The sequence below is a fragment of the Helicobacter macacae MIT 99-5501 genome (assembly GCF_000507845.1).
GTDB classification, from domain to species: domain Bacteria; phylum Campylobacterota; class Campylobacteria; order Campylobacterales; family Helicobacteraceae; genus Helicobacter_B; species Helicobacter_B macacae.
In genome coordinates, this window is the sequence record NZ_KI669456.1 from 57,672 (window position 1) to 115,342 (window position 57,671).

The window sequence follows — 57,671 nt, forward strand, 5'->3', positions numbered from 1 at the left end:
TAGGACTTCTTCTAAGTTTTGTGCGTCTTTGTCTCTGATACTCTTAGAAGCACGCACGGTAAGAGAAGCTGATAGCACATCTGTGTAGTTTTCATCTTGCTGAAAACCACTTATATCAAGCACATCAAAAGCTCTAAGTTTTCTCTCTTGCTTCTCTAAGTCATCTTGGCTATATAGCACATATTCGCCACCCTTGCCTTTTTTGGATTTTTTTATTTGACTAGCACAGTAGTTGGCATTAGCTTTGCTATCTTTGTCGTTTGAGACATATATTTTGTAGCGATATGCCAAGATAGGCTTGATAGCTGATTTGGTAGCACCTTTGCTTGCAGATTTGCCATTTGGTGGATTTTCATTGATACTTTCTGCTTCATCTTCGTATTCTATATCATCACTCTCTACTTCGTATTTGACTTTGTCCTCATACTCTACCTCTGCTTGTGGGATTCCTCTTTTTTGTGCTTGCTTTTGGACTATGTTGTAGAGATTTGCACGCACGAAGTTTTCTAAGTAGTCTTTGTAGATAGCAAACTCCCTCTCATAGGGGTAGCTTAAGGCTTGCTTTATCTCATCATCATCTAGGATAAAAGGCTCTTCATTTTCACTAAAATCCCCATAGAAAAAGCTCGCTTCAATCTCTATATGTGGCACAGAGTCTAAGTCATCGATTTGTAAGCCATTTGGCAGAGTTGCATTTATGGCATTTATAGCGTCCTGCGTGTCGTGGTAAATATTGTCATTTACCCAAAACCACCTATCATTTTGCTCACTACTTCGCTTAGGCTTATTTGCAGAGCACTGTATGAACTCATCTTTTTCGTTTTTAAAAAGATATGTGTTTGTATCAACTTTGTAAAGTGTGTAGTTGAGGTAATAATCATCTCCAAAAGATTCTATCACTTCATCTTCATCGCCAAGAAATGGTGTCTTTTGAGAATCAGAAAACGCTAATGAAATGGTAAATTCTGTGGATTGTGGCAAGGCAGACTCCTTGTGATTTGATATGGTGTTTAGACAATTTATTTTTGGTGTAGCTTTGTGGTAGTGTAGAAGTATTTTACAAAAGTAGATAAAACCTTGACTTTTATTTTGCTAGAAAGTTTTGCTTAAGTGAGTGAAAATCTTGCGTAGAAAATATCGCAGGGCTTGAAGTCCCAAAATCACGCAGCTATCAGCAGTGCAAGACTTTGGGACATATCATCTACTATGCAAAATCTAGAGCTAGACTTTGCTAAGGGCGCAAAAACGCCCAAAACAAAGCTAGAATCTAGCTAGCAGCTATAAGTAGTGATAAATTCAAATGGGTGTGGGCGTCCCTCCCAAGGCCAGATTTCGGTTTCAAACTTATATTGCTTGTAAGTTTGGATAAAGTCCTCGCTAAAGACTTCGCCTTTCTTTAGATACTCTTTGTCTTGGAGCATTTCTTCTATGGCGTGGCGAAGTGTGTGTGGAAGCTGCTTTATGCCTTTTGCACGGATTTCATCAAGCGTTAGCTCAAAGAGATTCATCTCCATTGGTTTGCCCGGGTCGATTTTGTTTGTGATTCCATCTAGTCCTGCCATAAGCAGTGCGGCAAACGCTAGGTAAGGATTGCTCGAGCTATCGGGGAATCGAAACTCCATTCGCTTTGCTTTCTCGCCACTATTGTATGGTATGCGGATACTTGCGCTACGATTTTGCGCAGAATAAGTAAGGATACTAGGGGCTTCAAATCCCGGGATAAGCCTTTTATACGAGTTTGTGCTAGCGTTGGTAAAGGCTGCTAGAGGGCGAGCGTGCTTTAGCACACCACCTAAGAAGTGCAGTGCCATATCGCTAAGCCCCTCATAAGCATTCCCTGCAAAAAGATTTTTGCCACCTTTCCAGATGCTAATGTGTGTGTGCATACCGCTTCCGTTGTCGTTATACAGCGGCTTTGGCATAAATGTCGCGGTTTTGCCATTTAGGTGGGCTACCATTTTTACGACATATTTAAACTTTTGGATATTATCCGCCGCTTCTACAAGAGTGCCAAACTTCACGCCGATTTCGCCTTGTCCTTGAGCGACTTCGTGGTGGAGGACAAAAGTCTCTAGCCCCACTTGGTTTAGCACTTTTACCATTTCAGCACGCAAATCCATCATCGTATCCACAGGTGGCACGGGGAAGTAGCCACCTTTTGTGCCCGGGCGGTGTCCTATATTTACGCCATCAAACTCTTTGTCGCGATTCCACTCGCCCTCTTCGGTGTCGATTTCATAGTATTGGCAGTTTACCGCGCTTTTCATTTTGATAGAATCAAAGACAAAAAATTCATTCTCTGGTCCGAAATACGCGACATCGCCTACACCACTAGAGCGCAGATATTCGCTCGCTCTTTTTGCGATAGAGCGGGGGCATTTCTCATAGGGCTCGTTTTTATAAATATCCCAAATATCACAAAATACTACTGCTGTGGTATCTGCGGTAAATGGGTCGATGAAGTATCGCACAGGGTCAGGGATAAGAATCATATCGGATTTGTTGATAGGCTGCCACGCAGGAAGTGAGCTACCATCAAATGGAATCCCTGCAAAGCTGTCCTCATTCACAGCATTTGCAGAAAATCCAAGATGATGCCACACGCCTTTTATATCAGTGAAGCGAAAATCGATGAATTCTACCTCGTTTTCTTTGCAAAACGCAAAAAACTCCGCAACCGCCTTTTTGTCAATGGCTTTTTTGCTCATTAGTTCTCCTTTTGGATTTGTTGGCAAGGGCGTAAGAAGTGGAAGTCTAAAAAAGGGGGTTGCTTTGCTAAGAGGAGAGAATCTGCATCGTGGCTCAAGTGTAAAGCTTACAAAACTAAAGCTTAAGAAACATCGATAAGAAGTAGCATTATGCAATCCCTTATTAGGCTTTACTTCTAGTAGCACAATGCAAGCGAATTTTAGCATTTTTTGATTATTTTTGAGAGAGATTTTGGGGGATTTTTGTGCGGATTTGTGTAGATTTGGAGTAGATTTTGCCAAGTGGATTTGGTAAGGTAAAGGGATTTTATACTTTTGTGATTTTGTGTGGGTTGGCAATGTACTTTTGTAATTGCTTAGTATCTTTTAGATTTTTACAAGCCTTTGTAAGTTTTTTCATCTCGTTTTGTGATTTTTACTATTTCTATGATTTGAAATTCGTCATTTTCTACAATGCCTATAATACGATAATCGCCAAGTCTCCACCGATATAGATTATTACCAAAACCTTTTAAATGCTTTGAGTTTGGTAGGGCGCAAGGATTTTTGGTGGTTACTAAAGTGTTTTTAAAAAATAATCAATTTTATCAAAATCGTGCGGTGCTGATTTTTCGAGTTTAGTTAAAAATTTATCTGCTTTTTTGGACAACCTAATCTCATAACTCATCAGCATAATCCTTATAGACTAGGTTTTCTACTTCTTTAGCTAAGGATTCTTGCTCTTTCTTTGTGCGTAGCATTTCCCTTTGTCTTGCGATTTTGTAGGATTTGGATTCTATGTATGGCACAGATTTTTGATTATCTGTGCTTTCTTTTATTTTGGATTTTAGAAAAAAGGCTAGTTCTTGCACATCTTTTAATTTAGCTTGAGATTCTTGGCGAATCTTTTGCTCTTTTTTTTCTACACTCATTAGCGCGTTCGTTAGCTGTTTTTTGCTCATATTTTCATATTTTGCATAATCTATCATTGTCGCTCCTTTTGTATCTTAGCTTGGCAAAATTGTATCATATTTTACACAAACTCGCTTATTTTGCGCACGCCTAGAATGCACTCAAAATCTTTGTGGCAAGAGTTTTTGTGGGTAGAATCTTTGCAAATATCCTTGATAGAATCGCTATGAGAGTTTTTGGCAAAATCGCTAATAGAATCTTTGTGAGAACATTTGATAGAAGCATTAGATGCGTTTTTGGCGTAGTCTTTTTTGGCAAATATGTCTTCTATGGAGATGTCTGGCTTTTTTAGGCTTAAGTCTATTTTTGTGATAGTGGGATAGGAGGTTTTTAGCGAGGAGATAATCTCATCTAGGGCGTTTTCTAGCAAGCCGTATTTGCGCTGCTTTAGCATAGTAGCGATATGTTCTACTATCTCTACATAGTCCAAATACTCACTTAAGCACTTTTGTCCTGCCAAGTCCGCGAAATCCCTCAATCCGCTATGAGAGCTTTCGTCCAAATCTTTTTTCGCGCTCTCACTTTTGTCTTTCCTATCATTTTGCCTCTCATCACTTCTGCTCTCATAGTGTATGCTTGCATTTATTAGCACCCTTTGTGGTGTCTCTCTCTCGCTAGGTAGCACCCCTATGATAGCCTCTATACAGAGATTTTCTATGAGAATCTCATAGCCCATACCAAACCCCAATCACACAAAATCTATCAAAACCTATCAAAAACACAAATCTAGCATAAAGTCTAAACAAGCTATAAAACCTTGCTTTCTTGTCCCTTAAATAGTCGCATAATGTTTGGGATATGTGTGTAGAGAATGATTAGCCCGATAAGCACGATTGGCGTGTGGCTGTTTATCTGGGCGGTGATGTCTATGCTAGGAGGCAATGGCAAAAGATAAGGAATCACAAAGGTAAGCACTACACCACTTAGCACGCCTGTGAGTGAGGAGAGCGAAGAGACTTTGAAAACCTTGCCAACCACTGCCCACACCACAAGTCCCAATGCCCCCTCAATAGGCATAAGCAAAATCACCGAGCCAATCGCGGTAGAAACCCCCTTGCCCCCGTGAAATCCCAAATACGGACTATAACAATGCCCAAGCACAGCCAAAATCGCCATAAACCACTGCGCACCATAAGGCAATCCCACAGCTTTAGCAAGTGCTATGATGACCGTGCCTTTTATCGCATCAAGTATGAGAGTGGCGATAGAGATTAGCTTCGCTCTTTTGGGGTCGTGCTCTTTTAGCGCGCGATAGACATTTGTAGCACCGATACTGCCCGAGCCTATTTTTCGCAAATCGATTCCATAAAGCACTTTGGTAAGCATAACGCCAAATGGTATCCCACCCACAAAAAACGCAAGCAGATAAAACCACAGATTGATATAGTTGGTAAAAAACTCCATTTTTGCTCCTTACTTTGCCCTTTTGTCAAATCCTTAAACAACTAGATTTTGAAAACGACAGATTTAGAATCTAGCATTTTTCAAACCTACTTCTTGCGGATTTTATTTATTTGATTTTGTGTTTTTGCGCACGAGCGCACACGAATTTGTGCGCAAATTCTAGTGTTGAATTTTAAAAAGCAAAAATACTAGCACAAAAAGGATAATTTAGAATAATCTCATTTTTTGATAAATTTTGATATGTTTGGGATAATGCTTTTTGGCAATGTTTTTATTTGGATTTTTGTTTTTTGCCCTACAAATCACACGCCAAATCATAAGCGCGACTAGCCACTTCAAATCTACACAAATCCACTACTATAAAAGCAAATCTCGCTTAAAAGTGCCTACTATAATGATATATTTCACTTTTTCTAATTAAATTTCGCATAGATTTTATGCAAATTGACAATTTCTAAATGATTTTGTTACCAAACATTGTATTAAATTTCTCATTTATATGCCAAGTTTGAAAATCTAAAGTCGTTTAGATTTTGCTATGGTTTTGTTGCGCGTTGCAAATGCGTTATAAACTCGTAGCAAACAACTGCATATAAAACATCTAAGGAGTAAGGAGAGTAGATGCGCTATAAAATTCTCATTGCTGCGATAATCTTTGTGGGCGGATTTATAGTGGGAAATGGCGCGTATAGCCTCTATAATGCGGATACTCTAAGCTATCTCTCAAGCGATTCTAGCGCGTGCAACAACTGCCATGTGATGAATGAAGTCTATGCTGATTATCACAAGGCATCTCACCACGAGCTAAATTGTATAGAGTGCCACTTGCCTCATTCTTTTGTGCGCAAATGGGCTGCCAAAGCCCAAACAGGCTTAGGGCACGCTTATCATTTCACTTTTGATAAGTCATTGCCACAGCACTTTAGCGCAAATAGCGATACAAAGAAATGGGCGCAAGAGAATTGTATCCGTTGCCACGGCGACTACGCACACAATGCCATAAACCCAACGCTAAATCCAAATAGCACAAAAGACGCGCTAAATTGTGTTTCTTGCCACAGCAGTGTGGGGCATTTGCGCTAGCTAGTCTAGGCGAAATAAATCACCAACCAAACACCAAAAGGAGTAGAAAATGAACAACAACAAAAAATTGTGGGGAATCCTAGCAATAGGTTTGATAGTAGGCTTTGTAGTGGCTTATATCAGCGCAGACATAGGAGAGAAAAAAGGCGAGCAAATCGCGCTAGCTAGCGCAAATATGGCAGGAATCAGCGATGATGACCCTAGATTTACCACTTGGGGCAAGGCTTTCCCAGAGCATTTGGACTCTTATCTAAAGGGCGCGAACTATGAGCCTGTGCCAACGAAATTCGGCGGAAATCTATCATACAACAAACTTGATAGATTCCCTCAACTTGTGAGAATGTGGGCAGGGTATCCATTTTCGGTGGATTTTAATGAAGAGCGACATCATTTCTATATCCAATCTGACCAAATGAAAACCGCTAGAAACAACAAAGACTTGCTAAATTCTGCGGGGCTAAAGGCGTTTGGCGGGCAACCAACTGCGTGTATGAACTGCCACAGCGGATGGACAAAATGGCTTATTGATAATGTGGCGGGCGGGGATTTTGTGAAGTTTAATAGCGCGAAGTATTGGACAATGATAAAAAATGTCCCAACAATGGATAATCAAGCACCCGATAGCAAAGAGCACACAGGGCTTCACGGAGGCACACGAATGGGGCTTACTTGTGCGGACTGCCACTCTCCAAACGATATGAGTTTGCGACTTACTCGCCCAGCCCTCATAGAAGCACTTGTGGATAGAGGCTACGAAAAAGACTCAAAACAAGGCATAAAAGCATCTCGCCAAGAAATGAGAACCCTTGTATGTGCGCAATGCCATGTAGAATACTACTTCAAATCCACAGGCTCAAAAGTCGCCACTATGGGTGAATCTATCGCTAGCAATCCAAATGCAAAATGGCTTGATGGCTCACAAAAGACTTATGAGCAGATTGATTATTGGCGTGATGGCAACAAGCCAACAGAAGTAACCGTAGATGGACTTACACTTGCATTCCCTTGGAGCGAGTGGAAAAAAGGCGAGCCATTTAGAATCGAAATGCTTGATGACTACTATGACAAAGTGCGCGAGAAATTCCCGCAGGATTGGGTGCATAAAGAAACAAAAGCTCCTATGATAAAAATCCAACACCCAGAGACAGAATTTGCAAGTGGTGGTATCCACGCTCAAAATGGCGTATCTTGTGCGGACTGCCATATGCCTTATACACGAGGTGGAGCAAAAAAAATCACAAGCCACGAATTTACCTCTCCGCTTAGAGATGTCAATGCTGCGTGCAAATCCTGCCACGCACAGCCTGAAGAGTATCTAAAAGCCCAAGTATATAGCATACAAACTTCTATCGCTTCTATGCAGAGAAGTGCAGAATACGCCATAGTAAGCCTTATCGAGGATATAAAAAATGTCCGCGCCGCTATGGGCAATCTAGCAAAATACCAAACTGATGGCAAAGCTGATGACAAAAAAATCTCTGCCGCGCTAAAAGAAGTGCTTGAATTGCATAGAAAATCTCAAATGAGAGCAGACTTTGTCAATGCGGAAAACTCCACAGGATTCCACAATCCTACTGAAGCAGCTCGCATAATGGGGCAATCTATCGCTATGGCAAAAGAGGGACAAGGACTACTTGTAGTGCTAGCTCAAAAAGATGGCATAACTATCACTCCTTCCAATCTAGGATTTAAAGAAATCCAAAAATACGCACCGGGACTATTGCGCTACCCAGCTGATATGGACGGACACAAAAAAGGCGACATCTACTATGATGAGCACGATGAAAAAGATGTAAACCGCGCACCTGCTAAGGATTTGCTAGAGCTTGATGAAAATCTAGCTCCCTACAACTACAAAAAAATCATCAAGCCTCTCACAAGCGCGAAATAAGGCTAGCTAAGTTAGATTGAGGAGGGTTTAAGAAAAAAAAGGGGGGGGGGAGAGCGAAGTGTATTTTTTTTTTGGTAATTTTCGCTCCTATGTGGAAGTGGGAAGAAGAAGTGGAGAAAAAAGATATGACAAATATAAGGAGGGGATTTGTCCTATCTAGGTGTTTTTGTCATAGATTTGCCTTTAGCTTCAGCAAAGACTCTGTTTTTTAAGCATTTTGCTAAATGCCTTATTTGGATTCTCTTTATTTGTGGACTTTCTTGCAAAATCTTTAATCATCTTTGCCTATTTTTCACTCATTTTCCGCGTTCATTTCCACTCATTTTTTTACGCTTATATCCCTACTCATTTTGAACTCATCACCCCCTCACTTTTTGGCTTGCTTTTGTGCTGTTTTTGTTTATTTATTTGGCTTATCTTGTGGATTATCAGGGTCATAGATTTTATTTGTTTTGCTAGGGCGGATTTGGTTATCTAGCTTGCGCATATCAAATGGCTTGCCACCATTACTAAGGGTTAGAATCTGCTTTTTGAAGTCATAGCTATTGTTTGCTTCATTGTAAGTGCCACCTGTGATTTTAGCGATATTTTTTAGAAATTCTAGATTCGGACTTAGTGCAAAAGCGTGGATTTTGACTAGATTATCTGCGTTTTGTGGCGAGTTTTTGACAATGCTTGCGTTAATGCTTTTGGTTAGATTTAGCATTGTTTGTGTGTTGCGCGTATCATCTGGGCTTCCTGCTACGATGAGATAGACTTCCTTTTTTAGTCCATTATCTTTGGTAAAGTTTTTTATGGAGCGGATTATTGCAGCATTTGTAAGCACGACAGTAGACTTGATAGCTTGCACGCTATTTACCGTGTTTGCAAACTCTTGGACATCATAAAAAGTGCCCAAATTCTCCGTGCCTCTATTTGAGAAAATCACAAGCGAAATCTTCGCAAACTGCTTCTCCCTATCTCCTAAAATATGCTTTGCTACAAAGGGAGCGATTTCCTTAAACGCTTCTATGTAGCCTTTCATTGAGGCATTGACATTAAGCGCGATTGCGACTTCTTTTGTGGGATTTTTGCTAAGGTAGATATTAAAATCGCCATTGCGAAAGTTGCTAATCTTAAAGCTCTGCTTCTCACAAATTGCCTTGATTTCTAGTGTGCCATTATCCAAAGTGCCGTTTGTAAGCGTGTAAGATATGCGTCTATCCGCGCTTAGGTAAAGATTTGCATTAGAAGTGTTATCAAAGATTCCGCCATATAGCACACTGCCATTAAAAGCGATAGTGCGAGTTTTAGCGTCTGTATATTTTGTGCTATCTATGGTGCTTTGGTTGCTTGCATTTATCGCACTTTTGGGTAAGGCACTTCGTGGGGTAATCTGTGCTCCACCACTGCAATCTACGCCATAAATAAGCGCGTGAAGCTCTTTATCTATGTAGGACTCATTGATTGCTTCATCATTGATATTTTCTACACTCTCCACGCCACTTACGCTACCTGCACCACCTCCACTCTCTGCACCATTTGCACTCTTTACACCGCCTGTGTCCTGCGCGTAAAGTAGTGTGAAGCTAGCGCATATCAGCGAGACTATGCCCACTCTCACTAGCGCACTTAGTTTCCCTAGCTTAGCTTGCCCATATCGCTTCATTTTCGCCTCCTTAAAGAATGCCATTTTGCTTGCATTGTAGCACAAATTGACACAACAAATCGCTAAATTAAGGAGATGATTAAATGGTTTTAAAATGATTGTGCGGTTTTAGCTAAAAATCTCATCTATATCGCCGCGCACATACTCTTTTAGATTTGCATTTGTTGTGCCGTTTTTGTTGTAATACACTAGCTTTACGCGCACATTTTGCCCTTGATATGTCAAATCTATGTTTTCAAAAATATCTCTAAATCCTTGCGCTTTATTTTCTGCATTTTGTGGGGCGAGGCTTATTCCCTTTGGGTCTATAAACACTATGTCAAACTCACTTCCCCGCTTAATCCAAAAGATAAAGTCAGGGTAAAATCTCCTCATTTCTTGCGCGCTCTCATCAAAGTAGGGGATATAGATTTCATCGATATTTTCTACCAAACGACAAAAGCACCACTCACAATCTTTTAGCGCACTATCCTCACGCAAGATATAGCCCTGCAAATCACGCAAAAACTCCACTTCACTGCTATGTCTTATAGCATACACGATACTTGCCTTTTCGCTACTTGCGCCTTTTTCATCGATTATGAGTGGATTGTAGTAGTGCTTTGATAGGCTAGAATCTAGCTTGTAGCCATACACTTCGCATTGTGTGGATTTGCTTGCATTTGATTTTATGGCTTTTGTGTATTGCTCTATGCTGATTTTGCCCTGCTTTACTTCCTCCATTAGCTGTGCTTCGCTTTTGGTGCTTGTGCTACTGCTTACTAGCTCTTTGATTTTTTTGTTTATTTCATTGATTACCATTTCATCAAGTGTGCTTGTGAATCTCTCAAAATGGCAGATTTCGCCATCTAGATTCACGAATTTGCTAAACTCTTTTTTCTTCGCGTGAAAAAACCTATCAATCACCACAAAAGCATTACTAGAGCACAAAACCTCTTTATTACCCCTCACTTCAAAGCCCTCATTTGCGCGGATTTTTGCGATAGTGTGTAGTCCCATATCCACACTACTTGCCCCACCACAAAGTAGCAAAATATCCTCATCATAGCTTTTTACATACTCTTGCAGATTTTCCAAATCCACCTTAGAAATTCCGTAGATTTCATTGTGCTTTTGCCCCTCTTTGTATGTCGGCACGAGCAGTGGCGAAAAATCACGCCTAACCTTAAACCCCTTTATGCTCCCACTTGTCCTAAATACCTCTATCCCCTGTAGTATCGCCTCTATCGCACTATAATCACTCGCCATTATAAAAAGTGTCTCCACTCCCACGCATAGCGGAGCCAGATTTTCTTTTATAGCTATGTCTATATATGCTTTTTCTAGCCTTTGGCGCACATTTGCAAAAGGCTCGATTCGCACACCTCGCCCGATAGTTTGCAGGACATATTTTTTGGCATTTTTTGAGCCTATGTTTATAAAGCAGATGAGATTCACGCGGTTGCTATCCCACCCCTCGTTAAAGACTTTGCTACCCATCATTATGTTGATAGGCGAAGTGTTATCATTTATGCTACCAAAATAGCTTAATCCCAAATCCTCTCCACTCTCCACACCAAGTGATTGCAAATAGTGCTTTTCCCACTCTTTTGTGCTACCGATATTAAGTAGCATAAAGGGTTTATTTGCATTTTTGCTTTTAAAAGCGAGTTCTTTATCATTGCCTTTGATTTTGCACGCTTCCACGCTAGAAATCCCACTCGCATAAAACACACTCTCCCTCACAGCCTTGCTATCCACACTACGCACAATGTCTAAAAACGCCTCACTTAGCTCATTTTGAGCGAAATACATATTTGCATCTTTTAGCTTTGTGGCTAGATTTTGCGCGATTGTGCTTATGTCTATATCATTTGCCAAAATCTGCAAAATCGCCTCAAAATAGAGCTTCACTCCCGCTTCTTTGGTATTTACTTTATCACTTACAGCGATTATCAAAGGATTGTGATATAGCAAAGGCATTGTTTGCAACGATTCATACTCGCTAAATTTGCCAAAAAGTTTATCTTTGCTTTGTTTTATCGCGCAAAATAGCACAAAACTTTCTATGATTTTCTCTCTTTGTGTTTTCTCATCGCCTTTGTCTCTAAATGAGCGCAAATCACTATCAAGCACGGCGATATTTTTGCCATAGCCGTCATTATTGAATCGCTCTAAATTATAGTTAAATGCGCAAGTGCTCAAATCTAGCTCATCTTCAAATGTCGCACTAAAATTAAATATAAATCCACGCGCAAAGTCATTATTGCGCAAAATCTCGCCATTTGAGCGCATTCCACTTGCCAAAGCATTGAAGTAGCTTTTTCGCACGGAGTCCTTACTATCGCCTTTGTGTGCTTCATCTAGCAGGATATACCACCCGCTTTGGGAAAGGAAATTTCTATAATTTAGTCGCTTTGCCTTTGCGTCTTTGCCGACATTTTCAGCCGTGTCTAGCAAATCACTCCTAGCGATATACACCACCACCTCACCAAACAAACTCCCGCTAGATTGCGCTCTCTCAAAGTCTTTTAGCTCAATAGGCGTTATTTGCTTAGCGTTAAAGGCATTATAGCTTTCTATCTGCGCTCTAAACTGCTCCAAAATCTTATCATTTGGCGCAAGTAGCATTATGGGCTTTTTGGGAATCACGCCTTTTTGGCTTAAGCCACCTAGCAAGGCGATAAGTTTTATCATTACAATAGTTTTGCCACTACCTGTTGCCATCCAAAAACTTGCGCGGTTTATCTCGCTTCGCTTTATTTGTGGCATAAGGTTTTGCTTTTGGTATGTGTGATAGGCATTCAAAAGGCTAAGCGCATTGTCTTGGAATCGCTCTATATCGCGCAAATTTTTGTGATTGTCCTCTGTATCGCCTATATAGAGTTTTAGAGCGATTAGGGCATTTTTTAGCGCGGCTTGTTGGTAGTCTTGGAGTGTGATAGAGTAAGAAAATGTGCCAAATTCTAACTCACGCAAAAACTCATCAAAATCCTTATAATGCTCTTTGATGATTTCATTTAGCACAAGTTTTTTAGCCACAGACTTGCTTAGGGATTTTTGTTGTTTGTTTAGTTTTTTCATTGTTCAAAACTTTATAATTGATTTAATTGAGGCAGTATAGTTTTATACATTTCTCTAAAATCATTTGTGCCAATACCAATATTATTTTTAGGAAATCCTATATCGGAAATCAGTTTAGGAACATCAATCTGTTGTATTTGTATATTATTTGATATTAGATAATCATTTATTTTTTGCATTTTCCATTGTGCAATATTAAATTTATAGCCAAATAGCATTAAAACTTGAACAAAATGTCTTACACAACCATTTAATCTAGGACATTGATAATTGATATTATCTATATCACATCTAAAAATCATAGAAGCTAAACAAAGTTTTAGTTCATCGGTAAGTAGTAAATTATTAACAAAATTTATAACATCGTCAACATTTGAGATATTTGTTTTAACGCATTGTGTATCAAAGGATATAAAGTGTTTAGCATAACAAAAATGTTTAACAAAATAATAAGCGCATTGAGGGCATACTATACTATTATACAAACTTGAAAAAAGTGTATAATCGTCAAATTGCTGTATTCCATTCCAATGTATCAAATAATCGCCAAATGCAGGTTTTGAACCTTGTGAAAAAGTTATAAAATAACTTTTTCCAATAGGATATTGTTTATCTATTTGATATTTTTGGTTCATTTTTACTCCTTATCCCAAAAAATTAAAGTTTTTAGCTTTGGGTATTTTGCTATGTTGATGCTTTGCACATTTAAAATCTCGCCGTTACTATATTCGCAGGATTCTACCTCAATAGATTCCCCCTCCCTTGCGGAGGGTGTTAGGGGGTGGGTTTTATCCAAAAATAATCGCTTGATTTTCCACCCCATAAGGTTAGCGATAGTTTGAAATATATCAAATTCCGCTCTATATCCACCCATATTTAGCGTTATAGGTTTATCACATTCTTTGTTTAGCTCTTTTATAAGTTTGCGTGATTTGCGATAGTCGATGATACTACACCCACCCCATTTATCCCCACTCGTGCTAAGGGAGGGGGGATTTAGCACATATTCGCAATTTGCCAAAGCCTCTTCGTAAGATTCTAATTCATAATACCTAAACACTCCGCCACCTTTATAATCTACTTCTTTGCTGATACCACTAGCAAATCCTGCTATGACTTTTTTCAGTCTTGGTAGCACCACTTTATAAAAATGTTCGCCCATTTCTACACCTACAAATTTTCGCCCTAATTTTAAAGCCACAGCACAAGTTGTCCCACTTCCTGCGAAAAAATCTAAAATAGTAGAATTTTTATTGCTTCCCGTTAAAATAGCCCTTTGTAAAACTTTTTCGTGATTCTCTGTTTGAAATCCCCAATCACTAGAATATCCCACCCAATCTGTCCAATTTGAAGTCAATTTTTTTATATCACTTTCTTGTGTTTTTGGATTGCCGTCTATCAATCTAATTTCACTTCGTTTTTCCAATTCAAAAATTGTTTCTTGACTTAAAGCCCAATGCCTACCATTGGGTGGCAATAATTCTTTACCCAATATAATTCTAGCCTTACTTGTATATTTACCATTTTTAACAACTAAGTTACCTTGCGAAAATAAATGAATATAATCATTTGGGATTGGCGACCATCTTTCACCGGGCAAATGCATATCCCTCCACTTTCTCTCTTCTCTTTGAATGCCCTGAACATTAAAAATATAATCATTTGTTTTTCCAAAAAAGAAAAGCGAATCGCTACCACTATGATATTTTTTTATTGTTTCTGTAAGTTTTGCTGATTTGCTTACTACAATTTCATTGATAAAATTATCCTCGCCAAAAATGTTATTTAACAAGCTTCTTACTATAAAATTTCCATTATAATCACACCTTACGAAAATACTTCCTTTGTTGCTTAAAATTTGATTTGCCAATTCCAAACGAGAATCTAGCAACGAAGCCCAAGTAGAATCTTTAAAATTTACTTTATAATCAAAACTAGCATTTTCGCCAAGATTAAAAGGAGGGTCGATATAAATCAAATCAATTTTACCTTGATATTTTGGCATTATAGAATTAAGCACTTGAAAATTGTCGCTTTTTATTAGCTCACCATTTAGCAAGGACTCCAAATCGCTAAATGCAGAAAGTAAGGCAAATCTACTCTCTTTGCTTAAATACTTTGTGTCAATGGGCAGAAATTTATATTGACTTACCCACCCCCTATCCCCCTCCGCAAAGGAGGGGGAATTGGCTACGGTCTCTTGCAATGATGAGATGGCAAAATCCTCATCTACTAAATTTAGCTCTTTCCATTCTTTGACTTGTGATTCAAAGTGTGAGTCGCTAAAAATGTTTGCCAAAAGTGCGTTTGCATTTGTAGCGTTTGATAAAATCGTATCGATACTAAACACATACTGCGTATTTTTGGCAAATTTGGGTTTAAGCCATATCGCTTTTAGCTCCTCCTCAAACGCCGCGATAAAGTCAATAATCTCATAGGCTAGATTTTTGACATTTTGCAATCGCTTGATAGAGACTGCCTCCCACTGCTGAAACGCACTATCTTTGTAAAGATAGCTAAACATCCACAAATCAAACTGCTCTTGCAAAAACTCTTTGGCATTTTTGTGGATAAAGAAGTCGATTTCGTTTTGTTTTTTGTAGCTCGAAAAGAGTTTTTTAAGCGACTCAATGTGCGAATCGGTAGGCTTTTTGGGTAATAAATCATTATCGCTTAGTGCTTTGATAAAATCATCACTAAATTCATTGGAATTTGATTTAAATACATTAAACGAATCTGGAAATAAATCTTTTTGATTGGTTACTTTTATGGTGATTTGGGGGATTGACAAATTATCCTCTTGCTCACCCTCACTTGCGGAATGCAACTCTATTGTTCCCCCTCCCTCTGCGGAGGGGGCTAGGGGGTGGGTAGGATTTTGCGCAGAATTTAACGCACCATTTGTAATGCAATCAAGCTTAAAAAGCACCTTATTTTTGCTATTATCGGCGTTTTGTTTGTATTCACTCGCGTCAAAAAATATGCTAAATCTACTCTTACTATCTTTTTCTGCATTATCTTGCAAAATAAGGCTTTGATAGAGCGTGTCGCTTTTGACATAGTAGAGATTTTGGGTTTTGTAAAAAAGGCTTGTGTCTTTGGAGTTGCTATAAATTTTGGCATAAATGTTTTTATAAATAGGCGTGTCGGTAAAAAACGGCGTGCCTGTCTCATTTAGGTAGCTGTCAAAAAATGTGTAGAGTTTGTTATAAATGTCATTTGATTCTATGGTGTCATTGCCGATGAGGGATTTTATGCGCGATTCTAAGTGTGCTTTGATATGCGTGAAATACTGCTCTTTGATATGAAGTAGGTTTGTAAAGCCACTTTTGGTGGAGCTATCGTTGCTACTTGCTTGGCTATTTGCAAACGCGCTATTTGTATTTGATTCTTTTGCCCATTTGATTTCTTTGTTTGCACTCGCTTCTTTGACTTTCGCTCCAAGATAGCAATCCTCTAGCTTACTATAAAATGCCTTTTTGTAGTCCATATTTAAAACCTTTTTTGCTTTACCGCACTATGTTTGCAACGCCTTTACCCTAATCAAAATCTAGAAAAATCAATAAAAATTATAGCCAAATTTCGCCCTATCTTTATCCCCTTAAAAGCACTTTTGACTAGGATTTTAAGCCCGATATTTTAGCCAATTTATGTTAAGATTTTGGCTTTGCTTTGGACTCTTAAACATAAGGCTTTTGCTAGATGAAAACACTGATTTTACAAGACTTCCTAAACCGCTACAAAGACATAAAAGCCCGCGTGCATTCTATGGAGAGCTTCGGTGGGAGCGATGGTCCGGGCGTGCGCTTTGTGTTATTTCTACAAGGCTGTCGCCTGCGCTGTCTCTACTGCCACAATCCTGACACTTGGGACACTCACAGCGGGCAAGAGATGAATCTAAAAGACATTCTTAAAAAGATTTTGCCCTATAAAAAATTCTACCAAAATGGCGGGGTAACGATTTCTGGAGGCGAGCCACTGCTGCAAAGCGAGTTTTTATATGATTTTTTGGTCGCACTTAAAGTGCTTGGATTTCACAGCGCGATAGACACTAGCGGGATTGTCCCGCTTAAGAAGTCCAAAAAGTGCATAGATGAGGCAGGTATGCTCCTACTAGACATAAAGGAGGTAGATGAGCGCGACTGCGTAGCCCTCACGGGTGCTAGCGGGGAAAACGCGCTAAAAACGCTCCACTACTGCGAGGATACAGGCAAACCCGTGTGGGTGCGCTATGTGTGTGTGCCAAACTATACTCTAAGCACAGCCAAAATCCACGCACTAGGCAAAATCTTGCAAGGGCTAAAGTGCGTGCAACTAGTCCAACTCCTGCCATTTCATCAGCTAGGAGCGCACAAATACGCACAACTAGGCTTGCCCTACAAGCTAGCAACACTCCCCACACCCACAAATGAGGCAATGCAAGAAGCAAAGGGGATTTTGACAGGTTATGGGGTGGTGGTGTGAGATTTTGCTGGGTTTATACAAGGGGTTGCATTGTTTGAGAGATTGCGCTTGGTAGAGCCTTTTAATCAATTTTTAGCCAAACTATAAAATAATCCTATAAGTAGCCTTTGGGATAGATTTTAGGATAAGATTTTGCCGACAAAATTGAGAAAAATCACTTAAAAAAGCAAAACTACAAAAAAAATCATAAAAGCTAGAAAATCTAAGAAAAGTAAAAATACGCTAAAGGCTTCACACCTTTAGCGTAGCAGATTTTAGGCTTGTGGAGCTTGTGAGTATGGGTGAAGTATCGCAGGGTCTGGGAGCAAGCACACGCTTGATGGGTCTTTGCCCTCATAGTCGATTTTGCTTAGCAAATCTCGAGCAAGATTTATCCTCGCTGCTTTTTTGTCATTAGAGTCCACGATAATCCACGGCGCATAAGGCGTATGCGTGCGTGAAAACATTTTTTCAAACACTGCTGTGTATTCATTCCATAAATCAAGCGATTTGGAATCTATCGGGCTTAGTTTCCACATTCGTAGTGGGTCTGTCTTTCGCCTTTTTATGCGGAATTTTTGCTCATCTCGTGAAACATCTAAGAAATACTTAAATATCATTGTCCCGCTTGCGATAAGCATTTGCTCTAGGCTAGAGACTTGGTAGATAAATTGACGATACTCTTCAGGCGTGCAAAATCCCATAACCCTTTCCACACCAGCACGATTATACCAACTCCTATCAAAAAACACGATTTCCCCACCGCTTGGTAGAGAGCCTATGTAGCGCGTGAAATACCATTGTGTTTTTTCTACTTCTGTTGGCTTAGCAAGTGCTACGATACGAAATCCACGCTGATTTAGATGCTCTGTTAGAGCTTTTATCGTCCCGCCTTTTCCTGCTGCATCGCGTCCCTCTAGGATAATGACGATTTTTTTATTGTTTTTCTTTACCCAATTTTGGAGCTTAAGTAGCTCGACTTGGAGTTTTTGGATTTCGTTTTCATAAAACTCCCTTTTTAGACGCCCCGTTTTTTTCTTAAACACATCTTTAGCGTTTGTTTTTACGGATTCTGGGCGAACCGTAATTGCCTTTTTTGTTTCTTTTTTTTCTGACATTGACTTCTCCTTACAGCGAATGAAATAAAAAGCAATAAATGATAAGAAAATTAACTTAAAATAGACTTTAAATTTCTTAAATTTTGGCTAAAATATCGCATTTTTATCCAAAAATAGCAAAATCTATCCGCTTTTTAGACCACACTTCTATAAATCTATCTCTTAGCATCTAGTTATTTGCAAAATCAAAATAGTGCCACAAGGCTACTAAAATCTACAAAAAAAACTCTAAAATCCATTTAAGGAAAATCTATGCAAACCTCCCCAAATGCCAAAACAAATACTCAAACACCACTAAGCAAAATCTACTTTCTAAATATGCAAATAACAGATGCTATGACTTTGTGTGGGGAAATGCTAAAAAAATGCGCCCTTGTGTGCGAAAAAGATAGCGATATATGCGCCACTATCTACGCAGCTCAAAGTCAAAACAACCTAGAAGAGAATCAAGCGAGATTTAGTGAGTTTGTCGTGTGGTGCAAGGGGTTTTTTGGTGCAAATGTCCTTTTTGGAGATTGCCTAGACTCTATCGCTTTGGAGCGACTAAAAGCCCAAAACCTTATGTGCGCTACCGCAGAGAGTTGCACAGGCGGGCTTTTAGCCTATCATTTTACGCGAAATGCTGGGGCTTCTGCGGTGTTTTTGGGCGGAGTGGTAAGCTATGATAATTCCATAAAGCAGGGGATTTTGGGCGTGAGAGAATCAAGCCTGCAAGACTTTGGTGCAGTAAGCGAAAAAGTAGTAAGCGAAATGCTACACGGAGTGATAGATAGATTTGGCGCACAAGTAGCACTAGCTAGCTCTGGCATAGCTGGTCCTAGCGGCGGAAGCGCACAAAAGCCTGTGGGGTGTGTGTTTTTGGGTGTGCAAAAGCGTGGCGAAAAGCCCCTCATAGAGCAGTATTTTTTCACAGGCACTAGGGAGCAAATCCAAGAGCAATCTTGCCAAAAAGCCCTAGAAATGCTACTAAAAATCATATAACCCCTTGACAAAATAAGGCAAAAAACAATATAATCGCGTTTTGCTTTTTTATTTGGGCTTTTTGGTTCGTATTTTGCTTAAGGCTTTATCTCTAGCTTAGATTTCGTTAATTTTGCTAAGAGATTAGGAATCCCTACGAGAGAAGTGCAAAACTTCGTAAATCTGTTCTTTTATTTGATTTTGCAATCTGTTTTTTTTGATTCTGTGGTGCTGACCCGCTAGCTCAGTTGGTAGAGCAATTCCCTTTTAAGGAATGGGTCGTTGGTTCGAATCCAACGCGGGTCACCATTTGATTAAGTAGTGGCCCCTTCATCTAGTGGTTAGGATACCACCCTTTCACGGTGGCTACAGGGGTTCAAATCCCCTAGGGGTCACCACTTTTTCATCACTTCTTTTTCTTATCAAAATCGCTGGTCGCTTAGCTCAGTTGGTAGAGCGCCACCCTTACAAGGTGGATGTCATAAGTTCGAGCCTTATAGCGACCACCACGATTTAGCGACTTTTTACTTTCTTTTTGCGTAGATTTGCGTTATGTTTTGCGTGATTGCGCGATTTAAGGTTGCAGCGGTAGTTCAGCTGGTTAGAATGCCGCCCTGTCACGGCGGAGGTCGCGGGTTCGAGCCCCGTCCGCTGCGCCACTTAGTTTTTTCCTCACTTTTTACTTCTTATGCTACATTTACGACACAAAGCCTAGCAATTTTTACTTGACTTTTTCTAAAATCACATTCCAAAATCGCATATATATGCTTTATTGATTGCACCTGCCACTAGCACATTGATTTAGCGTAGCTGCGCTAGGGAGTGCGTTATTCCCACGCCTATCATCTCCCTCGCCTACACAATCACTAAAAGAAAGCGCACTAGCAAATGGCAGATTCGGCGCTTCTCTTACTTGAAGTAGCCCTAGCCCTGCTAGGATTGAAGTGCGCCCTCTCGCCCTAGCAGTAAGCCTCGCGCGTAGTTCAGCGGTATTAGTCGCTACCTGCATATATCGCCGAAGCGCGTCAAGCGAGAGAGCGCGTATATTTGTGGGAATCATTACAATGCCTTCATTCGTGCGCAAAATAACCACGGTATGCCCCATTATCGTCTCGCGCTCTGGTAAAAATAGCAATAAAAACGCAAGATACATATCCCCTCTCCTGCTATCTCGAAATAGCCTATCTATCAAGTCTGTTATGCCTTGCGTATTTGCGCTTACACCAAATAAACTCCAATCATACTGCGGAAGCATAGAAATAGAGCTAGCTATTGCGGTATTCATAGAGTTTAGAAATACGCTTGAAGCTGCGGTTGTGGGAATCGCATAATAATCCTCAATATCTGCCAAAGTATCGTGCAGTATAGAATGCCGTTGCTGAAAACTTGTAAATGGATTGGTATTTGGTGCAGTATCAAAAAAATATCCACCGCTTGTGAGAGGAGAGTTGTGATAGTGCATAAATTCTGCGATTATTTGATAGGATTGTAGCATACACACACCGCAAATGCCTTGCGACTGAAACGCAGAGTCGCGGCTTGTGGTATTTATGATTTGCAAAAGCCTCTGCTCCCACGCGCCTAGATTAAAATCTGGCGGTAGCTGCATTAGAGGTTGAGTTAAAGCAGGTGTTGTTAAAAGCGTGGGTTTGGCTTTGGTGTAGATTCTGCGATTTTTTTGCGGATTTTTGGCTAGATATTGTGTGAGTGCAGAATCGTGCGGGGCAAATTTAAATCCATCGCGCTCCAAATAATCATATTTCTCATCATACTCTTTCTTTGCCTTTTTCGTGCTAGTATCAAGCAGAGATTGCACTTGTGGGTGGGTATCAGGGATTTGTGGAATATTATAATCTTTGCTGCACGCGCTAAATGCAATTAGCACAAACACAAGCAACAAAGATTTATGCAATGATTTTTTCATTTTTTCCCCTTAATTTAGATTCCTAATCAGGTCTAGGGTCGCCAGGAGCCGGACAAAACGGCAGATTATCCCCCTCATTTGCGCTAATTAGTGCTAACCAATCTTGGAATTCCCTAGAGATGATAAACTCTGAGCTAGCTGCGTTTGCACTATCTTTTGGGATATATGATGGCTTAGCAAGGTAGGGCACACCCCAATGAATCCCATAATGCGTTACGCGTAAGTAATTTCCATTTCTATCTTTCAAGGCTACCTTTTTCTCGCCGATTAGCACGGGTTTGAAAAATGCCTTATTTTCTTTAGGTGGCTTTGTATCATCACATTTCCCCCACACTACCCAATCCCAATCTCCGCCACTAAGATTAGAATACATACAATTTAGCTGTGGCACAAACGCATCATAGCTAGCAATATGCCCACTCTCTACATTGTAATACAAAGGGTATTTTTCCGTTGAGGAGGAGTCATTTCGCACATAGTATTTCACGCTTTTTTCTTCCCAAGATAGCAAAAATCCAAAATTAAGCGTCCCCGCTGGAGCGATTGTCTTTTCCCACTCAAGCATACTAGAATCAAGGCTGTGTTCATTGTATTTCTCATCAAAAGCCCACGCCGCGTAGAGAAAATCCCCATCATCTTTTATGCTATATCGCTCATCGACACTCCAAAACTGCCCATTTTTGATTTTCCACTGCTGTCTTTCATCATTGATTACACAAGGGCTAAGGTATAGCATATCAGCTTCTCTAAGTGAGCTAAACACCGAGCCGGGCGCGGTTATACACACCCAAGTGTTATTTATGTAGTAGGCTAGGCGAGATAGGACATCATAACGGGCTTTGAGTGCTTCATCACGCGAACAGCTTATAAGTGCCATATACGAGTAGTTTTGCGCACTAGCAGAGAATTGCGGTGCATAGCACCATTTGGCATTGCCCTGCACCCGCACGGCTATGGGAGTGTCTTTGGGATTATCTGGCGGGAGCTGTCTAGGCGAAGATAGATTTGGCGTAGCTCCTAGTGCTTTTAGTGTTTGTCCTTGAGTGCGCTTATTTTGGCTAGACTGATTGCTAGGTTTGTTATGAAGCGAGCAAGAAGCAAAAAATAGCGACACAAAGAGTAGCGCAAAAATCGCTAATGAAGATTTTTGTAGCATTGCAAATCCTTAAAATTGGTATGCAGACATATTACAACAGATTTTACAACATATCATCTGAAATCTTATAAACGCGCGTTTGGATTAGATTTGCACAAGTTTTTGGCAATAGATTTTGCCTATCTAGTTTTGCCTACTCTTACCCCCTCACAAACCCAATATTGCATTTCCTTAGCACTCCTTTGCATAGCGCATAATATCTAGGATTTGCTCCTTTGTTTTTTCTCCTTTTGCACGCTCCTTTAGATATTCCTTAGAGGCAAGCCCTAGCTTTGCCTCATCGCGAAATACCGCCCTTACCAAGTCCATTCCCGCGTAAAATTCTTTCATCAGCACCACGCATACATAGTGCCCAAACTCCGTGCACCGCAGTATCCTTTTAAAATCTAGATTCTCTCCCGCGCTATTATCCCCCTTATCACGCCTTTTATCAAAATCCCTTTCCACCCTTATCGCGCCACACGCCTTTAGCCCCGCTATCTCCAAGCGCAAATCCCTCTCCAAATCGCATTCATTGCTCACATTAAACTCCTCTATATCAAGTCTGCCTGAAAAAATCTCGCACAAAAACAAATAGCGCAAAATATCCACTCTCGCAAAATCCGTATAAGCGATATTTGCATTGCGCTTCTTAGCCACGCTCTCGCAGTAGTCTTTGAGGTTAAACGCATTGACAAAAAGCCTCCCGCCGATGAAGCTAAACGCCCCACTTCCCGCGCCCAAATACTGATGATTGGCACTGACATATTCATCATTGAGCGTGCTTGCTTGTGTCGCTTGATTTTGCCCACTATTTTCCCCGCCACAAAAACTTTCGCCACAATTTTTTGCACGATTTTCCTCGCTATTTTCCCCGTGATTCCCCACAAGATTTTCACTATGATTCCCCTCACAATCCAAAACCTTAGAAAACCCCCACGCATTGTTGCGTTTATAGTCGCTAAACTCTGCGCAAATGATTCTATAAAACTCCAATTCATTATCCTGCATAGCCCCGCCTAGCGCACTCTCTATCTTTGATTTGGTGAGGTTTGAGCGCATAAGCGGGTAGGTAGTAATTTGCTGTGCACCGATAGATTTTGCGATAGCTATGTCGCGCAAAAGCTGCTCTTTGGTTTGGTTTGGGAAATTGAAAATCAAATCAATGCTAAGCGTAGGCAAAATCCCGCACGCCTTTGCTAGCTTCTCTTGGAGAATCGCACTTGAGCCAAATTTCTCATACCGCCCGATTTTGTGCAAAATCTCATCATCAAAGCTCTGCACCCCACAGCTAAGGCGCGTGATAAGCCCCCTAAATCGCTCTAATTGCGCCCTCTCAATGTGGCTAGGGTCGCTCTCACACGAGATTTCTTTGATACTAAAGAGCTTTTTACACAGCTCCAAAGTCTTTAATAGCTCGCTTTCATTGATGAGTGTCGTCCCGCCACCCACCACAAGCGTGTCAAAATCAAAGCCCTTGTCTTTGATAGTGTGTAGCTCTGCTCGCAGGGCTTGAAAATACGCGGCGGCTAGATTCTCATCATAAAGGTATTTGTGGAAGCTACAATACGGGCAAAATGTGTGGCAAAAGGGGATATGGATATACAGCATTGTGGGCTTGCCATTTGGCAAGATTTCGCTCTGCCCTAGTCGCACTTTGAAGCTCCGCTTTAGCGCGCTTTGCATAGAGTGGCTTGCATAGCGCGTAGCAAGGGATTGAATGAGGGTTTTTGTGGGATTTTTTGCAAAAAGAGAGTGTCTTAGCAAGTGATTTTGGGCGACATTTGACACTTGGACTCCTTAGTAAAGCAAGTGGTGTAAGTAGTGGGCAAAGCGGTGCTAATATGAGAAATGTTTAAAACAAATTCGCATTATACGCTAATAATAAAAATTTATGAGGAAATATTTTATGTGTTCGCGCTGATTTTGGCAAATAAGCTAAACGCGCTTAAGTTTGGTAAAAAATCTTGCTACCAAAAAAACTTTTGACACAATCAAAGCTAGCGCAAAAATTAGTGCAAAATTCGTCCTAATGCGCTATTATAGAATTTATAAATGCTAAAAAGCAATGATGCTTAAAAAGGATAGCAATGCAGAATTTATATGATTTATTTGGCACTCTTGTGGGGGAAGCTAGCGGATTTTTATACACTTATTGGCTTGTGTTTGCACTGATTTTGTGCGGGCTGTATCTCACTATTGCTACGCGCTTTATCCAAGTGCGATTTTTGCGCGATGTATTTGGTGTGCTAAAAGAGCGGAGCGAAAAAGAGCATATCTCGCCCTTTGGTGCACTGATGATTTCTACTGCCTCTCGTGTAGGTATAGGCAATATCGTGGGTGTCTCTGTGGCGATTGCAAGTGGGGGGAGTGGTGCGCTATTTTGGATGTGGGTAAGCGCGATTGTGGGCGGGGCAAGTGCGTTTGTAGAATCCACTCTAGCACAAGTCTATAAGCGCAGGGTTGGCACTCATCGCTACAAAGGCGGTCCTGCATACTACATAGAGCAAGCACTAGGCTCGCGCAAGCTAGGCGTTATCTTTGCTATTTCACTCATTTTTTGCTTTGCCTATGGATTCAATGGCTTGCAGGCTTTTACGCTTACCTCGTCATTTGAGATTTTCGTAGGTAGCGAAGAGTTTGCAAATGGTAATATTACGATTTTTGTGGGGCTTATTTTGGCGATTTTGGTGTCGTTTTTCTTTTTTGGCGATGATAGCAAATCCGCGCTTATCTCTTCAATCCTAGTGCCTATAATGGCGTTTGGCTACTTCGCAGTCGCCCTTGTAGTCATCGGGCTAAATGTCGATAAAATCCCACTTATCTTTGCTAGCGTATTACAAGAAGCGTTTAATTTTAGTGCGATATTTGGAGGGTTTGCAGGGAGCGCAATCGTTATCGGCATAAAGCGCGGGCTTTACTCAAATGAAGCGGGTATGGGCTCTGCGCCAAATGCCGCAGCCGCTGCGCACACTAGCCACCCTGCAAAGCAAGGAATGGTGCAAACGCTCTCCGTATTTATCGATACCTTGATTATCTGCACGGCAAGCGCGTTTATGGTGCTATGCTCTAGCATAGATAAAGCCGAGCTAAAAGGAATGGCTCTAATGCAAGCCGTGATGCAAGGGCATTTTGGCACATTTGGGCTGATTTTTGTAAGTGTGGCAATCGTGCTTTTTGCCTTTACCTCGCTTATCGGCAACTATTTCTACGCGGAGGCAAATTTCAAATTTATCACCGAGAATAAGGTTGCTTTGCAGGTGTTTAGATTTAGCGCGGTGGTAATGGTGTTTGTCGGTGCACAGCTAAATCTAGGCTTGGCTTGGGATTTGGCAGATATTTTTATGGGGCTTATGGCTAGCATAAATATCATAGTGATTTTGCTCCTTAGCAATATCGCACTAAAGGTTTTGCGCGACTATGAGTCGCAGAAAAAGGCAGGGAAAAATCCTCTCTTTAAGGCACAAAGTGTGGGAATCCACAACACGCAATGCTGGAAGTGAGGGGTTTAAATTTTAAAAGGAGGCTAGGAATGCCATTTGTCAATATCCGTATAACCAAAGAAAAAGGCGAGCCCACAAAAGAGCAAAAAGCACAACTGATAAGGGGCGTAACAAACCTGCTTAGCGAAGTGCTAGGCAAAAACAAATCTAGCACCGTAGTCATCATCGATGAAATCAGCACCGATGACTACGGGCTAGGGGGCAAGCCTATCACGCAAGTGCGCAAAGAGCAGGCAAAAGCGCAGGGCAAATCCCAAGCCAAAAAACTAAAATGAAGCGCAAAATCGTGGCGATGAAGTGAGGTAAAATCAAGCGATTTAGCGCGATTTAGTGCTATGTAGCGGGCTTTGCTAAAACTCTCGCTTCACAAGCGTATTTTGGTAAGCGCGTAGCAAGCTGCGAAAATCTATCACTATTTGTTTTCTATGCGCCTTATTTTGTCGCTTTACTTTATTGGGCTTTTTGTCTAGCTAAGCTAGCGAAATCTTTTATCACAAAGCACTTTGCCAAAAAGTTTTATGTAGATTCTGCTAGCCCTAATGTCGATTCTAAAGTAGTGCTTTACGCGCTGTGATATGGGTTTAAGCCTATCAATTTTTGCGCAAAACTCTTTATAATCCCTACACTCTAAAATCGCTTTTAATCGTGGATTAAAACGCAAAATATCCTCATCAAAATTATATGAAGCTATGAGATTTTTTAGTTTTGCAAAATGCTTATCCTCTGCTCCCTCTGGCATATTTTGCACCAAAGAAATATCAATTTTATGCCTCCTTAATAAGTCAAATTTGACAAAATGCTCTAGCATATAGGCAAAATTTGCAAACTGCTCATCATAATGGTAGGCATAATTTTTCATTAAAGAGCCTGCCCTTTGACGATAAAAATACCTAGCCGTGCGAGTATAGGCGACTTTGTCCGCTAGTGCATTTACGATATTGCCAAATGTTATATCTTCGCAAAGTCGCACAGGTGGATAACGCAAGATTTTTAAAAACTTTGCACGATATAATGCCCTACACGCTTCTATCTTGCTACCTTTGCGCGTGATTCCGCCCCTAGATTTCCACCTGCGGTAAGCAAAAATATCGCTTTTATAATCCTCGTGCTTAAAGCGATAAACATTAAAACTTTTTGCCACCATAATGCCCTGCTTGGCGTGTGATTCTAAACAATAGATGAGATTTGCAAAATAATCTAGCGCAATCACATCATCACTATCCACAAAACCGATATAATCGCTATTGTTGGGTTTTAGAGTATTAAAGAGATAATCTAGCCCCGTGTTTCGCGCCATTCCTAGCCCCTCATTAACCTGCTTTTTGACTAAGATAAATCGCTTATCATTTTTGGCATATTGCCCCGCGATTTTAGCGGAACTATCTGTGCTACAATCATCTACCATAATGGCTATAAAATTCTCATAAGTCTGTGCTTGGATAGAATCCAAACATTCCTTAAGGTATGTTTCTACATTGTAAATGGGGACTATGATATGAAGTAGATTTGTATCATAGTGGGGAGAATTTGCGTAAGCAGGATTTGTAAGGGCGGAGTCTTTTTGGGCGGAATTTGTAGAATCGTTTTGTGTTAGATTTTTTGGTGTTTGGTTGGTGGGGTTACTCTCTCTCTCTCTCTCTCTCGTTTTTGCGCGGTGTGGTTCATCACATACTCCTTATTATGATAAATATTCTAAAAAACGCGGTATTATAACACATATTTTTAAGGCAAAAAGGATTTAAAAAATGCAAATCTATCTAGCGGGTGGGTGCTTTTGGGGTGTGCAGGCGTATTTTGACTTACTGCGTGGCGTGGAGAGCACGCGCGTGGGCTATGCAAACGCGCAGGAGCGCGCGCTTAGTAATCTAAGCTATGAAGTGGTGTGTAGCGGGCTAAGTGGCGCGGTGGAAGCAGTAGAGATTACCTTTGATGAGGAGGTGCTACCGCTTGAGGAGGTGCTTGCGCGGTTTTTTAGTATCATAGACCCTGTGAGTGTCGATAGGCAGGGAAATGACATAGGTAGCCAATACCGCAGCGGAATCTATGCGCGAGATTTGCACATTCTTGATGTGGCAAGCGAGTTTATCACGCGCCGTGTTATTCCAAAAGTCGCGCCCAAAGTCGCGCTACACACTTCTAAGCAAATCGCCACCGAAGTCCTGCCCCTGCGCAACTTCACTCCCGCAGAATCCTACCACCAAAAATACCTAGCTAACAATCCAAATGGCTACTGTCATATTGATATTTCTAAAGCCCTAGAGCCAATAGAATCATAAAACACCACACAGAGACGATGCTTTTTGAGCGTTTTTGCGCTGTTTTGCAGATTTTGCAAATCATTAGTGCCACAAAACTGCATAAAGCCCAAAATCTATTTAGAAAAATTATGCTACAATAAGGCACTTTTGTTGTTGTCATAGTAGTTGCTACAAATGCTCCAAACTCGCGCTAGACACAGCACAAACCAAACCCAAACAATCCAAAGCAAAAGGCAAAAAGCAAAACAGCAAGATTTGAGTAAATCCAAAATCAGCAAAAATCAAGGATGTGCAAAATCGTGCTTTGCAATCCACAAGCACGATTAAAGCAAATAAAGGAGTAGAAAATGCCTGATAACAAACCTAGCAAAATCAATGTCCCAACATTTCGCGAAAAAAATGTCAAACTTGATGTCAAAGATGAGAGCGAGCTAAAAAAGAAAGATGATTCACTTTTTTTGTATGTCATCGGCGGGATTCTAATCGCAGTAATGTTTATCGTGCTGTTTTTAAGCGAGGCATAATTTAAATCCATACACAATAATCGCTCAAAAGAAACCTCACAAAATCCAACCAAACAACTACGACACAACTAAAAGGGTAAAAAGTGCAAGGCTATATTTTGCATACCCAAAGGCAAAAAGGCGAGGACTTAATCGTCCGCATACTGACAGAATCAAAAATCAAAACCCTATATCGATTCTATGGTGCTAGGCATTCGCTCGTGCATATCGGGCACAGAATCGACTTTGTCCAAGAGAGCAATGGAGTGTTTTTGCCAAAACTTCGTAGCGTTATGCACTTAGGATTTGGCTGGGAGAGGGAGCTAGAGAGAGTGTATGTGTGGCAGAGATTTATCGGGCTACTTGATAGGCATTTGCGCGATATTTATGAGGTTGAGAGGTTTTATATGGAGGTTTTGGACGAGGCAGCTCGCAAACTCCTAAAGCAAAATCCTATGCGCGTGATGATAGAAGCATATAGTCAAATCCTCTCAAAAGAGGGACGAAAGCCAAGCCAAGCAAGCAACAATAGCGAGTGCTTTTTGTGCGGGGAGGCACTAGGCGAGGATATAGCACTTGCAAGGTCGTTTATGGCAGCGCATAGGCATTGTGCTCGTGGGCTGCACACACAGATGGGCAAAATAAAAGATTTCCTAAGCACAGGCGATAGCTTAAGGCTAAATGATGATGAGGTGCGCTCTTTGTATGAAGTGCTTTTGCTTGGATTTTAGGTATCTAGCAGCTTTGGCAAGATTTTGCGGGTAAAATTGTAGATAAAAATTGCGGGTAAAGTCGTGTGTAGATTTGGGGTAAATTTATGATTTATTTTGCTTATTTAAGGATTGTGCTATGAGATTTGTTGGTAGATTTTGGTTGTGTAAATTGTGCAAGCTGTGCAAGTCGTGTAAGCTGTATAAAATATGCTTGGGACTAGCTGTTGTGGGTATGATTGGCTGCGCGACAAAGTCCCCAAACACGAATAAAAACATTGAGAATAGCTCCGTGCAAGGTATTGGTCAAAATATCACAAAAGTAACGATAAATATCTCTAGCCAAATTGATGGACTAAACAAATCTGTTTTGACGCATTGGTGCAAGGTAGATGATGAGTCGGCAGAGGATAAAAACGATAAGCAAGACAAAGACAATAAAGATGACAAAACAGATACACTTAAACAAGACTTCACGCCACAATCCACGCATTCTAAAGATTTTAGCTCACAAGATTCCAAAAACCACAAAAGCCATAGCGAGCTAGACTTACAAGCAAAGCCTACCCACACCACCCAAAATCCTATCAAACTAGACACTACCAAACCACCCAAATGCAAAGCTATCGGCGGGGCAAATGCGTTTTTCCGCGCACTAAAAACTTCTCGCTTTCGCGCTCCAAGAGATGAGGTGGTGGAGCTAGAAGCAGGCGTGTATTATCTCGCAGCTTTTGAGATAGAGGCAAAAAGGCATATTTTGCGCTCTTGCGATGAGGAGGCGAGCAAATGCGGTGGCTATGAGGGAGGCAAGCCTAGATTTTTGGCATTTCGCGTGGATAGTGGCGAGAATCTCATCTTGCCAAAGGTCATTATTTTGCCAAAAGTAGAGGCTAAAGAGGCAAATCTAGCAAGTGATTTTGATAGCAAAACAAACGATAAAAAAAGCGACAAAAAAAGCAAAGAGGGCAAAAGAGCTAAAAAGGACAAAAATGATGAGCCAAAAGAGCTTATTTTTGTGATTTTGGAGGATTTTGACAAGCAGGGAAGTGAAAATCTACCACATAAAGCAGAATCTAAGCGTGGTAATGCTATATTTTCGCTTGGCTCTAGTGTGTCATTTGAGTTTGATAGCACTCAAAACAACAAAAATGAAGCAACCCCAAAAAGCTCAAACCAAAAAAGCAATGACACAGATAGCGCAAAAGACGAGGAGACACAAAGTGGGTCAAGAAGCAATGAGATAAGCCACACTCACACACAATCTACAAAATCTATGGATTAAGATTGACACAGCGCATAGACAGGCAAGCAAGCCAAGTGAGTGGGTGGCGAGCGGAATGTAAGTTGCTTTTACTTACAGCAAATAAACTTAAAAAAACAAAAAGAGGTGTAAAAAATGTCTGAAGTTATAACGATTACTTCTGGTAAGGGAGGTGTGGGCAAATCCACAGCTACGGCAAATATCGCTGTGGGGCTTGCCCAGATGGGGCAAAAAGTCGTGGCAGTGGATTTTGACATAGGCTTGCGAAACTTGGATATGATTTTGGGGCTAGAAAACCGCATAGTCTATGATGTCATCGATGTTATGGAGGGGAATTGCAAACTTGCCCAAGCCCTTATACAAGACAAAAGAACGCCAAATCTACACTTCCTCCCTGCAAGCCAAAGCAAAGACAAAAATATCCTAGATAAATCAAAAGTCCAAAACCTCATAGAAGAGCTAAAAAAAAGTTTTGATTATATTTTGCTTGATTCTCCTGCGGGGATAGAGGGAGGGTTTGAGCATTCGATTTTTTGGGCAGATAGGGTGCTAGTGGTCGTTACACCTGAAGTAAGTTCGGTGCGTGATAGCGATAGAGTTATCGGGCTTATCAATGCCAAGTCCCACAAAGCAAGCGAGGGGATAAAAATCCCACTTCATCTAATCATCAACCGCATAAAGCCCGAGCTAGTAGAATCTGGCAAAATGATAAGCACACAAGATGTGCTGAAAACCCTTGCTATTGAGCTTATCGGGCTTGTGCCTGAAGATGACAAAGTCGTAACAGCGACAAACAAAGGCGAGCCTGTGATTTATGACAAAAACAGCATAAGTGGCGAGTGCTACAAGCGTATCGTAGCTAGGGTGCTAGGCGATGAGGTGGAGTTTGTGGAGTTTAAGTCTAATGGCGGCTTTCTAAAAGCACTCGGCAAGATTTTCAACAAGTAAGGTTTAAGCGATGGGTATCCTAAACTACTTTGTCAAAAAAGATAATAGCGCGAGAGTCGCCACAGACAGATTACAGCTAATCCTCGCCCACGAGCGCACTGCCAAAATCCCATATATGGAGCAAATGAAGCAAGAGATTTTAGCAGTGGTAAAAAAATACACCAACACAGATAATATCTCCATAAAAGCAGATTCTAATCAAGACATAAGCACACTTGAAGTAGAAATCATTTTGGATAACACAAAATAGCATTACAGCACTTGCACTCTTAGGCACAATTTTAGCGAGATAATATCCATTGCGGAGGTTTGAAAATGATGCGATTTAGCAAAAGCATAAGCACGATTCTTGTCGGCTTGTTTTTGGCAGGTATCGGGCTGTATGCGTATAAATTCTACGAAAACGACACTGTAGTCAAGCGAGAGAAAATCCAAGCCCAAAAAGAAGCCAAAAAACAAGATGATTCAAAAAATGAAGCACAGAGTGCAGAATCTAGTGGTTGGCAAAATATCTTTGAAAAAGCCCAAAATATCGTAACCTCTAGCGTAAGTAGCGCAAAAAATGCAATAACTAGCCACAAAAAACCATACCTCGCCATAATAATGGACGACATAGCATACCCTAGACAATTTGAGGAATTACAAAAGCTAGGGCTAAAAATCACACCCTCATTTTTCCCTGTGAGCTACTACTCACCACAAACAGCCAAGCTCGCGGCAAAAAGCGAATTTTATATGGTGCACTTACCACTAGAATCAATGAGTGTCCAAAGCCCCAAATTTGAGTGGATGCGCGTAAATATGGACATATCCAAAATCCAAGAGATTATCGCTAAAATCAAAAAAGACTTCCCCAAGCTAGAATATATCAACAACCACACAGGTAGCAAGTTTAGCTCAAGTTTTAGAGATATGCAGCGGCTACTTTATGTGCTTGATTTGTATGGGATTGATTTTGTGGATTCTCGCACGAGTGCAAACACACAAGCACCTAGAATCTATGATGAGAGCAGGAGAGAACTGCTAAGTAGAGATGTGTTTTTAGACAATGAACAATCCGTGCCATATATCAACTACCAAATCCACCAAGCCATAGAAACAGCCAAGCAAAAGGGCTATGCTATTGCGATTTGCCACCCACATTCTGCGACATTTCGTGCACTAAGGGAGGCAAAATCCACCCTCCAAAACGAAGTAAATCTAGTCTATATAAAAGACTTGCCACTTGCCAAATCCAATCGCCCACGACTACAAATCGCCCTAGATGACAAAACAAAATCCAAGATAAATCCAAAGCTTTTTGAAGGAGTGCCAAACTCACGCTATGCCAAAATCGATGATAGTATGTTTGCAGAGAGCAAAAGAGAAAAATCCCATCCCCAAGTCGCACCAAAAGATTCTAGCCCAAGTGTGGCAAAACAAGCGGGATTTAGCAAGACTTCTACCCAAACTTCAGAAGTAGCCCAAATGGAAAAATACACCAATTCAAATAACTCCATAAAGTCCCAAGCAGGTGTCCTAAGCACGAGCAAAACCCCACCCACAAGCACACGGTCAAGCTCACAACCCACAAAAGCATATCCACAGCACCTAGCCCAAAGCCCTGCACCAAAGCCACAAACTCCACAAAGGCGATATACTCCACCCGCACCGCCCAAATCCGCTCCTTACTCGGTGTGTTCAGGCGATGAGCTAGAAGCGTTTGTATCAGGCTGTGGTGGCTCAAATGATATGGGGCAAAGTGTGAGAGAATATCAAAGAAACCAAAAAAACACAGATAATTTCCTAAGTGTCCAGATGTGCAAAGACGCGGGTGGCAAATGGCAAAATGGCAAATGCCAAAGCTCCAAAAACGCACATTCTTTCCACTCTCAAAGCATCTCGATAGAGGGGTTTTAGTCCGTTTATGCAAAGTCATTTTTCTAGCTGTGAGCTAGATAGGATTCCAAAGGAACTTCTTGGGCTAAAATCCCCACCTAAAAGGCTTTTTTTCACAGGCGATACAAGCCTACTAGATATTTCTCCAAAAATCGCTATCATCGGCACTAGGAAGCCAAACCAATACACCCAAATCCAAACCACAAATCTAGCAAAATCTATCAGCCAAGCAGGTGGTGTGGTGGTAAGTGGGGGGGCTTTGGGCGTGGATATTATCGCTCATAGTGCCGCACTTCCCCGCACGATTATGATTTCCCCATCTAGCCTTGATACTATTTACCCTGCAAGCAACTCAAAAACAATCTTTCAAATCGCCACAAATGGGCTAATCCTAAGCGAATACGAAAACAACAAAACCCCACAAAAATATGATTTTCTCCACCGAAATCGACTAGTCATCGCCCTAAGCGACATAGTGATAATCCCCCAAGCCGACAAAGCAAGTGGCTCTCTCTACTCCGCTAGTCTAGCCCTAAAATCCAAAAAGCCCCTTTTTGTCCTATCCCATCGTATAGGCGAGTCGCTAGGGACACAGGATTTATTACTAGAGGCAAAAGCAGAGGCGATTTTTAGCATAGAAGCATTTTTGCAAAAAATAGGGCTACAAGAACCTATCTTAGATTCTGCTAGCGGGGATTATGCAGAGATTTTAGATTTTTGCAAGGGGAGCCCTAGCTTTGAAGAGGCGTATTTGCGCTATGGAGAGGAGATTTTAGCTCTTGAGCTAGAGGGGAAAATTACCCGCACAAATGGACGCGTGGTGGTGCAATGAGCGCACAGCCAAAATCTAGCGTGATTATCGCTTGTGATGTGGGGCTAAAGCGCATAGGGCTAGCCACACTCCTAAATGGCATAGTCTTGCCACTAGAGCCCATAATCCGCAAAAATCGCAACCAAGCAGCTAGAGATTTGCGCGAAGTGCTACAAATGCGCGGTGCAAATAAGCTAATCGTAGGACTTCCACTATATCAGCACGCACAAGATATAAACTCGCAAAATCCACAAAAAGAATCACAGCAAACATCACAAAACCCCACAGATTTTAGCAATGCAAAATCTAGCATAGATTTTGTAGACTCTAGCCTAGATTCTAGCACAAACCCCACTTCCGTGCGCATAAAGCACTTTATCGGGCTGCTAGATTGTGCTAGTATGTGCTGTGAGGTGGTGTATGTAAATGAGGACTTTAGCTCTATCATCGCCCTAGAAAACCTATCCCACACTACCAAATCCGCTCGCAAAAAATCAACCAAAGACGGCAGGCTAGATTCTCTAGCGGCGTGCGAAATCCTGCGCCGCTACCTTAAAATCAGCGATGCAAATCCATAAAATGCAGTAAATGCAGTGTTTTTGCGCGTAAATAGCTTGAATATTTTACAATATTTTGCAAATTTATGCGTATTTTTGGGCTTTTTAAGCGTTTTTGCGACACACTTGCCCAAAACTAAATTATAATAGCGTTTTTACTTTATCCCAAATCCACGCAAAATCTAACATCTCTTTATTAGCAATCATCTAATCATAAGCACATTTACATTAACCAAAACGCACCATATAAGGAGATTGTCGTGCTTTACTACCTGTATTCTTATTTTGATGTCAATATTTTTCGCTACCTTACTTTTCGCGCAGGGATAAGTTTTTTTGTAGGATTTTTGCTATGTGTGTTTTTGATGCCCTACTTCATCTCTTGGGCAAAAAAGCGCAAATCCTGCCAGCCTATCTCGCGCTATGTCCCCGCCCACAAATCCAAATCAAACACACCCACTATGGGAGGCGCAGTATTTATCTTTAGCACAGTGATAGCCTCGCTTCTATGCGTGCAGTTAAGCAACATTTTTGCCACGCTTGGCATTATCGTGCTTGTGGCTTTTGGGCTTATCGGCGGGAGAGATGACTATATCAAAATCGCACACAAAAGTAACGCAGGAATGAGTGCTAGGGCGAAGATGTTGTTTTTGTTTGTGGTGTCTTTTGGCGTGTGTTTGATTTTGTATTATTGTGCGCATCTAAGCTCGGATTTTTATTTCCCTTTTGTCAAAAATCCTCTTTTCGCGCTTAGCAACTATCCCACGCTAATGATAGCGTTTTGGGTGCTTGTATTTTTGGCTAGCACCAATGCCGTAAATGTAACAGACGGGCTAGATGGACTTGCTACCGTGCCTAGTATTTGCGCGATATTTACGCTATGTGTGTTTGTGTATTTATCGGGCAATATTGAGCTTAGTAAGTATCTATTTTTGCCAAAGGTAAATGCAGGCGAGCTAATGGTAGTAGGTGTCGCCTTAATCGGCTCTTTGCTAGGATTTTTGTGGTATAACTGCCACCCCGCACAAGTATTTATGGGCGATAGCGGAAGCCTATCTATCGGGGGCTTTATGGCGTATATGGCAGTCGTCTCAAACAACGAAATACTACTCATTCTAATCGGCTTTGTTTTTGTGGTAGAAACACTATCTGTGATGCTCCAAATCGGTAGCTACAAGACACGAAAAAAGCGGATTTTTCTTATGGCGCCTATCCACCACCACTTTGAGAAAAAAGGCTGGGCAGAAAACAAAATCATCGTGCGATTTTGGGTGATAGCCATACTTGTAAATCTAATCGCACTTCTAAGCATAAAGGTGCGCTAATGCCACAAAGCAGTAAAATCCCTATAAAAGTTCCACCTCACTTGCTTCCTGTCCACATTAGCGTATTTGGCTATGGGGTTACAAGCAAACCATTTGTAGAGTTTATAAACTCACTTGGCAAGACTTGCTCTATTTATGATGATAGATTTGAGGTAAAATCTAGCGATGAGTGCGGCAATGCTTTGCTCCCACCTAGTGCGTTTGATGAGGGCAAATCTAGCCTAGAGTTTATAAGCCCAGGGATTTTGCCTACTCATAGCTACTTCTCAAAAGCGCGAAATCCTATCGGCGAGTATGACTATGCTTATAAACTAATGAGGGCAAATGATTTTGAGTTAAAAAGTATATGGATAAGCGGGACAAATGGCAAAACAACCACCACGCAAATGCTAACTCATCTGCTAGAATCTTTTGGTGCACTCTGTGGTGGAAATATCGGCACGCCACTTACCACACTCGCGCTAAAGCACGCACAATCATTAGATTTTGCAAAAAAGGATTCTCACAAAAACAAGCCCTGCCAAAATCCAAATAACCACAAAGAAAAAAATCCCAAAAAAGATTCAAAAAAAGAGCCTTTTTGGGTGCTAGAATCTAGCTCTTTTGCTATGCACTACTCTCACATTGCTACCCCGCAGATTTATCTGCTACTTCCACTTAGCCAAGACCACATAAGCTGGCATAGTGGATATGAGGGCTACATAGAGGACAAACTCCGCGTTTTAGCGCGTATGGGCAAAGACACCTGCGCCCTATTGCCACAAGAGCTAAAATCTCACAAAATCGTGCAAGAATATATCCACAAAAATCACTCAAAATCCGACAACGAGCACGCAGAGCGTGCAATTTTTTATAGGGATTCTAGTGATTTGGCGAAGTTTTTGAGTATAGAGCTAGATAGCATTCCTTTTGGTGAGCCGTTTTTGCTAGACGCGCTTGTGGCACTTAGCGGCGCGGTGTTGGCACAAAAAATGGGCTTATTAGATTTTAGCGGGGATTTTAGAGATGATTCTAGCCCTGCGTATTTTTTAGAAAGGCTAAAATCTTTTCACATAGGGGCACACAGAATCGAGGAATTTTATGAGCCCTATAATCAAAACAGCGCAAAATCCAATCTACAATGGCTTTGGGTAGATGACTCCAAAGGCACAAATACCGATGCCACACTAAAGGCTTTTGCACGATATAAAGGCAGGCATATCTATGCCCTGCTAGGTGGCGATGACAAGGGAGCAGATATTGAGCCTATTTTTGCACTTATCGCAGATGGATTTTGCAAAAAAAATAGCTTTGTAAAGATTTTTGCCATAGGTAGCAATGAAAAAAAGATTTTATCCCTAGCACAAAAATACGGCATACCAGCCTTTGCTTGCCAAAATCTAAAAAACGCTATGAAGCACATAAAAAGCGAGCGAGAGAAAGATTTGATAGAATTTAGCGATGATTTTGCAAGTGAAGCAAAATCTGCACAGCCAAAATCCACACAGAAAAATGCAGAAAAACATACAAAACAAAAATCCAAACAAGATTCTAAAGCAGATTTTATCGCTTCTTTTGTTGGGCTACTCTCTCCCGCAGCAGCAAGCCTTGACCAATTTCGCTCATACAAAGAAAGGGGCGAACTTTTCAAAAAATACGCGCTAGAATCATAATTTAGGAGCAATGATGAGTAAAAAAACACAAAATCCACAAGAGGAAGAAAAAGCAGCCTACAATCCAAAAGCGATAGAATCTACTATCTATGAAATCTGCAAAAATAGAGGATATTTTGAGATAGATGGCAATGCAGCCCTTGCAAAAAAACGACAAGAAAGACTAAAGCAAGAAAAAAATAGTGGCAAAAATGGCAGTGGAGCAAATGAAAAAAAACTAGAGCCAAAAAACACGCATTTTTGCATAATGATGCCCCCTCCAAATGTAACGGGCGTGCTTCACATAGGGCACGCGCTTACCCTTAGCTTGCAAGACATTATCGTTCGCTATAAGCGAATGCAAGGCTTCATCACGCTCTATCAGCCCGGGCTAGACCACGCAGGAATCGCCACGCAAAATATCGTAGAAAAACAACTTCTAGCAAAAGGGATAAAAAAAGAGGAGCTAGGCAGAGAAGCATTTATCAAAAAAGTGTGGGAGTGGAAAGAAGAGTCTGGAGGTAAAATCACGGGGCAAATGGAGGCTCTAGGGATTTCTCCCGCACTTTCTAGGGCGCGATTTACTATGGATAAAGGCTTGCAACAAGCCGTGAGGGAAGCATTTGTCGCGTGGTATGAGCAAGGACTAATCTATCAGGGGGATTATATGGTGAATTGGTGCACGCACGATGGGGCACTAAGCGACATAGAAGTGGAGTATGAAGGACAGGATACAAAGCTATATTATATCGCTTACAAGCTAGCTGATAGTTCGCAGGATTGTAGCTACTCTTTGGAGGGTGTTCATAGCGCAGATTTTGCAGGCACGCAAGGCACAAATGAGCATAATTTCCCAAAAGATGCCCTTGTAGTAGCTACTACGCGCCCTGAAACTTTCTTTGGTGATGTCGCTGTAATGATAAATCCAAATGATTCTCGCTATGCCCATTTGGTGGGCAAATCTGTCGTGCTTCCTCTGCTAAACAAAGAGATTCCTATCATCGCTGATAGTGCGGTGGATATGGAGTTTGGCACGGGCGTGGTAAAGGTAACGCCCGCACACGACATAAACGACTATGAAGTAGGCAAGCGACACAATTTAGAAAACCTCGTCATATTCGATGAAAAAGGAATCTTTAATGTAAATGCAAAGGGGTTTGAGGGTAGGGAGCGACTAGAAGCGCGAGAAGACATAGTCGTAGCACTACACTCTTGCGGTGCATTGATAAAAACCCAAGACTACCAAAATCAAGTCGGCAAATGTTATCGCTGTGGCAACATAATCGAGCCATATATCTCAAAGCAGTGGTTTGTCTCAAAAGAAGTTGCTAATGGCGCGATAAAGCGCGTAAATGAGGGCGAAGCGAAGTTTTATCCAAGCGCGTGGCTAAATAATTTCAATGCGTGGATGCGTGAGCTACGACCGTGGTGTATCTCGCGCCAGCTGTGGTGGGGGCATAGGATTCCTATTTGGGACTGCCAAAACCCCAAATGCGCTCATCGCTTTGCTTCCAAAAACGAAGTAGAATCTAGCTGCCCAAAATGTGGAGGCGAGCTAAAGCAGCAAAGCGATGTGCTAGATACTTGGTTTAGTTCAGGTTTGTGGGCATTTAGCACGCTAGGGTGGAAAAATAATCTATCTTTAGATACTAATCACACAGATTCTGCACCTTTGCACGAAGCAAGCACGAGCGAGAATCCATACAACCCAGATGATTTGACAAATTTCTACCCAAATTCCCTGCTTATCACGGGATTTGATATATTGTTTTTTTGGGTAGCTAGAATGCTATTTAGTGGCGAGTCTTTGCTAGGCAAGCTACCATTTAGGGATATTTATTTGCACGCCCTTGTCCGCGATGAAAATGGGCAAAAAATGAGCAAATCTCGCGGAAATGTCATCGACCCGCTAGAAATGATAGAAAAATACGGCGCGGATTCACTGCGATTTAGCCTTGCATATCTATGCGCACAAGGGCGCGATATACGACTATCCACTGCCCAACTAGAGATAGGAAAAAACTTTGCAAACAAACTTTTTAATGCCACGCAATTTTTGCTTTTGTATGCTAAGCAGCAAGATTGTGGATTTGGTGGATTTAGCAAGGTTAGCAAATACCACACGCCACTTGGCAGATACGCTAAATCGCGTCTAAACGCTGCAAATAGCGAGCTTATAGCCGCACTAGAATCTTATCGTTTTAATGACGGCGCAAGCGTGCTTTATCGCTTTTTGTGGGGGGAGTTTTGCGATTGGTGCATAGAGCTAGCCAAAGTGCAAAAAGAAGCGATAAGCGAGCTCGGAGCTGTGCTAGCAGACGCGCTAAAGCTATTGCACCCTTATATGCCTTTTATCAGTGAGGAGCTATACCACAAGCTAAGGGGGCAGGAGCTAAAAGATGTCCAAAGCATTATGGTAGAGGAGTTTCCTAGCGATTTTGAGCGGGATTTGGAGGTGGAGGCAGAATTTGAGATGATAAAAAATGCTACGATTTCTTTGCGCAGACTAAAAGCAAGTATAGATTTGGCAAATAAGCCTGTGCAGCAGGCATATATACAGAGCTTTGATGACAAAAAAATCGCCCAAAAAGCCCTAGATTCTATCCAAAAACTCGCACGAGTAGAATCTATAAAGATTTTTGATAGCACAGATACCAAAAACTTCGTAGTAGATATAGGCGAGGGCGTGAAGTGCTACTTACCACTTGATAATATCGATTTATCGCCTATTTTGGCTAGGCTAGATTCTCAAAAACAAAAGCTAACAAAAGACCGTGATAAGCTAGAATCAAACCTAAAAAATGATAGATTTTTGGCAAATGCACCAAAAGAAGTAGTCTCAAAGCTAGAATCTAGCCTGCAAGAAGTCCTAGACAAACTACGCAAAATCCAAAGCGAAATAGACACGCTAGATAGAGGATAGTTTGGCTTCTATCAGCGATGAAACTTAGTTATTTCCACACAATGTAGGGATTTTGTTTCGCAGATTTTTGCGCTATTAAGTTGGTATTTTGGGCTGATATTTTGGTGGATTTACGATAGGTGAGAGAATCTTTCTTGGCAAAATATTGTGTTTTTTGCCCTATGTGCTTGGTGTATTTGATTAGTGTGCTTGATAAGATTTTCTACTGCATTACGGATAATTTTTACTGATTTTGAAATCCGCATTATTTACTAATCTATTGTCAAACTTTGCAAAGGAGCTGATTCCACCACGCTTCTTAGATGATACAAGCTAGTTAGCATAGCTACTTATAGCGTTTTACCCCCTAAAATTTTCTACTTCTTGCGTCCGTCTTCTAGGACTTTGTGGCTTCCATTTTCATCAAACTCAACCACCACATAAGGCAAACCTTGTTTGTTTAATTCCGCCATAAAGTAGTCAGGGTCGTTTTGCTCCATATTCCACACACCCGCCCCCTGCGTTGTCTCTTGGGGAATTTCGCGGGAGTTTGCCACTCGCTTCGTCAATAGACTATCAGTCTTATTTTCCTCGCTCGTGGCTTCACAACCCACGAACTTCCCGCAAGATACTTCCGCAGGGTTACCTTTGCTTATTCCAATCGCATTATCTATCCCCTGCCATTCCCCGCCTTTTGGCATATCGGCGTTAAATGATGGAACGCAACCCAAGCCATTAGAATCAAGATTCTCAAATTCTAAGGTTGCAGATGAATTTTTGGGGTTGTGCGAGGCAAGCGAATGAGACGCACTCCTCGTGCGTTGCAGTGAAGCGTCCGAAGCACTCCCCAAAAAGTCGCTGCAAACTGAATTTGTTATTTTTTCACACCCCACACCCCATTTCCCCTCACATATCAACTTCGCCCCTATCATCGCAGGCACACCTGTGGTATAGCTCACCCCCTGCGCGCCCACCTCCGCGTAGCACTCCTCGTGCGTGCAAATGTTATAAATGTAAATTACGCGCTCCTTGCCCTCCTTCACGCCTTTTATATAGCAGCCGATATGCGTCTGCCCTTTGGTGCGCGGGGCGAGACTTGCGGGGTCTGGCAGTAGCGTTTTTAGCACTTCTATTGGCACGATTTTACCCCCCTTATGCGCCACCTCATCGATTCGTAGCAACCCCACATTCTCTAAGCACTTCATATGCGTAAGATAGCTCTCCCCAAATGTCATAAAAAAGCGGATTTTGCGTAGTCCCTTGATATTGCGAATAAGCGATTCTAACTCCTCGTGGTAAAGCAAATAGCTATTTTTCACGCCCACGCCCAAATAATCCCACTCTTTCATCAACGCCAAAGGGGCGACATCGCGCCACTGCCCGTTGAAGTAGCTTTGATTTTGCAAATCCTGCGTGTTTGATTCAAGCGCGAAGTGCTTTTCCTCTCTTTCAAATTTGCGATAGATTTTGTCCTCTTGCAAGTCGGGGTTGAGTTCTAAGTTTGATTGCAAACTTGTGGAATCTACCCACCCCCTAGCCCCCTCCGCAAGGGAGGGGGAACTCACCCAATACCGCGCTTTGCTACTCACTTCGCGCAAGTTAATTTCAGGGTTAAAGTTTGTCGCAAACGCATAGCCGTGGTCCCCCGCATTGCAATCCAAAATATCAATGCTATGAATCTCATCAAAATAGTGCTTTTGCGCGTAGGCACAAAATACATTGGTTACCCCGGGGTCAAAGCCACTTCCCAAAAGCGCGAAAATCCCCGCTTCCTTGTAGCGCGTGTCATAAGCCCACTGCTCCTTATACTCAAAGTGCGCATTATCGGGGTGCTCGTAGTTCGCAGTATCAAGGTAGTGTGTCTTTGTGCGCAGGCACGCCTCCATAATTGCCAAATCTTGGTAGGGCAAAGCCACATTTACCACGAGCTTTGGGTGGTATTTCTCTATCAAAGCCACGACAGATTCTACGCTATCGGCATCTACTTCATCGATTTCAATCTCCCCAAAGCCCTTAGCGCGGATAGAATCTGCAATCGCCTTGCATTTAGACAAAGTGCGCGAGGCTAATATAATGCGCGAAAACACGCCGTCAAATTCGTCTTGTGGCGATAAATCGTGGAGTTTGCCACTCGCTTCGTCAATAGACGAATCAGTCTTATTTCCTTGCTCGTGGCTACACAACCCCGATTTCTCGCTCACAATACTAGAATTTGCATTTTTTACTCGATTCATCGCCATTTTGTGTGCCACCACGCCACCTACGCCACCTGCTCCGATTTGTAAAACACACGCCATTTTCACTCCTTATAAGATTTTATACACCTATATAGATTTACATAAGTTGAGATTTTAGCAAAATTTCTTTAAGCAAAAAACACAAGATTTTGCTTACAAAGCCACGTCTTTATAGCAAAGCAACTTAAAGCGATAAAAAGTTTTGCAAAATTTGCAAGCCGATTTTGTGGCTTTTTTCGGGGTGGGCTTGGATACCTAGCACATTATCTTTTGCGACAATAGAGGGAAACCTAGTAGCTTCTACCTCACTTTTTTTGTGGCTTTTGCTAGGCTCGCTATATTTACACCACGCCAAAACATCTCTCTCATCGACATTGCTCGCATAATATGAATGCACAAAGTAAAGATACGCACCATTTGGCACACTATCTAAAAGCGAGTGAGGAGGCACGCAAATCTTTTGCTTATCCAAGTTTGCACCCTCACTAGCAAAAAAGTTTTGATTCCACCCGATATGAGGCGTGCGCAAATCCTCCCCAAACTTCACAATCTCTCCTTTTAAAAGCCCTAGCCCTCTATGCTCTCCAAACTCATAGCTTCGCTCAAAAAGTAGCTGCATACCCACACAGATTCCAAGCATATATTTGCCACTTTTGACAAACTTTGCTATCGCTTCATCAAACCCACTTTTCCTAACTAGCCCCACAACATCGCCAAACGCACCTACACCGGGCAAAATCACCTTGTCATAATCGCACAATTTATGCGGGCTAGACTCTGTGGCAAGGCAAGCACCAAGATATGCAAATGAATTTCTCACACTTCCTAGATTTCCCGCTCCGTAGTCGATGATAGCGATATTTTGTGTTTTCATTGTCGCGCTTTTGATACTTTTGACACTTACTAAACTATCTTGCTAAACGAACTCTAAAATATCATTTCCCAACGACTTGCTGACACCGCTTGCATAGCCCGCCACTAGAGCTTGCCATATATCGCCAGCACCGCTCGCATTTGCACTCGCCACTTTTGTGTATAGTATAGTTTTTGCCCTCTATCTCTATCTTGGCGATTTTTTCGCCAAGCTTTTTGCTCTCTTCACTTACTATAAGCCACTTAGCACTTTCTTTGAAATCGCCAAAATCCCCCACCACACAAAGCTCAAGCCCTGATTTTACTACCCCGTCTTTTTTTAGGCTATCAAGCGTTTCGTTAAATTTATTTCGTAGCTCAAGAAGCAGGGTAAAATCTACATTTTCCTTATCACTAGCAATATCTTTGTAAGATTCTAGTGGGGCAATCTCAAAAACGCCAAATTCTCCCCCTACACCCAAAATCTTGGGCGCAAAAGAGAGTGCTTCCTCTATGGTGTAGGTAAGCACAGGTGCTAGCAAATGGCACAAATGGCTTAAAATCACTGCCATTACACTTTGGTGTGCCACTCTCTCTTTGCCATTTTTTTCATCACAATACAAGCTATCTTTGCACAAATCCAAGTAGATTCCGCTTAGCTCGTTGCTAATGAAGTATGAGAGAATCTGCATAGCACTGATGAAATTATACTCTTTGAAATGCGCCCTAGCTTGGCTAAACGCGCTAAAAGCCCTGCTTAAAATAAACCTATCTATCTGCCCTAAATCACTCTCTTTAGCCAAGCGGTCCAAATCACTCACATTTGCCATAAGGAATCTAATAGTATTGCGGATTTTTTTATACTGCTCGCTTACTTGCTTTAGTATGTCATTTGAGATTTTTTGGTCATTTTGATAATCACTTAGCGCTACCCAAAGTCGCAAAATCTCACTACCATATTGCTTTAGCACTTCTTGAGGTAGGACTACATTACCCTTTGATTTGCTCATTTTTTGCCCATTTGCATCCATTGTAAATCCGTGAGTAAGCACGGCTTTATACGGTGCCCGCCCTTGCAAAGCACAGCTTAGCAAAAGAGAGCTTTGAAACCACCCTCTATGCTGGTCGCTCCCCTCCAAATACATATCGCTAGGATATTCTCCCGCATCATAGATTCCGCTTTTTAGCACGGCATTCCAAGTGCTACCGCTATCAAACCACACATCTAGTATATGCTCGCATTTTTCGTATTTGTGCGCTTGAGACTTGTGGCTTGAGGGAAGTAGCTCTTCTATCTCTTTGTCCCACCACGCATCACAGCCCTCTTTTTCAAATGTCTTTGCGATAGATTCTAGCACAGCTTCATCTAGCAGTGGCTCGCCACTTTCTTTGTCGATAAAAAACGCAATAGGCACTCCCCAATCACGCTGTCTAGAGATACACCAATCAGGGCGATTTTCTATCATAGCATTTATGCGATTGCGTCCGCTTGCAGGATAAAATCTAGTCTCATCTATCGCCTTTAGCGCGACTTCTCGCAAAGACTTGCCATCTAAAAATGGCTTATCCATTAGGATAAACCACTGCTTTGTTGCACGATATATCACAGGCTCGTGTGTGCGCCAGCAGTGCGGATATGAGTGGACAAATTTAGAGCAAGAGATGAGATTCTCCCCTAGTAGCTCTAGGATTTTCTCATTTGCCTTAAAAATATGCAAGCCAACAAAATCATTTGCCACACTACTAGGCAATAGCTCGCACACGCTCTCATCATAGCAGCCTTTATCATTCACAGGCATCAAAATCTGTGTGGGATTGTATTTTGTCATTTTTGCTTCATCAGCATATTTTAGCCACAAGAAATAGTCATCTTCGCCGTGTCCGGGTGCTGTATGCACAAGCCCGCTTCCCCCCTCCATAAGCACGTGCTCACCTAGCAAAATCACAGATTTTCGCTCATTTAGCGGGTTTATCGCTTCGCAGTATTCTAGCTCTTTTGCATAGATTTCTTTGAGAATCTCGCCTTTTGTTATGCCCTTGTCGATTAGAGAATCTAGCAGTGGCTTTGCTAGTAAATATCCCTCACTTGTGATGACATAGATTTCATTTGGATTTAGCGCGATAGCTTGATTTGATAGAAGCGTCCAAGGCGTGGTAGTCCATATCACTGCTTTTATCTCTTTATTTGGCTCTAGGGCGAGTTTTTGCTTTGATTCTTGCGTGAGAGAAAATCCCACAAAAATACTATAATCCTCTTTGTCTTTATACTCTACTTCCGCTTCAGCTAGCGCACTTCTAGCTGCCCAGCTCCAAAATATCGGCTTAGAGCGAGTGGCTAGCAAGCCCTTTTTTGCCACTTCACAAAGCGTGCGATAGATATTTGCCTCAAAGGCAAAATCCATAGTTTTATATGGATTTTCAAAATCCCCCAAAACCCCCATTTGCTTAAATTCATCTGCTTGGATTGCGAGGTATTTAGTAGCGTGAGCGCGACACAGCTCACGGATTTTAGATTTTGGCAGAGTATCTTTTTTTGCCTTTCCTTGTGCATCTTTGCCAAGAGATTTTTCTACTTGCTGTTCTATGGGTAGTCCGTGGCAGTCCCAGCCCGGTGTATAGCGCACTGCATCGCCATTAAAAAAATGTGTCTTTATGACAATATCTTTTAGGATTTTATTTAGCGCGTGCCCTATGTGGAGATTGCCATTTGCATAAGGGGGACCATCGTGTAGAGTGAAAGTCTTTTGTGGATTGTGCGTATTTGTAGCACGCAAGGAGCGCATTTTGTGATAAGCTGCGCAATCTTTTTGCCATTTTTCATAGATTTTTGGTTCATTTTGGGGTAGATTGCCCCGCATTGGGAAATCTGTCTTTGGCAACAACAAAGTGTCTTTATAGTCCATTTAGTGTCCTTTAGTAAAGTTTATAGGCAAGTTTTTAGGTTTTAGGCAAAATCTAAAATGCTTAAAAAACGCTATTGTAGCCAAAAAATACCTCAAAAAAGCTTAGTGCAACGCCCGCTTGCCAAAAGTTGCTCCCCACAAGCCTAAATTGCTAAAAGCAAATCACAAAATCCAAAATCTTTTTTTTCCTAAAAAAAATTCTTGCAATTTTTGCAAACCTAGCACGCCCCATATTTATAATAAGCCGCGCAAGCCCCTTCAGAGCTTACCATACAGCTTCCTAGCGGGTGGCTAGGGATACAAGATTTGCCAAACACTTTGCAATCTAGTGGCTTTGCCACCCCGCGCAGTATATCTCCACAGCGACAAGATTTGTTATCTGCTATGGGGGTAAAATCTAAAACCTCTTCAAACTCACGCATCGCGTCATAAGCACGATACTCTTTGCGCAATCTTAAGCTAGAGTTTGACACTTCGCCTAGCCCCCTCCACTCAAAGCTAGGCGCGATTTCAAAAAATGTATTTACTAGCTCTTGTGCTTTTTGATTGCCCTGCATATTTACTACGCGAGTGTATTGCACTTCTAGCTTTGGGTTTGCATTGTGGGTTTGTATGTCATTTGCTTGGCTAGCTAGCATAGCGATACTTTGCATCATATCCACAGGCTCAAAGCCACTTACCACAATTGGAATGCGATATTTCTCTAGCAATGGTTTGTAGATTTTCGCACCTGTGATGACGCTTACGTGAGATGGAGCGATAAGCGCGTTTATAGCGCAATCTTTGGAATCTAGTATGGCTTCTAGCGGTGGAGGGACTAGGATATGATTTATATGAAAAAATAGATTTTGGCATTTTGCTTCTATGGTGCGAGATAGCAGTGCGGCAGTCATAGGCGTAGTCGTCTCAAATCCGATAGCAAAAAACACGACTTTTTTGCTTGGATTTTCTAGTGCGATTTGCAGGGCTTGGCTAGGCGAGTAGAGAAACCTCACATCTGCGCCTTTGGCACGGGCATCTTGGAGAGAGCCATTACTCCCCGGGACCTTTAGCATATCGCCAAGCGTTAGCAGAATCACATCTTTTTGCATAGCGATAGTGTATGCTTGGTTTATGCGAGATTTTGGCATCACACACACAGGGCAGCCCGGTCCGTGTATGCACTCAATATTGCTTGGCAAAAGCCCCTTTAGCCCATAGCGCATAAGCGTGTGAGTATGCCCTCCACACACTTCCATCATTTTTAGTGGAGTTTTTAGATTTTTTGCTAGTTTGTGGATTTGCTTTGATAGGGCGAGAATGGCGTCTTTTTGGCGAAATCCATCTAGCAAAAGAGAAGTGCTTAAAGAGGCTGAAGTTTTTGCAGAAGCGTCTGCAAAGGCACTTGCAGAAGCATTTGGAGTAGAATCTTTGCTAGACATTGCCCTATCCTTAAAAATATGTGAATCTAAAATACGCCCAAAATATTATGGCTTAAACTCACTTGGCAAGCTACTATAAGACTCCTCGACTACGGAGAAATCTGGCTTTTCGCCCTCATACTTAGCTATGTCTTGTTGGCTTAGTGGCGTCCAAGTAAGGCTTTCCCCTAGCCACCCCTTTTTATCTAGGCTTGCCCTTAGTGATAGATTGCCATTAGATTCTATGGTGATTTTTAGGTAGTAAGTCTTGCCATCATCGTAGTTATACACCTCTCCACCCTCATATACACACTCATCAGCAGATTTTGATAGCCCATAGACAAACACCGCACCTTTATCCACACGCTCTCTTAGCTTTGGATTTGGGTTTTTTATATCTTTTTTGGGTCCGCTACCATCGACATTTGCATAGCCATAGGCGTAGATTTTGGTTTTGCTACCATTGCTTTTTGTGAAAAACTCCACGATACTTTGACGCCCGCTTTTGCCTATGTGGGTTTTGTAGTGCTTTGTCTTAGTGCCTAGCTCACATTCTTTTGTTTGAGCTATGCTAGCAGAGCCAAGCCCCAAAGCAAAGCAAGCCACTAGCCCAAAGCCACTCCAAAATCCACTTCCTATATGTCTGTAATTTTTCATCTACTCTCCTTTATGGTTTTTGTGATTTTATTGCGTTTTTTGTGCTGTGTCATATTGCTCATCTATGTATTCATCATCGTCCATACTTGCTACTATTTCCTCATATAGCTTTATGGATTCTAGCGCGGATTGTGTATCAATCTTGCTCATCACATAGCCGATATGCAATAGCACATATTCCCCCACTTGGACTTCATCTTGCATCAAATCTAGGCTTGCCTCACGGCTAACGCCTAGCGTCTCTATGGTAGCAGTATTGCTAGATTTGTCTATGGATATGACTTTTGATGGGATAGCTAGACACATTTACTCTCCTTTTTGTTAGACATTTGATACAAAAATCCTAAAACTTATGTTTGGAATGATACCCTTTCATTTTGCATTCCACAATAAAAGTGCGCACTTTTTGGATAGAATCTATGTCATTTTTGCTTGTGAGAAAGATAGGAATGCCTTTTTTTAGCTTAGCCAAATCGCTCTTTACCCGCTCCAAATCAAAGCTAAAATGCTCTATTAAGTCTGCTTTGGAAATGATAAGCGCGTCTGCACACAAAAACATCGTAGGATACTTTAGCACCTTGTCATCGCCCTCTGGCGTGGATAAAAGCACGATATTTATATCCGCACCGAGATTGTAGCTCGCTGGACACACGAGATTGCCGACATTTTCGATAAACAGATAGCCTACGCTATCTAAGGCATTGCTAGATTTTAGATGATGATATGCCTCCTCTATCATACTAGCATCTAGATGGCAGGCTTCGCCTGTGAGGATTTGATAAGCGTTTATGCCTTTTGCTTTTAGCCTATCAGCATCGCGATTTGTCTGCAAATCTCCCTCAATAACAGCAAACCCAAAATCGCTAGATTTTGTGCTAGATTCTGCAAGGGTTTCTAAAAATGTCGTTTTTCCACTGCCTGCAGAGCTCATAAGGTTTATCACATATAGTCCATCTTGCGCGTATAGCTCACGCATTTGCAGGGCTTTTTTGTCGTTTTTGCTTAGCACTTTTTGGATAACTTCCATAGTTATGCTTTGGGTTGTGTTTTGAGATTTTGTTAGATTGTCTTTCATTGTGGATTTCCTTTTTGGTTTTTTTTAGCAGTTGTATGAAAGGCTAAAGTGGCTATATAAAAGACATAGACAAAAACATAAGATGAGATAGGACAAACCCAAGCAATATCCAAAGCTAGCGTGAGATTTTATCCAAATATCACACAAGAATATTTCACAAGATTTTTGCACAATGCTTTTTACAGCGGGCTTTTTAGCGCACCTTGTAGCAAAATCTCACTACCCAAAACCACCACCCAAAGCTAAGCTAGATAAACATTTTTAGCGGATAGCTCTCTTTGCTTGTCTTCTTTAGCTCCATATATGCCACAACCCCGCGCATATCCTCGCTATTTCGGCTAGATTTTATCTCGCTTTGCGCTCTATCTATCATCTCTAGTTCAAGTAGCACATACACAAACGCCTTATGCACCCTCTCGCTTTTATCACTCAAATCACTAAAGATTCTTAACCATTTATCAGGGCTTAGCTTGGCGTGCGTAGACTTTGCTAGAGCCAAATAATCATCGCCATCAAACCCCACTCCCTCACCCAAAGCGATGATTTGACTAGAATCTAGCGGGCAAGATTCTAGCGCAAGGCAAGTTTGCAAGGCATTGTGCAAAGAGGGCTTATCAAGGTAGTCTTGGACTTCAAGGGCTTTTTTTATCTCTTTTGGCACACCACCCTCACAGATAATCCCAAGCGCAAATCGGCGAGATAGCAAAGGCTTAGTAGGGTCTTTTATCACTTCAAGGGCATTTTTGGCACTTTTAAGGGCGTAGTTTTGCCAATTTTTCACCACAAATGGAGAATCTTTTTCTAAGTGATATTTGTTTATCTCCTCATATTTTCCATTACTAATGCTTACAAGTCGTGCCAAAAGTTTGTCTATGCGGGAGTTTCCGCATTCTTGTGAGCCTAAATTTGGCAGTAGCTCAAAGCGAGATATGATAAGCGATAGAGTGCGCAAATGTGGGTTTTTTATCGCATTTGGCGATGGTTTAGCAACTCTTTTAGAAAAATTTTCAAAAAGTTTTGAGCGGATTTTTAGGGCGTTTGCTATGAGAGAGGCAGTATCTGCGATGTCATTTAGGCTTTGCTTTGGATTTTTTAGCAGATTTTGCCCTATGCTTTTTTGTGGATTTTGCAGTGCGCTACTTTGGACTACTTGCACTGCCACATTTTCACGCGTGGCATTGGCACTTTTGGCATTTTGCGTGCTAGAGTGTATCTCATCTATTGTTGGATAAGTGTTTTGTGGATGGGCATTTTGTGTGGCTTGGAAAAGCACTTGAGAGATTAGAGAGTCCAAATCCTCATAGTTATTTCTACGCACGATAAGCGAGCGCACCCAGCTATACGCAAAAAATAGCGAGCTATACACAAAAAACACCACCAAAACTAGCACTATCCACACAGCGATATGCAGGCTCATACCAAACGCACTATATTCTTGTGTGTCAGTGATAGTGTATGCTCCGATATATACAGCGATGATAAAAAACAGCGAAAACAACGCGTAGTATTTAAACTTCAATCTAACTCCTCTACTTTGATTTCAAACATTTCTAAAGCACCTACACTTCTTTTAAGCACCCAACCTCGCACTTCAGTCCCAAACGCTCCCAAAAAAGCGAAAATCTTGCAATACTTCACGCCAAAATTTGCAAAGATTTACCAAGACTTCGCCACAGACTTAGCTGCCTTATCATCATTTGCTTTTTCATTTTTGGCTACTCTTTGGGATTTCTCATAGACTTCACGGCAGTCGATACAATATCGCGCGTGAGGCTTAGCACGCAGTCTATCTGTGCTTATCTCATCATCACACATTTCACAAATCCCATAAGTGCCATCTGCAATCTTTTGCAACGAGCTCTCTACCTCTTGCAATTCTAAAGCATATTTTTCAATAATGAGACAATCAAGCTGCCCTTGAATATGCGCTACTGCCAAATCGCTATCATCTTTTAGCGCACTAGAGTGCAAATCTTTGATATTACCATTTCTAGAATCCAAAATCTCTAATAGACTTTTATGTCTAATTTCCAAAATATTTTCAAATTCCCTAAACTTCGTTTTTGTTTGGCGTTTTGTATTCTGTTTTGCGCACTTTTTGTGTGGCATTTTTGCTCCTTATTTGTGGTATGGGTGGTGGTGGATAATGCTTAGAGCACGATAGATTTGCTCTAGCAAAACAACGCGAACGATTTTGTGTGAGAATGTCAAATCACTAAGGCTAATCGCACTTGTTTTGGAGATAAACTCATCATCAAATCCATAAGGACCCGCGATAAAAAAACGCAAATCCGCTTTAGACTGCCTCACGCTATCGACAAGCTGTGAGAACTGAATGCTATCAAGTTTCATTCCTCTAGGGTGAAGTGCGATAGAATCCGCCTTTGTCCCAAGTAGCGGGCTAAAGGCTTTTGTATATGTCGCTTGAGCTAGGCTTGCACTTTTGTTTTGCTGTGAATTTTGCGCTCTTTTTAGTTTTTGATTTTGCCATTTTTGGCTTTTGTTGTGCTTGTGAGCGACTTTGTGAGCACTATCTATGTCGGTGTTAAATATTGATTCTACACACACGCTTGCATTAAATGTTTGGCATAGCTTTTGATAATGCCACTCTAGCGGTGTCATAGGCATCGACTTAGATATGGTGTAAAGCAGGATTTTCATAGCCATAAGGATTGAGATACAAACTCAAATCTTTTAGCGTCTTGCGCAAATCGCCTCGTGCTACCACCATATCAATAAGCCCGTGTTCAAGCAAAAATTCCGCCGTCTGAAAGCCCTCTGGCAAATCCGCACCGATAGTTTGCTTAATCACTCTTGCTCCTGCAAAGCCTATCATCGCTCCGGGCTCTGCAATGATAATATCCCCCAAAAATGCAAAACTAGCACTCACCCCACCAAAAGTCGGGTCTGTAAGCACAGAAAAAAACGGCAATGAATGCTCGCTTAAGCGATTTAGCGCAGCAGAAGTCTTTGCCATTTGCATAAGCGAGTAAGTGGATTCTTGCATTCTGGCTCCACCGCTTGTAGATACGATAAGCAATGAGTGCTTTTTCTCACACGCCCTACTTATCGCTCGGACGATTTTCTCTCCCTCTACCGAGCCCAAGCTCCCTCCCATAAACGCAAAATCAAATACTACGATTTGAAAAGGGACTTTTTCTATCAAGCCCTCGCCTGCTATGACAGAGCTAGGACGCCCTGTTTTTTGGGTGTATTTTTTTACTCTTGCCTTGTAGCTTTCTTTATCGACAAAATCAAGCGGGTCAACAGGGGCTAACCCCTTATCAAATTCTACAAAACTCCCATCATCGCAAAGTAGATTGATTCTTTCATTTGCCGAAATTCTAAAGTGATGATTGCATTTGGGGCATACTTGTCCGTGCTCATAGACTTCTTTATAATACATTAGCGAGCCGCATTTGTCGCATTTTACCCAATGGCTTGAAGTATCTTTAGCACTTCTTTCTTCATCGCGTTTGAGGTTTTTTAGAAAATCTACAAAACCCATTCTCTCTCCTTATACCTATCTTGTTTTGGTGTTGTATTTGTGGGATTGGTGTTCTTAGCGTGCGTTTGTCAAAGATTGCCTAAAAATTACTTAAGAATTCATTTTGAATCTGCTTTAGTCCAAAACAATCCCTGAAATCATATCAAAAATTTCCTTATACTTGCTGACAAGCAAAAAGAACGCACCATTTTTATCCACTATTTCCCTGATATGCAAATCCCGAGCCAAAAACTGCCCAGCTTTAGCATCATATCGCCTACTTTTCCCACCAAGAAGCAAAAATCTCCCCTCCAAGCAATACGCCCAAGATAGCGCACCCGCACCTAGTGAGCGGAATTTAACCTTGTGATTGTGTAGCTTTGCCACCACGCTAGGATTGCAATACGCCCGCTCAAAGATTCCACATTTTGGGGGTTGTAGCGGCGGTGTGTTTTCATCATCGGCGATAGGTTTTGGGTGCAAAATCTCCTCTCTAAATAGATGAAGTTTTGTATATGAAAGAGAAATTTCATCTAGCGAATTTTGGGTGTTTGAGGGTTTGCAATCCCGCTTAGAATCCGCCCTGTCATAGAATACCTCGCCACTGCAAAAATTCATAATGCACGCTTCTTTTACGCTGCCATCTTTATCACAAAGTGCCAAAGAAGCACCATAGTATGGAATGTTTGAGAGATAGTTATCACTGCCATCAAGTGGGTCTAGCACGATAATATCACTTGATTCCCCCCTGCATTTTATAAGCCCCCCCTCTTCAGAATCAAGGCTTGCAATGCCAAGCAGTGCCTCCCCAAACTCCTCCTCACACAGCAAATCCGCCCCGATACTTATATCCCCTCCAGCTCCCTTGCTATGTCGCACAAACATTGCCCTATCTCTTTTAGCAAGGATTGGGGCTAGCTTTGCTCCAGCTTTTATACAGCCCATCAAAAATTGACTTGTTTGTAGCAACTCATCAAATTTCATCATTTTTCCTTAAAAACAATCCTAACAAAACTCTATCTAGCAATCCACTTGCAATTCACTTAAAAAAGCTACAAATCCCTTACAAATCTATGAGCGATAATCCGCATTTATCGAAATGTATTGCGGTGTCAAATCACAACCATAAGCCTTTGCAGATTTTGCGCTATTTGTGTTTTTTAAATCAGCGATTATGCTTACTTCATCAAATCCTAAAATCCTTGTTGCTTTTTTTTCATTGATTTGCAAGGCTTGCCCATTTTTCATTATGATGATTTCCCCGCCTTTGCTTGTGATTTTTAAATCTAGCTTTTCTTTTGGGAATTCAACCCCCGCATATCCCATAGCACACAAGATTCTACCCCAATTTGCATCATTGCCATACACCGCACACTTTACAAGATTTGAGCTGATGATAGATTTTGCTAGCTTGCGTGCTACACGCTTGCTTGGAGCATTTTGCACGCTAGCAGTGATTAGCTTGCTTGCTCCCTCGCCGTCTTTTGCGATTTGGCGAGATAGCTCATCACATATCATCATAATCCCTTGCACAAACGACTTATAATCCACGCTCCTCTCATCGACTATAAGCTCATTTTTTGCAGTTTTATTACTAAGGGCTAGCACCATATCATTTGTCGAAGTGTCCCTATCCACGCTTATCATATTAAAGGTATTTTTGGTTACTTTTTTTAGGGCTTTTTGGAGGAGTTTTTGAGAGATATTTATATCAGTGATGACAAACCCAAGCAATGTCGCCATATTTGGGTGTATCATTCCGCTACCTTTGGCTATGCCAGCTAAGCGGATTTTTGAGCCATTTTTGCTTCTAAACTCTAGCGCGCATTGCTTTTGGTGTGTGTCTGTCGTCATTATCGCTTTTGCTGCGTTGCTAGCGCAAACTTCACTAGAGCCTTTTGCTTTGGCAAGGTTTAGGATTCCTTTTTTTATTTTTGGCATTGGCAAAGGCACGCCAATCACCCCTGTGGAAGCCAAAAGCGTAGAGTGAAAATCTATATCTAGCGCGATACTCGCACTTAGCGCACTCTCTAAGCAGTCTTTTTTGCCTCTCTCTCCCGTGCAAGCATTTGCGTTACCTGCATTTATGATGACAGAGTGAAAGTAGGGCGTGTCTTTTAGTCGCTCTATGTTGTATTCTACGCAGGCAGCCCGCACCCTATTGCGCGTGAAAACCCCAGCAGCCACACAAGGAGTAGCACTATAAAGTAGTGCCATATCAAGCCTATCTTTATACTTCACGCCAGCTTTTATGCCTGCAAACTCAAATGAGGGCAGGATTTCTAAGCCTTTTTTTAGCATTCGCATTTTTGGAGCAAAATCCTTGATAGATTTTTGGGTGGATTTTGTAGGTATCTTTGTGGCGTTTGCAGCTGTATTTGCATTGGTTTTTGCTTTTATGGGCTTTAGATGAAATGTCGTGGTGGATTTTGTGCTTGGTTTGGATTTTGGAGCGGTTTTGGGTGTGGGCTTTGTGCTAGATTTTGTGCGTGATTTTGGGGCGGATTTTGCTACATTTGGCTCTGGTGTGCTTGTCGTTTTTGTATTGCTAGAGCGTAGATTTTGAACTATTTGACTAGGGGTTAGAGGTGGATTTTTTGCAGGATTTTGTGAGCCATTATTTTGCGGATTAGGATTTTTGTTTTTAGAATCTGCGGAAGTATTTTTTAGATTTGATGAGTTCATTTTATCTCCTTAAAAATCTTTGTAGCAAAATCTTTTGCGCCTTTGCTAGAGTTGCCCCCCAAATCGTGTGCTAAAAATCGTGCCAAAAATTTGTGAGATTTTACACTACAAAACTTAAGTTTTAGCAATTTTTAGATTTTGCTTTTTGCTAAAAAATCTTTCCAAAGCCCTAAAAAGCCTTAAAAAATATCAAAAAAAATTTCCCCAAAATCTCTCCTGTAATATTTTAGGCAATATTTTAGATTTTTGTAAGTGTGTTTTGTGTGTTTAGGCTTAGCTCATAGCGATTAGCATTTGTTCGCAAATCCCAGCCCTGCGTTTTCCAAAAGGCATTACCGATTAGATTTTCGCTAAAGGCAATAAGCGCAATCGAAGTGATACACTCCCTCTTAAACCCCTCTAGTGCGTAAGCCACCATAGATTTGCCGATACCTTGCAAGCGGAAATCTTTATGCACGCAGGCGTGATAAATACTTCCATAGCGTCCATCGTGTCCACACAAGATAGAGCCTACGATTTTTGGTTTGCTATCTTTGCTTTGAAGTGCCAAACCTCTAAGCACCAAATCGTGCCCCTGCTTGTCTTTTTGGCTTGTTATTTCTGCGACAACGCTAAGATTTGGATTGCGCTTTAGAAATCTCTCTATCCCCTCACGCGAGTCATCTACACTGCGGATATAAAACCCCTCAATATGCGCCCACAAATGAGCCACCGCTTCATAGTCATCAATACTCATAGGACGGATATGGATAATGTGTTGATTTTGCATTTTTTGCACTTTTGATTTTTCAGGTTTTAGCCATTTTTATGGAAAAAGTGGCACAGATTCAAGCCCTGTGCGCTCACTAATCCCAAAGAGTAAATTCATATTTTGCACAGCTTGCCCAGCTGCACCTTTGATGAGGTTATCTAGCGTAGCAGTGATGATTATGCGGTTTGTGCGAGTGTCAAAATACGGCGCAATATCGACAAAATTACTCCCCTCTACCCAGCGCGTTTGCGCACTCATATCCGCTTCCAAAATCCGCACAAATCTTTCCCCCTCATAAAAATCTTTATAAACTTGTGTTAGCAAGTTTTTAGGAGAATCTGCTTTGTGTAGCTCTCTTGCAAAATCTTCACTTGGCGAAGCATAGATTGTGGCAAATATCCCGCGATTCATCGGCACTAAATGAGGAGTGAAGCTAAGCGTGATTGGCTCTTTTGCTAGTTTTGAGAGAGTTTGCTCGATTTCAGGTGTGTGGCGATGAGAAGCGATAGAGTAGGCTTTGAAGTTTTCATTCACCTCGCAAAAAAGCGTATCGACTTTTACTCCTCTGCCCGCACCTGATACGCCAGATTTTGCATCTATGAGTATGCTAGAAATATCTATCTTTTTACTAAGTTTCGCGCTATGTTTATCAAGTTTTGATTTTGAGGATAGAAGCGGAGCTAGGGCTAAAGTAGCACAAGTAGGATAGCAGCCCGGATTTGCAATTAGCCTAGCGGATTTGATTTGTTCTCTATTTAGCTCACAAAGCCCATATACAGCTTCTTTTAGTAGATTTGGATTGCTATGGGGAGCGTGATACCACTGCTCAAAAACACTTGGATTTTCCAATCGAAAATCCGCACTCAAATCAATCACTTTAGCGCAATCTAGTATGCCCTCATCTAAAATCTTGGCACAAAAATTATGCGGTGTCGCACAAAAAAGCACATCAATTTGCTTAGCAAGCTTTGTTAGATTTTCCCCATTTATGCACTCCAAAGGCAGGATT

At 41.5% G+C, this 57,671-nt stretch carries 49 protein-coding genes and 4 tRNA genes (2 of these 53 cut by a window edge); 24 read left to right on the forward strand and 29 right to left on the reverse strand.

Translation table 11 applies throughout. The features are described 5' to 3' along the window. On the reverse strand, nt 1-981 hold the 5' portion of the coding sequence (locus HMPREF2086_RS10140; RefSeq protein WP_023928764.1) for a hypothetical protein. Its footprint begins 219 nt before the window's first position; 981 of the gene's 1,200 nt are visible here — the first part of the coding sequence; it begins with the start codon at nt 979-981; the stop codon falls past the left edge of the window. Between the two features lie 165 nt (nt 982-1,146). On the opposite strand from HMPREF2086_RS10140, the gene HMPREF2086_RS12420 reads away from it, so the two are divergent. Continuing rightward, entirely contained in the window at nt 1,147-1,275 is a 129-nt protein-coding gene (locus tag HMPREF2086_RS12420; protein WP_267902099.1) for a hypothetical protein, read from the forward strand. Here the strand turns inward: HMPREF2086_RS12420 and glnA are convergent. The 4 genes from glnA to plsY form a co-directional block, all read right to left on the reverse strand. Further along, nucleotides 1,272-2,708 carry a type I glutamate--ammonia ligase gene (gene glnA / locus HMPREF2086_RS10145; protein ID WP_023928765.1) on the reverse strand — a complete coding sequence of 479 codons (1,437 nt, stop codon included), beginning with the start codon at nt 2,706-2,708 and terminating at the stop codon, nt 1,272-1,274. The genes HMPREF2086_RS12420 and glnA overlap by 4 nt on opposite strands. A gap of 656 nt (nt 2,709-3,364) precedes the next feature. Beyond that, nucleotides 3,365-3,676: a hypothetical protein gene (locus tag HMPREF2086_RS10150; protein ID WP_023928767.1), complete on the reverse strand. Its 312-nt coding sequence runs from the start codon at nt 3,674-3,676 to the stop codon at nt 3,365-3,367. 44 nt (nt 3,677-3,720) lie between these two features. Next, entirely contained in the window at nt 3,721-4,335 is a 615-nt protein-coding gene (locus HMPREF2086_RS11075; RefSeq protein WP_023928769.1) for a dihydroneopterin aldolase, read from the reverse strand. Between the two features lie 71 nt (nt 4,336-4,406). After that, nucleotides 4,407-5,063, reverse strand: coding sequence for a glycerol-3-phosphate 1-O-acyltransferase PlsY (gene plsY, locus HMPREF2086_RS10165; RefSeq protein ID WP_023928770.1), 657 nt, complete (start codon nt 5,061-5,063; stop codon nt 4,407-4,409). A 621-nt stretch (nt 5,064-5,684) separates the two neighbouring features. Between plsY and nrfH the strand changes: the two genes are divergently transcribed. Both nrfH and HMPREF2086_RS10175 read left to right on the forward strand, forming a co-directional pair. Beyond that, a complete protein-coding gene (gene nrfH / locus HMPREF2086_RS10170; RefSeq protein WP_023928772.1) occupies nt 5,685-6,146 on the forward strand; it encodes a cytochrome c nitrite reductase small subunit in 462 nt (153 codons plus the stop codon). 49 nt (nt 6,147-6,195) lie between these two features. Continuing rightward, nucleotides 6,196-8,037 (forward strand): ammonia-forming cytochrome c nitrite reductase subunit c552, encoded by a 1,842-nt coding sequence (locus HMPREF2086_RS10175; protein ID WP_023928773.1) that lies wholly within the window; start codon nt 6,196-6,198, stop codon nt 8,035-8,037. A gap of 400 nt (nt 8,038-8,437) precedes the next feature. On the opposite strand, the gene HMPREF2086_RS10180 is transcribed toward HMPREF2086_RS10175, so the two are convergent. The 4 genes from HMPREF2086_RS10180 to HMPREF2086_RS10195 form a co-directional block, all read right to left on the reverse strand. Further along, on the reverse strand, nt 8,438-9,685 hold the full coding sequence (locus HMPREF2086_RS10180; protein WP_023928774.1) for a vWA domain-containing protein: 1,248 nt from the start codon (nt 9,683-9,685) through the stop codon (nt 8,438-8,440). A 108-nt stretch (nt 9,686-9,793) separates the two neighbouring features. Beyond that, nucleotides 9,794-12,748, reverse strand: coding sequence for a DEAD/DEAH box helicase family protein (locus tag HMPREF2086_RS10185; RefSeq protein ID WP_023928775.1), 2,955 nt, complete (start codon nt 12,746-12,748; stop codon nt 9,794-9,796). 11 nt (nt 12,749-12,759) lie between these two features. Next, on the reverse strand, nt 12,760-13,383 hold the full coding sequence (locus tag HMPREF2086_RS10190) for a hypothetical protein (protein ID WP_023928776.1): 624 nt from the start codon (nt 13,381-13,383) through the stop codon (nt 12,760-12,762). Nucleotides 13,384-13,385: 2 nt separating this feature from the next. After that, nucleotides 13,386-16,238 carry a site-specific DNA-methyltransferase gene (locus tag HMPREF2086_RS10195; protein ID WP_023928777.1) on the reverse strand — a complete coding sequence of 951 codons (2,853 nt, stop codon included), beginning with the start codon at nt 16,236-16,238 and terminating at the stop codon, nt 13,386-13,388. A gap of 212 nt (nt 16,239-16,450) precedes the next feature. Between HMPREF2086_RS10195 and pflA the strand changes: the two genes are divergently transcribed. Continuing rightward, nucleotides 16,451-17,212 (forward strand): pyruvate formate-lyase-activating protein, encoded by a 762-nt coding sequence (pflA, locus tag HMPREF2086_RS10200; protein ID WP_023928778.1) that lies wholly within the window; start codon nt 16,451-16,453, stop codon nt 17,210-17,212. A 254-nt stretch (nt 17,213-17,466) separates the two neighbouring features. On the opposite strand, the gene ppk2 is transcribed toward pflA, so the two are convergent. After that, complete coding sequence (gene ppk2, locus HMPREF2086_RS10205) at nt 17,467-18,309, reverse strand: polyphosphate kinase 2 (RefSeq protein ID WP_023928779.1); 843 nt, start codon at nt 18,307-18,309, stop codon at nt 17,467-17,469. Between the two features lie 252 nt (nt 18,310-18,561). Here ppk2 and HMPREF2086_RS10210 point away from each other — a divergent pair, with 252 nt between their 5' ends. The 5 genes from HMPREF2086_RS10210 to HMPREF2086_RS10230 all read left to right on the forward strand — a co-directional run bounded on the left by HMPREF2086_RS10210 (nt 18,562) and on the right by HMPREF2086_RS10230 (nt 19,928). Further along, a complete protein-coding gene (locus HMPREF2086_RS10210) occupies nt 18,562-19,290 on the forward strand; it encodes a CinA family protein (RefSeq protein ID WP_023928780.1) in 729 nt (242 codons plus the stop codon). 212 nt (nt 19,291-19,502) lie between these two features. Continuing rightward, nucleotides 19,503-19,578, forward strand: a tRNA-Lys gene (locus HMPREF2086_RS10215). A gap of 14 nt (nt 19,579-19,592) precedes the next feature. Then, nucleotides 19,593-19,667: transfer RNA gene (locus HMPREF2086_RS10220), tRNA-Glu, on the forward strand. A gap of 35 nt (nt 19,668-19,702) precedes the next feature. Next, nucleotides 19,703-19,778, forward strand: a tRNA-Val gene (locus tag HMPREF2086_RS10225). 73 nt (nt 19,779-19,851) lie between these two features. After that, nucleotides 19,852-19,928: transfer RNA gene (locus HMPREF2086_RS10230), tRNA-Asp, on the forward strand. A 110-nt stretch (nt 19,929-20,038) separates the two neighbouring features. Here the strand turns inward: HMPREF2086_RS10230 and HMPREF2086_RS10235 are convergent. The 3 genes from HMPREF2086_RS10235 to HMPREF2086_RS12585 form a co-directional block, all read right to left on the reverse strand. Then, nucleotides 20,039-21,193 (reverse strand): DUF1561 family protein, encoded by a 1,155-nt coding sequence (locus HMPREF2086_RS10235; RefSeq protein WP_023928782.1) that lies wholly within the window; start codon nt 21,191-21,193, stop codon nt 20,039-20,041. A gap of 22 nt (nt 21,194-21,215) precedes the next feature. Further along, nucleotides 21,216-22,349, reverse strand: a complete 1,134-nt coding sequence (locus tag HMPREF2086_RS10240; RefSeq protein WP_023928784.1) for a DUF1561 family protein — start codon at nt 22,347-22,349, stop codon at nt 21,216-21,218. Nucleotides 22,350-22,520: 171 nt separating this feature from the next. After that, nucleotides 22,521-24,095 (reverse strand): coproporphyrinogen III oxidase family protein, encoded by a 1,575-nt coding sequence (locus HMPREF2086_RS12585; protein ID WP_084330417.1) that lies wholly within the window; start codon nt 24,093-24,095, stop codon nt 22,521-22,523. A gap of 323 nt (nt 24,096-24,418) precedes the next feature. Between HMPREF2086_RS12585 and HMPREF2086_RS10250 the strand changes: the two genes are divergently transcribed. Then, the gene (locus tag HMPREF2086_RS10250) at nt 24,419-25,831 is read left to right on the forward strand and encodes an alanine/glycine:cation symporter family protein (RefSeq protein ID WP_023928786.1); all 1,413 of its coding nucleotides are present in this window, start codon (nt 24,419-24,421) and stop codon (nt 25,829-25,831) included. A gap of 29 nt (nt 25,832-25,860) precedes the next feature. Then, complete coding sequence (locus HMPREF2086_RS10255; RefSeq protein WP_023928787.1) at nt 25,861-26,106, forward strand: 2-hydroxymuconate tautomerase family protein; 246 nt, start codon at nt 25,861-25,863, stop codon at nt 26,104-26,106. Between the two features lie 200 nt (nt 26,107-26,306). Here the strand turns inward: HMPREF2086_RS10255 and HMPREF2086_RS10260 are convergent, their stop codons facing one another. Beyond that, entirely contained in the window at nt 26,307-27,326 is a 1,020-nt protein-coding gene (locus tag HMPREF2086_RS10260; protein WP_034561920.1) for a glycosyltransferase family 2 protein, read from the reverse strand. A 92-nt stretch (nt 27,327-27,418) separates the two neighbouring features. Between HMPREF2086_RS10260 and HMPREF2086_RS12425 the strand changes: the two genes are divergently transcribed. The 13 genes from HMPREF2086_RS12425 to HMPREF2086_RS10315 all read left to right on the forward strand — a co-directional run bounded on the left by HMPREF2086_RS12425 (nt 27,419) and on the right by HMPREF2086_RS10315 (nt 40,636). Continuing rightward, nucleotides 27,419-27,544 (forward strand): hypothetical protein, encoded by a 126-nt coding sequence (locus tag HMPREF2086_RS12425; RefSeq protein ID WP_267902100.1) that lies wholly within the window; start codon nt 27,419-27,421, stop codon nt 27,542-27,544. A 32-nt stretch (nt 27,545-27,576) separates the two neighbouring features. Further along, nucleotides 27,577-28,107, forward strand: a complete 531-nt coding sequence (msrA, locus tag HMPREF2086_RS10265; RefSeq protein WP_023928789.1) for a peptide-methionine (S)-S-oxide reductase MsrA — start codon at nt 27,577-27,579, stop codon at nt 28,105-28,107. A gap of 329 nt (nt 28,108-28,436) precedes the next feature. Next, nucleotides 28,437-28,613, forward strand: a complete 177-nt coding sequence (locus HMPREF2086_RS11860; RefSeq protein WP_023928790.1) for a hypothetical protein — start codon at nt 28,437-28,439, stop codon at nt 28,611-28,613. Between the two features lie 83 nt (nt 28,614-28,696). Then, entirely contained in the window at nt 28,697-29,323 is a 627-nt protein-coding gene (gene recO / locus HMPREF2086_RS10270; protein WP_023928792.1) for a recombination protein RecO, read from the forward strand. 118 nt (nt 29,324-29,441) lie between these two features. Further along, on the forward strand, nt 29,442-30,584 hold the full coding sequence (locus tag HMPREF2086_RS10275; RefSeq protein WP_023928793.1) for a hypothetical protein: 1,143 nt from the start codon (nt 29,442-29,444) through the stop codon (nt 30,582-30,584). Between the two features lie 114 nt (nt 30,585-30,698). Then, nucleotides 30,699-31,511, forward strand: a complete 813-nt coding sequence (gene minD / locus HMPREF2086_RS10280) for a septum site-determining protein MinD (protein ID WP_023928794.1) — start codon at nt 30,699-30,701, stop codon at nt 31,509-31,511. Nucleotides 31,512-31,521: 10 nt separating this feature from the next. After that, entirely contained in the window at nt 31,522-31,761 is a 240-nt protein-coding gene (gene minE / locus HMPREF2086_RS10285; protein ID WP_023928795.1) for a cell division topological specificity factor MinE, read from the forward strand. Between the two features lie 65 nt (nt 31,762-31,826). Then, nucleotides 31,827-33,410, forward strand: coding sequence for a divergent polysaccharide deacetylase family protein (locus HMPREF2086_RS11080; RefSeq protein ID WP_023928796.1), 1,584 nt, complete (start codon nt 31,827-31,829; stop codon nt 33,408-33,410). A gap of 7 nt (nt 33,411-33,417) precedes the next feature. Continuing rightward, nucleotides 33,418-34,221: a DNA-processing protein DprA gene (gene dprA / locus HMPREF2086_RS10295; protein WP_023928797.1), complete on the forward strand. Its 804-nt coding sequence runs from the start codon at nt 33,418-33,420 to the stop codon at nt 34,219-34,221. Continuing rightward, the gene (gene ruvX / locus HMPREF2086_RS10300; protein WP_023928798.1) at nt 34,218-34,778 is read left to right on the forward strand and encodes a Holliday junction resolvase RuvX; all 561 of its coding nucleotides are present in this window, start codon (nt 34,218-34,220) and stop codon (nt 34,776-34,778) included. Before dprA ends, ruvX begins: the two co-directional genes overlap by 4 nt. A gap of 239 nt (nt 34,779-35,017) precedes the next feature. Continuing rightward, the gene (mraY, locus tag HMPREF2086_RS10305) at nt 35,018-36,082 is read left to right on the forward strand and encodes a phospho-N-acetylmuramoyl-pentapeptide-transferase (protein ID WP_023928800.1); all 1,065 of its coding nucleotides are present in this window, start codon (nt 35,018-35,020) and stop codon (nt 36,080-36,082) included. Next, a complete protein-coding gene (locus HMPREF2086_RS10310) occupies nt 36,082-37,734 on the forward strand; it encodes a Mur ligase family protein (RefSeq protein ID WP_023928801.1) in 1,653 nt (550 codons plus the stop codon). The genes mraY and HMPREF2086_RS10310 overlap by 1 nt, the downstream gene beginning before the upstream one ends. A 13-nt stretch (nt 37,735-37,747) precedes the next feature. After that, on the forward strand, nt 37,748-40,636 hold the full coding sequence (locus tag HMPREF2086_RS10315; RefSeq protein ID WP_023928803.1) for a valine--tRNA ligase: 2,889 nt from the start codon (nt 37,748-37,750) through the stop codon (nt 40,634-40,636). A gap of 356 nt (nt 40,637-40,992) precedes the next feature. Here the strand turns inward: HMPREF2086_RS10315 and HMPREF2086_RS10320 are convergent, their stop codons facing one another. The 15 genes from HMPREF2086_RS10320 to argC all read right to left on the reverse strand — a co-directional run. Beyond that, nucleotides 40,993-42,912, reverse strand: a complete 1,920-nt coding sequence (locus tag HMPREF2086_RS10320) for a saccharopine dehydrogenase family protein (RefSeq protein ID WP_023928804.1) — start codon at nt 42,910-42,912, stop codon at nt 40,993-40,995. A gap of 124 nt (nt 42,913-43,036) precedes the next feature. Further along, a complete protein-coding gene (gene hisH, locus HMPREF2086_RS10325; protein WP_023928805.1) occupies nt 43,037-43,726 on the reverse strand; it encodes an imidazole glycerol phosphate synthase subunit HisH in 690 nt (229 codons plus the stop codon). A 61-nt stretch (nt 43,727-43,787) separates the two neighbouring features. Further along, on the reverse strand, nt 43,788-46,607 hold the full coding sequence (ileS, locus tag HMPREF2086_RS10330; protein WP_023928806.1) for an isoleucine--tRNA ligase: 2,820 nt from the start codon (nt 46,605-46,607) through the stop codon (nt 43,788-43,790). A gap of 218 nt (nt 46,608-46,825) precedes the next feature. Further along, nucleotides 46,826-48,028 carry a hydrogenase formation protein HypD gene (gene hypD / locus HMPREF2086_RS10335; protein WP_023928807.1) on the reverse strand — a complete coding sequence of 401 codons (1,203 nt, stop codon included), beginning with the start codon at nt 48,026-48,028 and terminating at the stop codon, nt 46,826-46,828. Nucleotides 48,029-48,073: 45 nt separating this feature from the next. Next, a complete protein-coding gene (locus HMPREF2086_RS10340) occupies nt 48,074-48,664 on the reverse strand; it encodes a DUF2147 domain-containing protein (RefSeq protein ID WP_023928808.1) in 591 nt (196 codons plus the stop codon). Nucleotides 48,665-48,691: 27 nt separating this feature from the next. Continuing rightward, nucleotides 48,692-48,970: a HypC/HybG/HupF family hydrogenase formation chaperone gene (locus HMPREF2086_RS10345; protein WP_023928809.1), complete on the reverse strand. Its 279-nt coding sequence runs from the start codon at nt 48,968-48,970 to the stop codon at nt 48,692-48,694. 37 nt (nt 48,971-49,007) lie between these two features. Beyond that, on the reverse strand, nt 49,008-49,739 hold the full coding sequence (gene hypB, locus HMPREF2086_RS10350; protein WP_023928810.1) for a hydrogenase nickel incorporation protein HypB: 732 nt from the start codon (nt 49,737-49,739) through the stop codon (nt 49,008-49,010). Between the two features lie 247 nt (nt 49,740-49,986). After that, nucleotides 49,987-51,258, reverse strand: coding sequence for a hypothetical protein (locus HMPREF2086_RS10355; protein WP_023928811.1), 1,272 nt, complete (start codon nt 51,256-51,258; stop codon nt 49,987-49,989). Nucleotides 51,259-51,395: 137 nt separating this feature from the next. Further along, on the reverse strand, nt 51,396-51,848 hold the full coding sequence (gene dksA, locus HMPREF2086_RS10360) for an RNA polymerase-binding protein DksA (protein WP_023928812.1): 453 nt from the start codon (nt 51,846-51,848) through the stop codon (nt 51,396-51,398). Nucleotides 51,849-51,857: 9 nt separating this feature from the next. Further along, nucleotides 51,858-52,361: a 23S rRNA (pseudouridine(1915)-N(3))-methyltransferase RlmH gene (locus tag HMPREF2086_RS10365; RefSeq protein WP_023928813.1), complete on the reverse strand. Its 504-nt coding sequence runs from the start codon at nt 52,359-52,361 to the stop codon at nt 51,858-51,860. A 10-nt stretch (nt 52,362-52,371) separates the two neighbouring features. Then, on the reverse strand, nt 52,372-53,247 hold the full coding sequence (gene accD / locus HMPREF2086_RS10370; protein ID WP_023928814.1) for an acetyl-CoA carboxylase, carboxyltransferase subunit beta: 876 nt from the start codon (nt 53,245-53,247) through the stop codon (nt 52,372-52,374). 114 nt (nt 53,248-53,361) lie between these two features. Continuing rightward, a complete protein-coding gene (locus tag HMPREF2086_RS10375) occupies nt 53,362-54,210 on the reverse strand; it encodes an inositol monophosphatase family protein (protein WP_023928816.1) in 849 nt (282 codons plus the stop codon). Nucleotides 54,211-54,297: 87 nt separating this feature from the next. Further along, nucleotides 54,298-55,911, reverse strand: coding sequence for a bifunctional glutamate N-acetyltransferase/amino-acid acetyltransferase ArgJ (argJ, locus tag HMPREF2086_RS10380; RefSeq protein WP_023928817.1), 1,614 nt, complete (start codon nt 55,909-55,911; stop codon nt 54,298-54,300). A 238-nt stretch (nt 55,912-56,149) separates the two neighbouring features. After that, entirely contained in the window at nt 56,150-56,680 is a 531-nt protein-coding gene (locus tag HMPREF2086_RS10385; protein WP_023928819.1) for a GNAT family N-acetyltransferase, read from the reverse strand. A gap of 36 nt (nt 56,681-56,716) precedes the next feature. Beyond that, nucleotides 56,717-57,671, reverse strand: partial view of an N-acetyl-gamma-glutamyl-phosphate reductase gene (argC, locus tag HMPREF2086_RS10390; RefSeq protein ID WP_034561987.1) — the 3' portion only. 152 nt of this gene lie beyond the right edge of the window; the window shows 955 of its 1,107 coding nt (coding positions 153-1,107); its start codon lies off the right edge, out of view; its stop codon occupies nt 56,717-56,719.

What these genes read in the sequence shown, in the direction of transcription:
- hisH (WP_023928805.1), bottom strand. Translation starts at nt 43,726, where the DNA reads ATGAAAACACAAAATATCGCTATCATCGACTACGGAGCGGGAAATCTA.
- HMPREF2086_RS10365 (WP_023928813.1), bottom strand. Translation starts at nt 52,361, where the DNA reads ATGACACCGCTAGAGTGGCATTATCAAAAGCTATGCCAAACATTTAAT.
- hypD (WP_023928807.1), bottom strand. Translation starts at nt 48,028, where the DNA reads ATGTCTAGCAAAGATTCTACTCCAAATGCTTCTGCAAGTGCCTTTGCA.
- HMPREF2086_RS10240 (WP_023928784.1), bottom strand. Translation starts at nt 22,349, where the DNA reads ATGCTACAAAAATCTTCATTAGCGATTTTTGCGCTACTCTTTGTGTCG.
- HMPREF2086_RS10235 (WP_023928782.1), bottom strand. Translation starts at nt 21,193, where the DNA reads ATGAAAAAATCATTGCATAAATCTTTGTTGCTTGTGTTTGTGCTAATT.
- HMPREF2086_RS10150 (WP_023928767.1), bottom strand. Translation starts at nt 3,676, where the DNA reads ATGATAGATTATGCAAAATATGAAAATATGAGCAAAAAACAGCTAACG.
- HMPREF2086_RS10185 (WP_023928775.1), bottom strand. Translation starts at nt 12,748, where the DNA reads ATGAAAAAACTAAACAAACAACAAAAATCCCTAAGCAAGTCTGTGGCT.
- HMPREF2086_RS10340 (WP_023928808.1), bottom strand. Translation starts at nt 48,664, where the DNA reads ATGAAAAATTACAGACATATAGGAAGTGGATTTTGGAGTGGCTTTGGG.
- HMPREF2086_RS10195 (WP_023928777.1), bottom strand. Translation starts at nt 16,238, where the DNA reads ATGGACTACAAAAAGGCATTTTATAGTAAGCTAGAGGATTGCTATCTT.
- minD (WP_023928794.1), top strand. Translation starts at nt 30,699, where the DNA reads ATGTCTGAAGTTATAACGATTACTTCTGGTAAGGGAGGTGTGGGCAAA.
- ruvX (WP_023928798.1), top strand. Translation starts at nt 34,218, where the DNA reads ATGAGCGCACAGCCAAAATCTAGCGTGATTATCGCTTGTGATGTGGGG.
- argJ (WP_023928817.1), bottom strand. Translation starts at nt 55,911, where the DNA reads ATGAACTCATCAAATCTAAAAAATACTTCCGCAGATTCTAAAAACAAA.
- HMPREF2086_RS11860 (WP_023928790.1), top strand. Translation starts at nt 28,437, where the DNA reads ATGCCTGATAACAAACCTAGCAAAATCAATGTCCCAACATTTCGCGAA.
- hypB (WP_023928810.1), bottom strand. Translation starts at nt 49,739, where the DNA reads ATGAAAGACAATCTAACAAAATCTCAAAACACAACCCAAAGCATAACT.
- HMPREF2086_RS10175 (WP_023928773.1), top strand. Translation starts at nt 6,196, where the DNA reads ATGAACAACAACAAAAAATTGTGGGGAATCCTAGCAATAGGTTTGATA.
- HMPREF2086_RS10255 (WP_023928787.1), top strand. Translation starts at nt 25,861, where the DNA reads ATGCCATTTGTCAATATCCGTATAACCAAAGAAAAAGGCGAGCCCACA.
- HMPREF2086_RS11080 (WP_023928796.1), top strand. Translation starts at nt 31,827, where the DNA reads ATGATGCGATTTAGCAAAAGCATAAGCACGATTCTTGTCGGCTTGTTT.
- pflA (WP_023928778.1), top strand. Translation starts at nt 16,451, where the DNA reads ATGAAAACACTGATTTTACAAGACTTCCTAAACCGCTACAAAGACATA.
- HMPREF2086_RS10310 (WP_023928801.1), top strand. Translation starts at nt 36,082, where the DNA reads ATGCCACAAAGCAGTAAAATCCCTATAAAAGTTCCACCTCACTTGCTT.
- nrfH (WP_023928772.1), top strand. Translation starts at nt 5,685, where the DNA reads ATGCGCTATAAAATTCTCATTGCTGCGATAATCTTTGTGGGCGGATTT.
- HMPREF2086_RS10180 (WP_023928774.1), bottom strand. Translation starts at nt 9,685, where the DNA reads ATGAAGCGATATGGGCAAGCTAAGCTAGGGAAACTAAGTGCGCTAGTG.
- HMPREF2086_RS10315 (WP_023928803.1), top strand. Translation starts at nt 37,748, where the DNA reads ATGAGTAAAAAAACACAAAATCCACAAGAGGAAGAAAAAGCAGCCTAC.
- msrA (WP_023928789.1), top strand. Translation starts at nt 27,577, where the DNA reads ATGCAAATCTATCTAGCGGGTGGGTGCTTTTGGGGTGTGCAGGCGTAT.
- HMPREF2086_RS10190 (WP_023928776.1), bottom strand. Translation starts at nt 13,383, where the DNA reads ATGAACCAAAAATATCAAATAGATAAACAATATCCTATTGGAAAAAGT.
- HMPREF2086_RS10320 (WP_023928804.1), bottom strand. Translation starts at nt 42,912, where the DNA reads ATGGCGTGTGTTTTACAAATCGGAGCAGGTGGCGTAGGTGGCGTGGTG.
- dprA (WP_023928797.1), top strand. Translation starts at nt 33,418, where the DNA reads ATGCAAAGTCATTTTTCTAGCTGTGAGCTAGATAGGATTCCAAAGGAA.
- HMPREF2086_RS10250 (WP_023928786.1), top strand. Translation starts at nt 24,419, where the DNA reads ATGCAGAATTTATATGATTTATTTGGCACTCTTGTGGGGGAAGCTAGC.
- HMPREF2086_RS10385 (WP_023928819.1), bottom strand. Translation starts at nt 56,680, where the DNA reads ATGCAAAATCAACACATTATCCATATCCGTCCTATGAGTATTGATGAC.
- plsY (WP_023928770.1), bottom strand. Translation starts at nt 5,063, where the DNA reads ATGGAGTTTTTTACCAACTATATCAATCTGTGGTTTTATCTGCTTGCG.
- minE (WP_023928795.1), top strand. Translation starts at nt 31,522, where the DNA reads ATGGGTATCCTAAACTACTTTGTCAAAAAAGATAATAGCGCGAGAGTC.
- ppk2 (WP_023928779.1), bottom strand. Translation starts at nt 18,309, where the DNA reads ATGTCAGAAAAAAAAGAAACAAAAAAGGCAATTACGGTTCGCCCAGAA.
- HMPREF2086_RS10275 (WP_023928793.1), top strand. Translation starts at nt 29,442, where the DNA reads ATGAGATTTGTTGGTAGATTTTGGTTGTGTAAATTGTGCAAGCTGTGC.
- accD (WP_023928814.1), bottom strand. Translation starts at nt 53,247, where the DNA reads ATGGGTTTTGTAGATTTTCTAAAAAACCTCAAACGCGATGAAGAAAGA.
- glnA (WP_023928765.1), bottom strand. Translation starts at nt 2,708, where the DNA reads ATGAGCAAAAAAGCCATTGACAAAAAGGCGGTTGCGGAGTTTTTTGCG.
- HMPREF2086_RS10375 (WP_023928816.1), bottom strand. Translation starts at nt 54,210, where the DNA reads ATGAAATTTGATGAGTTGCTACAAACAAGTCAATTTTTGATGGGCTGT.
- HMPREF2086_RS10345 (WP_023928809.1), bottom strand. Translation starts at nt 48,970, where the DNA reads ATGTGTCTAGCTATCCCATCAAAAGTCATATCCATAGACAAATCTAGC.
- HMPREF2086_RS10210 (WP_023928780.1), top strand. Translation starts at nt 18,562, where the DNA reads ATGCAAACCTCCCCAAATGCCAAAACAAATACTCAAACACCACTAAGC.
- dksA (WP_023928812.1), bottom strand. Translation starts at nt 51,848, where the DNA reads ATGCCACACAAAAAGTGCGCAAAACAGAATACAAAACGCCAAACAAAA.
- ileS (WP_023928806.1), bottom strand. Translation starts at nt 46,607, where the DNA reads ATGGACTATAAAGACACTTTGTTGTTGCCAAAGACAGATTTCCCAATG.
- HMPREF2086_RS11075 (WP_023928769.1), bottom strand. Translation starts at nt 4,335, where the DNA reads ATGGGCTATGAGATTCTCATAGAAAATCTCTGTATAGAGGCTATCATA.